General features: G+C 37.3%; 58 protein-coding genes, 1 tRNA gene, 1 other RNA gene and 1 pseudogene (2 of these 61 cut by a window edge). 12 read left to right on the top strand and 49 right to left on the bottom strand.

Annotation, left to right across the window (positions count from 1 at the left end):
- Positions 1-169 carry the 5' portion of a P8 family protein gene (locus A6B45_RS01800; protein ID WP_072613078.1) on the bottom strand. Its footprint begins 47 nt before the window's first position, so only the first 169 of its 216 coding nucleotides appear in the window; the start codon lies at positions 167-169; the stop codon falls past the left edge of the window.
- A gap of 145 nt (positions 170-314) precedes the next feature.
- Here A6B45_RS01800 and A6B45_RS01795 point away from each other — a divergent pair, with 145 nt between their 5' ends.
- The 5 genes from A6B45_RS01795 to A6B45_RS01775 all read left to right on the top strand — a co-directional run bounded on the left by A6B45_RS01795 (position 315) and on the right by A6B45_RS01775 (position 3,592).
- Positions 315-521: a helix-turn-helix transcriptional regulator gene (locus A6B45_RS01795; RefSeq protein WP_072613077.1), complete on the top strand. Its 207-nt coding sequence runs from the start codon at positions 315-317 to the stop codon at positions 519-521.
- Complete coding sequence (locus tag A6B45_RS10550; RefSeq protein ID WP_227005813.1) at positions 514-726, top strand: hypothetical protein; 213 nt, start codon at positions 514-516, stop codon at positions 724-726. The genes A6B45_RS01795 and A6B45_RS10550 overlap by 8 nt, the downstream gene beginning before the upstream one ends.
- A gap of 265 nt (positions 727-991) precedes the next feature.
- Positions 992-1,885 (top strand): ABC transporter ATP-binding protein, encoded by an 894-nt coding sequence (locus tag A6B45_RS01785; RefSeq protein WP_072613076.1) that lies wholly within the window; start codon positions 992-994, stop codon positions 1,883-1,885.
- Complete coding sequence (locus tag A6B45_RS01780) at positions 1,878-3,098, top strand: ABC transporter permease (protein ID WP_072613075.1); 1,221 nt, start codon at positions 1,878-1,880, stop codon at positions 3,096-3,098. Before A6B45_RS01785 ends, A6B45_RS01780 begins: the two co-directional genes overlap by 8 nt.
- Before the next feature lie 14 nt (positions 3,099-3,112).
- Positions 3,113-3,592, top strand: a complete 480-nt coding sequence (locus A6B45_RS01775; protein ID WP_072613074.1) for a substrate-binding protein — start codon at positions 3,113-3,115, stop codon at positions 3,590-3,592.
- Positions 3,593-3,629: 37 nt separating this feature from the next.
- Here A6B45_RS01775 and A6B45_RS01770 read toward each other — a convergent pair whose 3' ends face one another.
- Together A6B45_RS01770 and A6B45_RS01765 are read right to left on the bottom strand one after the other, a co-directional pair.
- Positions 3,630-5,345 carry an ABC transporter permease/substrate binding protein gene (locus tag A6B45_RS01770; protein ID WP_371923054.1) on the bottom strand — a complete coding sequence of 572 codons (1,716 nt, stop codon included), beginning with the start codon at positions 5,343-5,345 and terminating at the stop codon, positions 3,630-3,632.
- Positions 5,338-6,531, bottom strand: coding sequence for a quaternary amine ABC transporter ATP-binding protein (locus tag A6B45_RS01765; RefSeq protein ID WP_011679223.1), 1,194 nt, complete (start codon positions 6,529-6,531; stop codon positions 5,338-5,340). The genes A6B45_RS01770 and A6B45_RS01765 overlap by 8 nt, the downstream gene beginning before the upstream one ends.
- A gap of 215 nt (positions 6,532-6,746) precedes the next feature.
- On the opposite strand from A6B45_RS01765, the gene A6B45_RS01760 reads away from it, so the two are divergent.
- The gene (locus A6B45_RS01760) at positions 6,747-7,364 is read left to right on the top strand and encodes a TrkA C-terminal domain-containing protein (RefSeq protein ID WP_025267748.1); all 618 of its coding nucleotides are present in this window, start codon (positions 6,747-6,749) and stop codon (positions 7,362-7,364) included.
- A gap of 115 nt (positions 7,365-7,479) precedes the next feature.
- Here the strand turns inward: A6B45_RS01760 and A6B45_RS01755 are convergent, their stop codons facing one another.
- The 22 genes from A6B45_RS01755 to A6B45_RS01650 all read right to left on the bottom strand — a co-directional run bounded on the left by A6B45_RS01755 (position 7,480) and on the right by A6B45_RS01650 (position 28,081).
- On the bottom strand, positions 7,480-8,832 hold the full coding sequence (locus tag A6B45_RS01755) for a glucose-6-phosphate isomerase (protein WP_072613072.1): 1,353 nt from the start codon (positions 8,830-8,832) through the stop codon (positions 7,480-7,482).
- Between the two features lie 47 nt (positions 8,833-8,879).
- Entirely contained in the window at positions 8,880-9,581 is a 702-nt protein-coding gene (gene nagB / locus A6B45_RS01750) for a glucosamine-6-phosphate deaminase (protein ID WP_072613071.1), read from the bottom strand.
- 135 nt (positions 9,582-9,716) lie between these two features.
- Positions 9,717-11,051 carry a D-alanyl-D-alanine carboxypeptidase family protein gene (locus A6B45_RS01745; protein ID WP_072613070.1) on the bottom strand — a complete coding sequence of 445 codons (1,335 nt, stop codon included), beginning with the start codon at positions 11,049-11,051 and terminating at the stop codon, positions 9,717-9,719.
- 7 nt (positions 11,052-11,058) lie between these two features.
- A complete protein-coding gene (locus tag A6B45_RS01740; RefSeq protein WP_072613069.1) occupies positions 11,059-12,144 on the bottom strand; it encodes a sensor histidine kinase in 1,086 nt (361 codons plus the stop codon).
- On the bottom strand, positions 12,141-12,833 hold the full coding sequence (locus tag A6B45_RS01735) for a response regulator transcription factor (RefSeq protein ID WP_004164761.1): 693 nt from the start codon (positions 12,831-12,833) through the stop codon (positions 12,141-12,143). The genes A6B45_RS01740 and A6B45_RS01735 overlap by 4 nt, the downstream gene beginning before the upstream one ends.
- Before the next feature lie 36 nt (positions 12,834-12,869).
- On the bottom strand, positions 12,870-13,568 hold the full coding sequence (locus tag A6B45_RS01730) for a DUF1129 domain-containing protein (RefSeq protein ID WP_072613068.1): 699 nt from the start codon (positions 13,566-13,568) through the stop codon (positions 12,870-12,872).
- Positions 13,569-13,612: 44 nt separating this feature from the next.
- Positions 13,613-14,713, bottom strand: coding sequence for a redox-regulated ATPase YchF (ychF, locus tag A6B45_RS01725; protein ID WP_072613067.1), 1,101 nt, complete (start codon positions 14,711-14,713; stop codon positions 13,613-13,615).
- A gap of 1 nt (position 14,714) precedes the next feature.
- Positions 14,715-14,924 carry a DUF951 domain-containing protein gene (locus tag A6B45_RS01720; protein ID WP_072613066.1) on the bottom strand — a complete coding sequence of 70 codons (210 nt, stop codon included), beginning with the start codon at positions 14,922-14,924 and terminating at the stop codon, positions 14,715-14,717.
- Positions 14,924-15,823, bottom strand: coding sequence for a ParB/RepB/Spo0J family partition protein (locus tag A6B45_RS01715; RefSeq protein WP_072613065.1), 900 nt, complete (start codon positions 15,821-15,823; stop codon positions 14,924-14,926). Before A6B45_RS01715 ends, A6B45_RS01720 begins: the two co-directional genes overlap by 1 nt.
- On the bottom strand, positions 15,813-16,574 hold the full coding sequence (locus A6B45_RS01710; RefSeq protein WP_072613064.1) for a ParA family protein: 762 nt from the start codon (positions 16,572-16,574) through the stop codon (positions 15,813-15,815). The genes A6B45_RS01715 and A6B45_RS01710 overlap by 11 nt, the downstream gene beginning before the upstream one ends.
- A gap of 18 nt (positions 16,575-16,592) precedes the next feature.
- Positions 16,593-17,312 carry a 16S rRNA (guanine(527)-N(7))-methyltransferase RsmG gene (gene rsmG, locus A6B45_RS01705; protein ID WP_072613063.1) on the bottom strand — a complete coding sequence of 240 codons (720 nt, stop codon included), beginning with the start codon at positions 17,310-17,312 and terminating at the stop codon, positions 16,593-16,595.
- A 76-nt stretch (positions 17,313-17,388) separates the two neighbouring features.
- The gene (rihC, locus tag A6B45_RS01700) at positions 17,389-18,336 is read right to left on the bottom strand and encodes a ribonucleoside hydrolase RihC (RefSeq protein WP_072613062.1); all 948 of its coding nucleotides are present in this window, start codon (positions 18,334-18,336) and stop codon (positions 17,389-17,391) included.
- A gap of 292 nt (positions 18,337-18,628) precedes the next feature.
- Positions 18,629-20,263: a peptide ABC transporter substrate-binding protein gene (locus A6B45_RS01695; RefSeq protein WP_072613061.1), complete on the bottom strand. Its 1,635-nt coding sequence runs from the start codon at positions 20,261-20,263 to the stop codon at positions 18,629-18,631.
- Between the two features lie 175 nt (positions 20,264-20,438).
- Positions 20,439-20,522: transfer RNA gene (locus A6B45_RS01690), tRNA-Leu, on the bottom strand.
- A 48-nt stretch (positions 20,523-20,570) separates the two neighbouring features.
- Positions 20,571-20,915, bottom strand: coding sequence for an ArsR/SmtB family transcription factor (locus tag A6B45_RS01685; RefSeq protein ID WP_072613060.1), 345 nt, complete (start codon positions 20,913-20,915; stop codon positions 20,571-20,573).
- Between the two features lie 84 nt (positions 20,916-20,999).
- Positions 21,000-21,467 (bottom strand): universal stress protein, encoded by a 468-nt coding sequence (locus A6B45_RS01680; protein WP_072613059.1) that lies wholly within the window; start codon positions 21,465-21,467, stop codon positions 21,000-21,002.
- A 26-nt stretch (positions 21,468-21,493) separates the two neighbouring features.
- A complete protein-coding gene (locus A6B45_RS01675) occupies positions 21,494-22,885 on the bottom strand; it encodes an Nramp family divalent metal transporter (RefSeq protein ID WP_072613058.1) in 1,392 nt (463 codons plus the stop codon).
- A gap of 375 nt (positions 22,886-23,260) precedes the next feature.
- Positions 23,261-24,178: a cation diffusion facilitator family transporter gene (locus A6B45_RS01670; protein ID WP_072613057.1), complete on the bottom strand. Its 918-nt coding sequence runs from the start codon at positions 24,176-24,178 to the stop codon at positions 23,261-23,263.
- A 101-nt stretch (positions 24,179-24,279) separates the two neighbouring features.
- The gene (locus A6B45_RS01665) at positions 24,280-24,984 is read right to left on the bottom strand and encodes an NAD-dependent protein deacylase (protein WP_072613056.1); all 705 of its coding nucleotides are present in this window, start codon (positions 24,982-24,984) and stop codon (positions 24,280-24,282) included.
- A 41-nt stretch (positions 24,985-25,025) separates the two neighbouring features.
- Positions 25,026-25,976: a nitrate ABC transporter ATPase gene (locus A6B45_RS01660; protein ID WP_072613055.1), complete on the bottom strand. Its 951-nt coding sequence runs from the start codon at positions 25,974-25,976 to the stop codon at positions 25,026-25,028.
- Positions 25,960-27,165 carry a hydroxymethylglutaryl-CoA reductase, degradative gene (locus tag A6B45_RS01655; protein WP_072613054.1) on the bottom strand — a complete coding sequence of 402 codons (1,206 nt, stop codon included), beginning with the start codon at positions 27,163-27,165 and terminating at the stop codon, positions 25,960-25,962. The genes A6B45_RS01660 and A6B45_RS01655 overlap by 17 nt, the downstream gene beginning before the upstream one ends.
- Positions 27,158-28,081 carry a Ppx/GppA phosphatase family protein gene (locus A6B45_RS01650; protein ID WP_072613053.1) on the bottom strand — a complete coding sequence of 308 codons (924 nt, stop codon included), beginning with the start codon at positions 28,079-28,081 and terminating at the stop codon, positions 27,158-27,160. The genes A6B45_RS01655 and A6B45_RS01650 overlap by 8 nt, the downstream gene beginning before the upstream one ends.
- A 59-nt stretch (positions 28,082-28,140) precedes the next feature.
- Between A6B45_RS01650 and A6B45_RS01645 the strand changes: the two genes are divergently transcribed.
- Positions 28,141-28,551: a YbaN family protein gene (locus tag A6B45_RS01645; RefSeq protein WP_072613052.1), complete on the top strand. Its 411-nt coding sequence runs from the start codon at positions 28,141-28,143 to the stop codon at positions 28,549-28,551.
- 38 nt (positions 28,552-28,589) lie between these two features.
- Here A6B45_RS01645 and A6B45_RS01640 read toward each other — a convergent pair whose 3' ends face one another.
- The 11 genes from A6B45_RS01640 to A6B45_RS01590 form a co-directional block, all read right to left on the bottom strand.
- Complete coding sequence (locus A6B45_RS01640; protein WP_072613051.1) at positions 28,590-29,750, bottom strand: LCP family glycopolymer transferase; 1,161 nt, start codon at positions 29,748-29,750, stop codon at positions 28,590-28,592.
- Positions 29,751-29,890: 140 nt separating this feature from the next.
- The gene (locus A6B45_RS01635) at positions 29,891-31,879 is read right to left on the bottom strand and encodes an ABC transporter ATP-binding protein/permease (RefSeq protein WP_072613050.1); all 1,989 of its coding nucleotides are present in this window, start codon (positions 31,877-31,879) and stop codon (positions 29,891-29,893) included.
- A 205-nt stretch (positions 31,880-32,084) separates the two neighbouring features.
- On the bottom strand, positions 32,085-32,720 hold the full coding sequence (locus A6B45_RS01630; protein WP_072613049.1) for a DUF1648 domain-containing protein: 636 nt from the start codon (positions 32,718-32,720) through the stop codon (positions 32,085-32,087).
- Positions 32,710-32,976 carry an autorepressor SdpR family transcription factor gene (locus A6B45_RS01625; RefSeq protein ID WP_072613048.1) on the bottom strand — a complete coding sequence of 89 codons (267 nt, stop codon included), beginning with the start codon at positions 32,974-32,976 and terminating at the stop codon, positions 32,710-32,712. The genes A6B45_RS01630 and A6B45_RS01625 overlap by 11 nt, the downstream gene beginning before the upstream one ends.
- A gap of 122 nt (positions 32,977-33,098) precedes the next feature.
- Positions 33,099-35,141 carry a peptidoglycan D,D-transpeptidase FtsI family protein gene (locus A6B45_RS01620; RefSeq protein WP_072613047.1) on the bottom strand — a complete coding sequence of 681 codons (2,043 nt, stop codon included), beginning with the start codon at positions 35,139-35,141 and terminating at the stop codon, positions 33,099-33,101.
- An 80-nt stretch (positions 35,142-35,221) separates the two neighbouring features.
- The gene (locus A6B45_RS01615; protein ID WP_072613046.1) at positions 35,222-36,475 is read right to left on the bottom strand and encodes an aminoacyltransferase; all 1,254 of its coding nucleotides are present in this window, start codon (positions 36,473-36,475) and stop codon (positions 35,222-35,224) included.
- Positions 36,476-36,551: 76 nt separating this feature from the next.
- Positions 36,552-37,685 (bottom strand): LysM peptidoglycan-binding domain-containing protein, encoded by a 1,134-nt coding sequence (locus tag A6B45_RS01610; RefSeq protein ID WP_072613045.1) that lies wholly within the window; start codon positions 37,683-37,685, stop codon positions 36,552-36,554.
- Positions 37,686-37,877: 192 nt separating this feature from the next.
- On the bottom strand, positions 37,878-38,231 hold the full coding sequence (locus A6B45_RS01605; RefSeq protein WP_072613044.1) for an NlpC/P60 family protein: 354 nt from the start codon (positions 38,229-38,231) through the stop codon (positions 37,878-37,880).
- A gap of 1 nt (position 38,232) precedes the next feature.
- Complete coding sequence (locus A6B45_RS01600; protein ID WP_072613043.1) at positions 38,233-39,543, bottom strand: LysM peptidoglycan-binding domain-containing protein; 1,311 nt, start codon at positions 39,541-39,543, stop codon at positions 38,233-38,235.
- A gap of 317 nt (positions 39,544-39,860) precedes the next feature.
- A complete protein-coding gene (locus tag A6B45_RS01595) occupies positions 39,861-40,829 on the bottom strand; it encodes a beta-ketoacyl-ACP synthase III (protein ID WP_072613042.1) in 969 nt (322 codons plus the stop codon).
- A gap of 180 nt (positions 40,830-41,009) precedes the next feature.
- On the bottom strand, positions 41,010-43,694 hold the full coding sequence (locus tag A6B45_RS01590) for a valine--tRNA ligase (protein WP_072613041.1): 2,685 nt from the start codon (positions 43,692-43,694) through the stop codon (positions 41,010-41,012).
- Positions 43,695-44,453: 759 nt separating this feature from the next.
- Here A6B45_RS01590 and A6B45_RS10440 point away from each other — a divergent pair.
- The 5 genes from A6B45_RS10440 to A6B45_RS01565 all read left to right on the top strand — a co-directional run bounded on the left by A6B45_RS10440 (position 44,454) and on the right by A6B45_RS01565 (position 47,852).
- Complete coding sequence (locus tag A6B45_RS10440; RefSeq protein WP_167361461.1) at positions 44,454-44,606, top strand: hypothetical protein; 153 nt, start codon at positions 44,454-44,456, stop codon at positions 44,604-44,606.
- A 299-nt stretch (positions 44,607-44,905) separates the two neighbouring features.
- A complete protein-coding gene (locus A6B45_RS10545) occupies positions 44,906-45,064 on the top strand; it encodes a hypothetical protein (protein ID WP_227005812.1) in 159 nt (52 codons plus the stop codon).
- Between the two features lie 456 nt (positions 45,065-45,520).
- Complete coding sequence (locus A6B45_RS01575) at positions 45,521-45,760, top strand: hypothetical protein (protein WP_072613039.1); 240 nt, start codon at positions 45,521-45,523, stop codon at positions 45,758-45,760.
- 520 nt (positions 45,761-46,280) lie between these two features.
- On the top strand, positions 46,281-47,204 hold the full coding sequence (locus tag A6B45_RS01570) for an alpha/beta hydrolase fold domain-containing protein (protein WP_072613038.1): 924 nt from the start codon (positions 46,281-46,283) through the stop codon (positions 47,202-47,204).
- 180 nt (positions 47,205-47,384) lie between these two features.
- Positions 47,385-47,852: a TspO/MBR family protein gene (locus tag A6B45_RS01565; protein ID WP_072613037.1), complete on the top strand. Its 468-nt coding sequence runs from the start codon at positions 47,385-47,387 to the stop codon at positions 47,850-47,852.
- 279 nt (positions 47,853-48,131) lie between these two features.
- Here A6B45_RS01565 and A6B45_RS01560 read toward each other — a convergent pair whose 3' ends face one another.
- The 13 genes and pseudogenes from A6B45_RS01560 to fabF all read right to left on the bottom strand — a co-directional run.
- Positions 48,132-48,614, bottom strand: a complete 483-nt coding sequence (locus A6B45_RS01560; RefSeq protein ID WP_072613036.1) for an HXXEE domain-containing protein — start codon at positions 48,612-48,614, stop codon at positions 48,132-48,134.
- A 627-nt stretch (positions 48,615-49,241) separates the two neighbouring features.
- Positions 49,242-49,442 (bottom strand): MepB family protein, encoded by a 201-nt coding sequence (locus A6B45_RS01555; protein WP_072613035.1) that lies wholly within the window; start codon positions 49,440-49,442, stop codon positions 49,242-49,244.
- Positions 49,443-49,484: 42 nt separating this feature from the next.
- Positions 49,485-50,312 (bottom strand): annotated as a pseudogene (locus tag A6B45_RS01550) (IS3 family transposase); the annotation flags it as partial.
- Positions 50,312-50,587, bottom strand: coding sequence for a transposase (locus tag A6B45_RS01545; protein ID WP_004906421.1), 276 nt, complete (start codon positions 50,585-50,587; stop codon positions 50,312-50,314). The gene A6B45_RS01545 and the pseudogene A6B45_RS01550, both read right to left, overlap by 1 nt.
- A 66-nt stretch (positions 50,588-50,653) precedes the next feature.
- Positions 50,654-50,965, bottom strand: coding sequence for a MepB family protein (locus A6B45_RS01540; RefSeq protein ID WP_072613034.1), 312 nt, complete (start codon positions 50,963-50,965; stop codon positions 50,654-50,656).
- 598 nt (positions 50,966-51,563) lie between these two features.
- Positions 51,564-51,908 carry a hypothetical protein gene (locus A6B45_RS01535; protein ID WP_072613033.1) on the bottom strand — a complete coding sequence of 115 codons (345 nt, stop codon included), beginning with the start codon at positions 51,906-51,908 and terminating at the stop codon, positions 51,564-51,566.
- A 402-nt stretch (positions 51,909-52,310) separates the two neighbouring features.
- Positions 52,311-52,668, bottom strand: a transfer-messenger RNA (tmRNA) gene (ssrA, locus tag A6B45_RS01530).
- A gap of 52 nt (positions 52,669-52,720) precedes the next feature.
- Positions 52,721-53,524, bottom strand: coding sequence for a carboxyltransferase subunit alpha (gene accA, locus A6B45_RS01525; protein WP_072613032.1), 804 nt, complete (start codon positions 53,522-53,524; stop codon positions 52,721-52,723).
- Positions 53,525-54,367: an acetyl-CoA carboxylase carboxyltransferase subunit beta gene (locus A6B45_RS01520; RefSeq protein WP_072613031.1), complete on the bottom strand. Its 843-nt coding sequence runs from the start codon at positions 54,365-54,367 to the stop codon at positions 53,525-53,527.
- A gap of 56 nt (positions 54,368-54,423) precedes the next feature.
- A complete protein-coding gene (accC, locus tag A6B45_RS01515; protein ID WP_072613030.1) occupies positions 54,424-55,800 on the bottom strand; it encodes an acetyl-CoA carboxylase biotin carboxylase subunit in 1,377 nt (458 codons plus the stop codon).
- 1 nt (position 55,801) lies between these two features.
- Complete coding sequence (gene fabZ / locus A6B45_RS01510) at positions 55,802-56,233, bottom strand: 3-hydroxyacyl-ACP dehydratase FabZ (protein WP_072613029.1); 432 nt, start codon at positions 56,231-56,233, stop codon at positions 55,802-55,804.
- A 79-nt stretch (positions 56,234-56,312) separates the two neighbouring features.
- Positions 56,313-56,771 carry an acetyl-CoA carboxylase biotin carboxyl carrier protein gene (accB, locus tag A6B45_RS01505; protein ID WP_072613028.1) on the bottom strand — a complete coding sequence of 153 codons (459 nt, stop codon included), beginning with the start codon at positions 56,769-56,771 and terminating at the stop codon, positions 56,313-56,315.
- A 3-nt stretch (positions 56,772-56,774) separates the two neighbouring features.
- A protein-coding gene (gene fabF, locus A6B45_RS01500; RefSeq protein ID WP_072613027.1) for a beta-ketoacyl-ACP synthase II crosses the window boundary here: on the bottom strand, positions 56,775-57,671 show its 3' portion. Its footprint extends 366 nt past the window's final position; the window shows 897 of its 1,263 coding nt (coding positions 367-1,263); its start codon lies beyond the right edge, outside the window; it ends in the stop codon at positions 56,775-56,777.

The raw sequence follows: 57,671 nt of genomic DNA, 5'->3' as shown, positions 1-57,671 counted from the left end.
AACTCATTTTTTCATAAGCCTTCAAGTGCTTCAAAGTTTCCAACGTGTTTTTGTTGCTTGTGTCCATATAATGGTTCCACAATGCATCGCGTAGTGGGGTTTTGTCCTCGCTCCAACTAAAGACTTCGCTCATTGGAAGATCCAATGTTTCAAATTTTTCATCAGCCATGTTTCGGCCCCCTTTTCTATACTTTAGTTATAGTTCTTATTTTCTATAATTGCAACCTTTTCAAAAATGTAAGCAAAACTTTACATTTAATGTAAAGTACGCTATACTATTTTTTGTTGAATAGCCAAACTATAGGAGGCATACTTTGATAAATCGTATTCAAGAACTAAGAAAATCACGTAAATTGACACAAGCAGAGCTTGCTTCTGAACTTGAAGTAACACGTCAAACTGTGATATCACTCGAAAAAGGTAAATATAATGCCTCTTTGTTTTTGGCACATCGAATTGCCGAGTTCTTTGACTTACCGATTGAAGATGTCTTTATTTTTGAGGGGGAGAAAAATGATTAATAAACTATTCGCATCACCAAAATCGGGAATAACTGACGACGAATATCGTGCAAAAATCAAATATCAAGTTAATTTTTTGACAATTGTTATTATATTGACTGTAGTTATTACAATGCTTTTAGCAAGCTTGCAAAAATCACCAGCTTCGCGAAGTTTTCTACGTGGATTTTCATCAGGTATACTTGACGGGGTATCGGTACCATAATTACATCTAGAATACTATTTCATAATCGTAAGTATCTACACAAAAGCAAAATAAAAGCAACAGACGAACGACTACAAGAAATTGCTCACCGCGCAAATACAGTAACTTTTATTATGTTACTAATTGTAAGTTATATTGCTATTTGCTGGGCAACTTTTTATTGGGACCGAAAAGCTGCATATCTATATCTCTTAATTGTCTTAATTTATTTGTTCAATAGTGGTGTGCGATATCTACTAAATAAAATATTATAAGGAATAAAAATATGATTCAACTGACTAATCTGAACAAGACGTTCGGACAAAACATTGCTGTCTCTAATATGAATATGACGCTTACCGAAGGAAAAGTAATGGGGCTCATTGGGCAAAACGGTGCTGGCAAAACGACCACTTTCCGTATGCTTTTAAACTTTATTAAACCAACATCAGGAACAATCACTTGGAATGGCCAACCTATTACCCAAAACGATAAACAACATATTGGTTTTTTGCCCGAAGAACGCGGTCTATACCAAAAGCGGACCGTTGAAGAGCAAATATTGTACTTTGCAGAACTACACGGTATGAAACGATCAGATGCCCGAATTGCGTTAAAAGATTGGATGAAACGCCTTGATGTCGTTGGTAAAGTGAGTGATAAAGTGCAGTCACTTTCCAAAGGAAACGCACAAAAAGTTCAAATGATTGCTTCATTAATCTTTGAACCCAGTCTACTCATACTCGACGAACCTTTTTCTGGTTTAGATCCTGTCAATACAAACTTAATGATGGATGAAATCATACGCTTACGTGATAATGGTGCAATGATTATTTTTTCAAGTCACGACATGAACAACGTGACAAAGATTTCTGACGATCTAACTATGTTAAAACGTGGAAAAATCGTTCTCCAAGGTCCTGTTCAAAATATCCGTGAACAATTTGGTCGCACACGTGTCTATGTGGAATCCTCCACTTCAAGTGCAGCATTAAAAGCTATTGATGGTGTCACCTCAGTTACGCCACATGGTGTTGGCTATGACTTAATTTTGTCAGAAGAGGAAGCTGGGCACCGTGTATTTGACCTCGTTACAAAGAATGGTTACATCCCCGCCTTCAGCCAACAACCACCAACACTCGATGACATATTCCGCCAGGAGGTCGCTATCCATGACTAATCAACTTTTTATTGTTATTAAAGACACTTTTCTCAGCCAATTTAAATCACGTGGTTATTGGATGCTTGTGCTTTCTCCCTTGATTTTCGCTACTTTAGCTGGTGCAGTTATATTTGGCATTACCAAAATGCAAGGCAATACAACACCTAATATTGCTGTTGTTAGCAACCAAGAAGTCCGCAGTGTTTTAGTTCAATCGGAAAAAGAATTAGACATCCATGTTTCCAACATAACTAATGAGAAAAAAGCCAATTCAGCGCTGCAAAATGAAAAGTTAGATGGTGTGTTAACCGTCAACAAAAATGAAGCCACAATTACTACACAGCCTAAAAGTGAACAGATTCCAAAAGAAAAGATTACTGCTATATTAGGTAACTTATCACGTTCCCAAAAAGCTACTCAATATGGTCTAACTGCTCAACAAACTGCTGATCTAGTGCAACCTTATAACTTGAAAAGCGTTGTCAAACAAGCAGAGCAATCAACTAATAGTGGCAATACTGAAAGTGCTAACCAATTGATAGCCAGTGCAATTGGTATCATCACTGTGATTATTGTCATGTGGTATACGTCAATGATTGCAAATGCAATTGCTAATGAAAAATCATCCCGCATTATGGAAATTCTATTGGCAGCGACGTCTGCACGCGTACAATATTTTGGAAAGATTATCGGTATTTTTGCTCTGGTAACCACACATCTGCTACTCTACGTCATCGCCGGATTCACAGCTTTCAATTTCTTTAAAGAAAACAGTTTTGTAAAAGGATTAGCATCTAACTTAAATGGCGTGACATTATCATTTATAATTTATGCAGTAGTTTTCATTCTTGTTTCTGTTGCACTTTATTTAGTATTAACATCAATGATTGCCTCCCTAATTAATGATAATGCACAAGTTCAGCAGGCTATTCAACCTATTTCAATGATTGCTATGGTCGGCTATGTATTTAGCTTTATCATGACTCAAATGCCGAATAACCTCTTGATCCGCATTCTTAGTTATATACCATTTGCCTCTCAAAGTATGATGCCAATACGTCTTGTTACGCATACTGAGGGATGGCCTGCAGCCATAAGTGCATTACTCATTGCTATTATCACATTATTCTTACTACTGTGGTTTGGTCAAGGTATTTACGCCAGAAACGTTCTATCTTACTCTGATGAACCAATTATGAAACAACTAGCAGCAAGACTGCGCCACAAGTAAACGGAGGAGCACATTTGAACAATACACCATACTTTTTAACAAATCCCAAATGGTACAAATATGAAGAACATCAGACTAGCACTGGCATTCCCTTTCAACGTTTTGAATTAACGAAACACGCAACACCAGAAGCAATAGCTAGTTTTAAACAAACAATGATTGCCATTGGACCTGACTCTTCTATTGATCCTAACAATTTAAATCGTTTTCAACAAGCTTTGGGATATGCAGAACGTCAACATTTGTTTGTCGAAAAAAACGGACTAAGTGAAGAATCATGGCAACGAGAACTTGAACTTATGACGTATGCAATTCGCAGTTATCAGTTACTGAGTGATGATTTAGTAGCACCCAATACATTGATTTTTAAACCACGTATTGCTTTTCTATACAAACGATTTCTAAAAGAAAATCCTACACGTATTGATGACATAGACTTGTGCCATTTTATCATTGAACAGGATCAGAGGATAACAATCCAAAATAACAAATAAAATAACGCTAGGCTGATTTTCAGCTTAGCGTTATTTTTTATTTATACCAACTATCAACTAACTTTTGATGTGATTTAATCCATTTAGCAGCAGCTTGCTTTGGTGTTTGACCATTTTGAATATCGAGCATGACTGATTCCATGTCATCTTTCGTCCAATTAAATTTATCAGCAACCTTATAGGCCTTAGGGTTAGAAGTTTTAAACTTCTTATTCACAATTGTATTAATGGTTTCTCCAGATCCAAATACGTTTTTTGGATCAGACAAGAACTTCAAGTGGTACTTACTAAACATCCAGTGTGGTGACCAACCGGTCACCACAACATCTTGCTTATTTTTGTAAGCTTTATCCAATGCTGATACCATAGCACCAGAAGATGAGGATGATAAGTTCCAACCCGATAAGTTTGAATAAGACTTCAAAGCCTTAGCGGCTGTGGCCATTTCACCGGCCCCTGGCTCAATACCCGTGATTGTCTTATTTGCTTGCGTTGTTAAATCACTAATAGAATTAACATCCATATAATCAGGAACAACTAATCCCGTTTTAACACCTTTTAAGTTAGGCCCAAGTAATGTTACATCATTTTTGTACTTATCATACAAAGCTTTGTGTGTATCTGGCAACCATGCTGAAACTGAGATATCAATTTGATTATTAGATAGTGATTGCCACAAAACGGCATTATCTAATGGCGTTAAAGTAACATCATATCCATGTTGACGTAATGATTCAGCCAGCACATTCGAAGAGGCAACTTCTGAATCCCATTCAACATAGCCAATAGTAACTTTTTGACCTGTTGTTTTATCGGAAGTCAAAGTGTTGACAACTCCTCCGCCAATCATAACCAACAAAGCTGCAAGTACTGTCCAACGACGCCATGGCTTTGTCACCGCTTTTTGTCCCGGTTGAGTATTAAACTTTTGTGTAAAACGATCAATAACAATAGCTAAGATCACCAATCCAAGACCGTTAACAAATCCAGAGCCAACATCAGCGTGTTGAACCGCAGACAAGACACCACGTCCAAGACCTGGTGCACCAATCATAGAAGCTGTGACAACCATCGACAATGCCAACATGATTGTTTGGTTAGCGCCTGCTAAAATAGTATTTTTTGCACTAGGAAGTTCTAATTTAAACAACTTTTGCCAAGTAGTTGATCCAAATGAATCAGCTGCTTCAACCAAATCAACTGGTACTTGGCGAATACCAAGACTAGTCATACGCACCATTGGTGGTAAAGCAAATATGATTGATGCAAATACACCCGGCACTACACCAATTCCAAAGAATGCAACAGCAGGAATCAAATAAACAAATCCTGGCATAGTCTGCATAAAGTCTAAAATTGGTTGAACAACTACCGCAGTCTTTTGTGACTTTGCTGTTAAAATTCCAAGCGGTATACCAATAATCAACGAAACAATGGACGCCATGATTACCAATGTAACAGTATTCATTAAGTCAGACCAAAGTCCTTGATTGGCAATTAACAAAAGTCCCAAGAGTGTGAATAATGGAAAACCAATCTTTTTCGGTGTCGTAACAATAGCAATTACTGTGATACCAATAATCATTAGTGGCATGGGTACAGCAGTCAAACCATTTGTTAAAGCGTCCATTATGTATTGACCACCAGATTGAATGGCATCAAAAAATCCGGATAAATTAGTAGTTAACCATGAAACCGCTGAACTGACCCAATTTTCAAGTGGCATTTTTGGAATACTTACTAAATTATTCATTGTCATCTTCCCCTTCCGTATCAGCAAGTGCCTTCAGTACCGCGCCACGAATAACAACACCCTTCAAACGGTTATCGTCATCTACAACAGCCACAGGTGTCTGAGCATCATAAATAATAGGCATAATATCCATGATAAGCGTGTCAGGTTTAATTTTTGGCATTTCCGTGAGAACATCTGCAAGTGGCAACTTTTCACGACGTGCGCGAACTGCCTCTTCTGATGACAAATAGCCTTCAAGTTGACGATGACGATTGACTGCAACGAGCCCTGAAACTTCTTCTGCTGTCATTTTTCTCAAAGCAACAGTTGGCCCATCAACATAAATGTTTGATGTTAGAGCTGGAATCATAATACTATCAGCCGTCAATACCTTAGACCGATCAACATCACCCACGAATGTTTTCACATAATCATTGGCTGGGTTCGTAAGAATCTCTTCTCCAGTACCAATTTGTTGTAAACGACCATCTTTCATAATGGCAATATGGTCACCAATACGAAGCGCTTCGTTCAAATCATGAGTAATAAAGATTATTGTTTTTTCAACGTTAGCTTGTAAATCTAGTAACTCATCCTGCATCTCACCACGTACTAATGGATCTAATGCTGAAAAAGCTTCATCCATCAATAATATATCAGGATCATTGGTTAGTGCACGAGCCAGACCAACTCGTTGTTGCATACCACCAGATAATTGGTGTGGATATTGATCTTTAAATGATAGTAATTTGGCGTTTTCTAAGGCTTGTTCTGCTCGTTTACGGCGTTCTTCTTTGCCTACACCTTGAATTTCTAAACCATACTCTGTGTTTTCTAACAGAGTACGGTGTGGAAATAGAGCAAAGTTCTGGAAAACCATACTCATTTTTTTACGACGAATTTCTATCATCTGTTTTTTATTCAATTTAGTAATTTCTTGACCATCAATAAATAATTGACCCGCAGTTGGCTCAATCAGACGGTTTAGCAAGCGAATTAAAGTTGATTTCCCTGAACCAGAGAGACCCATAATAACGAAAATTTCGCCTTCTTCAATTGACATGTTGATATCATAGACACCAACCGTACTCCCTGTTTTCTCAACAATCTCATTCTTGCTCTTGTTTTGCTTCACCATTTTCATCGCAGCTTTTGGACGCTTACCGAATATTTTGGTGAGATGCTTAATTTCTACTTTTGGCATGTTCTAAAGTGGCGGTGTCGCGTAATATAAAAATACTACATCATGCACATCATTTCTAATGACACCACACACATTTCCTCCTTGCTTCTTTTCGAATTTCCGTATAAAATATAGTGACAACCTATACTTTATAACAAGTTGTCTCTTTAATTGACAACTTCAATTTTTACATAGATTGTCACTTGTGTCAAATTTTGAACTTGCAGGATATAAAAATGTCAAAAATCAGAGAACCGCGTTACCGAAAAATAGCCTTTCAAATAGCTGAAAAAATCGTTAATAATGAATACAAGGTTGGTTCCAAGCTTCATGCTAGGTCAACCTTGTCAGTAACATTTGGTGTTTCTGCCGAAACTGCCAGAAAGGCTATTAATATTTTATCAGACCTCGATATTGTTAAACCAATACACGGTAGTGGTATTGAGGTACTATCACGCGAAAGAGCAAAATATTTTTTAAATCAAGCCCAAGAAACTACTAATATTCAAACAATTCATGATCAGATCAACGATTTAATTGAGACCCAAAGAACGTCTTTAAATAGTCTTTCTGACTCCCTAACGACTTTATTTGACCAAACGCAACGTGTACAGCGTCATAACCCACTAACGCCTTATGAATTTAGCTTATCAGATTCTTCTAAGCAACTTGGCGAATCAATCGGCAATCTGAATATATGGCAAAATACTGGTGCGACAATAATCGCTATTTTACATAATGAAGAACTCATAGTATCGCCTGGTCCTTATGCTGTCATTGAGAGTGGTGATACGCTTTATTTTGTCGGCACCGAAATGGCTTTCCATGCTGTCCAAAATTTTTTCAATAATTAATTATTTTTTCATCATATTGTCGTGGCCTGCTAGGCCTTTTTTTATTTCTCATATAAAAAGCTCTTACCTTAAACTTAAGATAAGAGCATGCTTAAAATATGATTAATTAACTTAGTTATTTACCTAAACGAGCTCGGTAAACCTTCGTTTGTTCTTCATAACCAGGCTTACCCAATAAAGCAAACATCGCTGTTTTGTAAGCTTCAACACCTGGTTGATTGAACGGGTTAATACCGAATGTGTATCCTGAAGCACCAACTGCAATTTCAAAGAAATAAATCAAATATCCCAATGAATAGGCATCCTGTGCTGGCAAGTGGACGGCCAAGTTTGGTACGCCGCCATCAACGTGAGCCAATGTAACACCTTGCGAAGCTTTTGTGTTTACTTCGTCAATTGTAACGCCCTCAAGGTACTGCAACCCGTCATTATTGCCGTCTTCATGCGGAAGATCAATATTTGAAACTGGATTATCTAGTTTAACAACTGTTTCAAATAAATCACGACGTCCTTCTTGAATATATTGGCCCAAAGAATGCAAATCTGTTGAGAAGTTTGCAGATGACGGATAAATGCCTTTTTGATTCTTACCTTCTGACTCTCCCATCAACTGTTTCCACCACTCAGACAAGTATTGCATCGTTGGTTCCCAGTTGATCAATAGTTCAGTCGTATAACCCTTGTCGTACAATATACGACGAACAGCGGCATATTTGTAGGCTTCGTTATTTTTTATATCTGAATCAGAATACTCTTCTTGAGCATCTCTAGCACCTGTCATCAAAGCTTCAATGTCAGCACCAGAAGCAGCAATTGGTAAAAGACCGACCGCCGTTAAGACAGAAAAACGACCACCAACCCCATCAGGAATTGTAAATGTCTCGTATCCTGAAATTTTTGCTTCGTCGTGCAATGCACCACGGTTCGCGTCAGTTGTAGCATAAATACGTTGCTTAGCGGCCTCAGCACCATACTTTTTTTCCAATAATTGTTTGAACACGCGGAAAGCAATTGATGGTTCTGTAGTTGTTCCAGACTTTGAAATAACATTAACTGAAAAGTCCTGATCACCAATTACTCGTACCAAATCGTTGATATACGAAGCAGATGTTGAGTTACCAGCAAAATAAATTTTAACACCTTGACGTTGATTGTCAGCCAATTCATTATTAAACATTGGATTCAAGAAATCAACAGCCATTTTTGCGCCAAGATATGAGCCACCAATACCAATAACAACCAAAACTTTCGAATCAGATTGGATCTTCTGAGCAGCAGTTTGAATGCGGGCAAATTCGTCTTTATCATAGTCTGTTGGTAAGGTAATCCAATCAGAATATTCTGCGCCAGCACCGCTTCGATTACGAAGTTGCTCGTCCGCCATTGTGATTAGCGGTTGCATTTCATCAAGTTCATGCTCTGCAACAAAATTCTCAATGTTCTTTGTGTCAAATGTAATGTGTGCCATTTTTTACTCCTATTAAAAATTATGAAATCGGTTACAAGTTTATTCTATCACAACTTTGATGCTGCTGCCTCATCAATAATGATCGTAACGTCTGAATGTTTTTGAAGAATAGATGCAGGTACATCTTCGGTTATTGGACCATTGATAGTAGCTGCCACTGCTTCTGCTTTGCTTTCTCCAGTGGCTATCAGCAAAATTTTCTTGGCAGACATTACTGAAGCAATTCCCATAGAAATTGCTTGCGTGGGCACATCCGACTCTTTCTCAAAGAAACGAGCGTTGGCGGCAACTGTAGATTGTGTAAGATTCACAATATGAGTAGTTGAATCAAACGGCGTCCCTGGTTCATTAAAACCAATGTGTCCATTGCGTCCAATGCCCAATAATTGTAAATCAATTGGATGTTCAGCAATAATTCTGTCATAAGCTTTAATTGCTGCTTCATGATCCTCAGACTTACCGTCTGGAACATAGGAATGTTTAAATGGTTTATATTGAAATAAGTGTTTAGTCATAAAATAACGATAGCTCTGCTCATCTTCGCCATCCAAGCCAAGATATTCATCCAAGTTTATCGACACTAATTCAGAAAAATCGATTTGGCTAGTTGCCAATTTTTGATATAAGGGTATTGGTGTTGATCCAGTTGCCAAACCCAGTACCTTCGCACCATGTTGCACAGCATTTTGATAGATTTCGAGTGCCTTTTCTGCACTTTGTTCAACATCTTTTACTCTAATAATGTTCATAATCCAACCTCTTTCAAATTGGTCTATACCTTTTTGGTCTATACCAATATAATAACACCTTTCTAATCCTGTAGCAAGTTTTTCGAGAAGTATTTAATGATATAAAAAAAGACCAATTATGGTCAATTTAACAAATTATTTTGTTCTATCACGCCAAAACTTAACAAACCAATTAACTGGTTTTGATGAGGAAATTGATTTTAATGAAATCCTTTTTTCTGTTTTTTGAGAATAAGGCAGATACTGAGCATTCAACGCTACCGTTGTATAGCCTACGGTTTGGTTCTTTTTTATATTGGCTAACTTCGAATCAAAAGTAGGTTGTGTAAACGCCAATTTTACATCCTTATTTGTCCAATAATGTCTTGTTTGTGCAGCCTTAACAATTATATGTTCTTGCTTCGTATTTGGAAACGTCAACGATTTTACTTGACCAACTGTTTGATTTTCTTTAATATAGTTTGGCTGTTTTTGTGCTAGTACCTGATCAACAATACGCAGAGATTCTTGATAACGCTTTGTTTCATCCATGTAATTAGCAATACCATTGACTACAGTTATGAATTCGTGACCGTTTTTATCTTTAATTAAACCAGTGAATCCAGCGCCAGATTCAGGCGAAGATCCCGTCTTAAGCCCCTCTATGGTTAACTGGTTGGGGTTACTAAGGTTTGGCATTGTTTCAGTCATTAATTGCCAATAATCAGTTTTATCCGTCACAACAAAGTTAGGCGTCATATGATAAGAAATCGTTAATTTTTTTGATAACTGACGCAGGGAAGGATCCAATTCTAAGATTGCTCGTGCAATCATAGCTAATTGTTGATTACTGGCTTTATTAGAAGCTGTTTTAGGGGCCGAAGAAATTTCATTTTCAAAAGCATTCTCATTAACCTGTCCAGCAGAATTATACCATTGTGAACCGCTCAAATGCAGTTCTTTAGCCCATGATTCTAGTGCCTGCTGTGTTGTTTTCCCTTTAGGAGTCACAAACTCACCCAATGCAAAAGCCGCATCGTTAGCAGAATTAGCAAACATGACATCGTAAAGTTCACGGACTGATACTTTGTCTCCAGCTTTGATTGCGATATGAGAAAACAAATGGCTGTCTTCTTTCGATAAATCTGCCTTACTAGTAATTGGGACCATCGTAGACCATTTTATTTTTCCTGACTTAATACTTTTAAGCACGCCATACGCTGTCAACATTTTACTTTGCGAAGCAATAGCTACCTGTTTTGAAGAGTTTTTTTGGCCCAAAATTTGCCCCGTAGTCAAATCAACCACTAAAGCAGAGGTTGCACTGGTGTTTAATTGAACCGGTTGATCATCGACCGTTGCCACTTTAGTTGTTGATTGTGTTGATTGCTCATGACGAGGAACCATAAAAAATATAGCCAGTAGTACAACCACTAATGCAATGATAATAAACCATATTCTTTTCACTTGATGCTTTTTATTTTGTAACATATTCCCCTCATGTCTGCTTCAATGGTAACGTAATAATAAATGCAGTCATATCGTCATCAGACTCAACAGCTACATTACCATGATGCTGTACAACAATCCCCTTCACGATGGCAAGTCCCAATCCCGTGCCACCTGTTTTACTATTTCTCGAACTTTCAACACGATAAAATCGATCAAAAATATCCCCGATTGCCTCGTCTGGTATCTTGACACCATCATTCATCACACGAATAACAACATTTTTGTCATCAGCTTGTGCCGTGAGTTTTATGAAAGTGGCTCCATCACCGTATTTAAACGCATTAGAAACCAAATTCATTAAGACACGTGCCAATTTATCAGAGTCAGCCTCAATAACAATCATCTCAGGATTTGTTAATTGATTTAATGCAATATTTTTCTCTTGAGCTTCTAATTCATAACCAGCAAGTAATTGGCCAAACAAATCATTTAGACTGAGAGACGTAATATTTAAGGCAGCATCTTGTGCCTGTGTCTGTGAGTACTCAAACAAATCCTCAACTAAAACCTTCATCTGATTAGACTTACTATACGCTGTGTGAATATATTTTTTTCGATCCTTTTCGCTCAATGCTTGTCCCATTTCAACCAGGCCAAGATATCCGATAATAGCGGTTAGTGGTGTTCGTAAGTCATGAGATATATTGGTGATCATCTCATCCTTCGAACGTTCACTCTGACGTTCTTCTTCTCTAATCCGACGAGTATTTTCAGCAATTGTGTTAGATACATCAATCAGCGCTTGAGTTGTTGGCGCATAAGGAGCACGCCACGAAATTGTCATGTCGGAATTTTCACGTGCGACCTGACGCATCTCTCTAATCAAACGATACAAACTTTCATCACGGCGCCACTTCAAGTACTGCCAAAACACAATACCAATATTTCCTGAAACAAAAATCACAAACTCCAAAACATTCCAGATATTTAATGATATAAAGGAAAATCGGTGTCTTAGTGCATCAAAACCAGTCATGATTGTCCAACTAAAAAGAAGTAGTAACAATATCGTCACTACCAAATAATATATTTTAGTGCGATTGTGCTTTAATATCAATGCTACTTTTTTCATTGATTCACTTCAATTTTGTAGCCAACACCCCACACTGTTTGAATAACTTGATCGCCATTTGTAGCTTCTTCAATTTTATCTCGCAAATGTGAAACGTGCACCATAACCGTTTTTGCAGAAACAACGGATTCTTGTTGCCAAACACGCTCGAAAATATCGTCTGCCGAGAAAACACGATTGGGATGTGATGCTAATAAATACAAAATACCAAACTCTAAAGCCGTTAAGTTGACCAAATCACCTGTAGAAGTCTTGACTTCGTGACTGTCTTTATTAATTATTAGTGACCCAATATCCAAGACATCTGGGGTCTGATCCTGAACAGCATTCTCCGCACGTCGCAGTAATGAACGGACACGAGCCATAACCTCAAGTGGGTTAAATGGCTTGGTAACGTAATCGTCAGCGCCTGTAATCAGTCCCTGAATTTTGTCCATATCGCCAGATTTTGCTGACAACATTAAAATAGGAATGCGACTATCCTTACGAACAGTTTTTACAACATCTAAACCATTCATGTTTGGCATCATAACATCCAAAATCATTAAAGCAATATCTGGATTTGTATTCAACTTAGAAAGTGCTTCCTTACCATCGTCAGCCATAATTGGTTCATAGCCTTCATTTTTTAGGTAAATTTCAAGTAATTCTGCAATTTCGATGTCATCATCAACTACTAAAATTTTCATTTATATTATCCTCTTAAACGTCTGCAACAATAGTAACTATTTTTTAGATGCTTCTAAACGCGCTTGCTGTGATAATTGACTGATTGCGAAGAACCCACCTGTTAAACCGTATTTCTTACGGTTCCAACGGAAGGCAACAAATGCTGCGGCACCAAGAATAATATATACAACTGGTGGTAAGGTTGGATTAATTGCCTGTGGTAACATACCTAATAACAAAAATCCTCCAAGCCAAGCCACAACAGCCATTAACAGGTAAACCCATCGACGACTCGTTGGTTCTTGTTTGTCTTTTTCTTTAGGATTTGGTGTTAACTTTAAGACTACACCTGTATAGATTGAACCACCCAATGCTGCGATGAGAAGCAAGGAAACGATTCCCGCACCTTGGTTACTGGCATTTTTGGAAAAGAACAGTGTCAAGCCAAATACCACAGCAAATAACATAAAGATGGCTAAAGATGTATCAAGTGCCAAAGTACTAAATTTATAATCAAAAAGTTTCTTAGCTGTTCGCTTAGGATCAAGATACTGCTGAACAGCCATTGTTGGCGTACCATAAATTTGCGCAGCTGTTTGCCCTTTCCCTTGGGTCTCAAGAAGGTTATTTTCAACCTCAGTCACAATACCTTCAATTTGTTCACCATTCAATTTACTGTTTTGAGCTAACAGCTTTTTAAATTGAAAGATAAAATCCTGATTTCTTTTCGTTAATTCTCTTTTTTGTTCTGACATAAAATGTCTCCCTAAAATATTATGTACAGCGCGATCGGCGCCATCTACACGTTGAAACGGAATTCAATAATATCGCCGTCCTGTACAACGTATTCTTTACCTTCTGAACGTAATTTACCGGCTTCTTTAACAGCTTTAACAGATCCCAATTCATCAAGGTCCGAGAATGCAATTGTTTCTGCACGGATAAATCCTCTTTCAAAGTCAGAGTGTATCACGCCAGCAGCTTGGGGTGCCTTTGATCCCGCAGTGAATGTCCATGCCCGAGTTTCTTTACCACCTGCAGTGAAAAACGTTCGTAAATCTAATAAGTGATAGGCTGCTCGAATTAACTTATTTAAACCAGCTTCCTCTACTCCAGCCATTTCTAAGAATTCAGATTTTTCTTCTTCTGGCAGTTGAGCAATTTCTTCTTCTGCGCTAGCAGACAAGCCAATTACGTCAGCTCCTTCAGTGGCAGCAAACTCTTTAATCTGATTGAAATACTTTGATCCCATTGGATCTGCCATATCATCTTCAGCCAAATTGGCAACGTATAAAATGGGCTTGGTTGTCAGTAAAAACAAGCCTTTAACGATTTTTTGCTCTTCTTCAGTAAATGTAATGGTACGAGCAGACTTACCCGCTTCAAGAACTGGTTTGATTTTTTCTAGTACAGCAAACTCAGCTTTGGCATTTTTATCATTTCCTTTAGCCGCACGTGCAACTTTAGAATAACGCTTGTCAACAGCTTCTAAGTCAGCCAAAATTAATTCAGTATTGATTGTTTCAATGTCATCTAACGGGTCAACTACACCATTCACGTGAATAATTTCATCCCCATCAAAAGCTCGTACAACATGCACAATAGCATTTACCTGACGAATGTTTTCTAAAAATTTATTCCCTAAACCTTCTCCCTGAGAAGCTCCTTTGACAATACCAGCGATATCGGTAAATTCAAACGTGGTTGGAATAATTTTATCAGCAGGTACAACTTCTTGGATACGCGCCAAGCGATTATCCGGGACTTCTACCATACCAACATTTGGTTCAATCGTGGCAAACGGATAGTTTGCCATTTCAGCACCAGCTTTAGTAATTGCATTAAATAGTGTTGATTTGCCGACGTTTGGTAAGCCGACGATTCCAGCAGTTAGTGCCATTTTATTCTTCTTTCTGATTTGCTATTTGTAAAATCTTTTTTATTCGTTTGTTAAAATCAAAGCGCGACATCATAATGCCTCTACCGCAATTCGTACATGACAACTTAATATCAGCACCAACACGTGTAATTTCCCAAGAATTAGCCCCACAAGCATGCGGCTTTTTCATCTCAACAATATCATGAAGTTTATAGTCCGGTGCTATTGCCATTAGTCCACCTCAATATCTAACAATGCCAAAATGCGACTTAAGTCCTCATTTGAAACATAATTAATTTCAATTTTACCATTTCCCTTACGGCCCGCGTTGACTTTGACCTTGGTCCCAAACTTTTCTTCTAATTGGTTAGACAGAGCAACAACAAAGGGTGAAATTTCTTTCGTATTGGATTCGGGTACACCCTCATTCATCTGCCTGACCAAGTTTTCCACTTGACGCACATTCAATCCACGGAAAACAACTGTTTCTGCTACTTTTTCAATTTGCGCCTTCTTTTTTAACCCTAGCAATGCTCGCGCCTGCCCCATTGATAACTCACCATTTTGAATCAGTACTTGCACTGATTCCGGTAATTTCAATAGACGCAGTAAGTTAGCGACAGTGGCGCGATCCTTACCAACTTTTTCAGCTACTTCTGCCTGTGTCATTTTCAAGCGTGTCATAAGTGCGTCAAAAGCTTGTGCTTCTTCGATAGCGTCCAAATCATCACGCTGTAAATTTTCGATCAACGCTAGTGCTGCCATCGTGTCATCATCGACTTGGCGTACAATAGCTGAAATTGATTTCAAACCAGATAATTTTGAAGCACGAACACGACGTTCGCCAGCAATAATTTCAAATTTTTGATCAATTTGACGCACAATAATTGGTGTCAAAACGCCGTTTTCTGTGATGGAAGCTGATAATTCCTTTAGCTTGCTTTCATCAAAATGATGCCGCGGTTGAAACGGATTAGGTTTGACATCTTTCAATGGTAACTTAACGACTTGTTCCGTTGCTTCTTGTTCTTTTGTAACTACTTTTGTATGTTCAACGGCTTCTTTTGACACATTATTTGCGCCAAAAAGTGAATTCATTCCTTTGCCAAGCCCACCTTTTTTACTTACCATATTGTTTCAAAACCTCCTGTGCGAGATTGTTGTACATTTGTGCACCCACGCTCCGTGGATCAAAATCAATAATCGCTTGCCCATAAGATGGCGCTTCACTCAGGCGTACTGAACGTGGGATGATTGTATCATAAACCTTATCATCAAAATAACTACGCACTTCTTGGGCTACTTGCTTGGCAAGGTTTGTTCGTCCATCATACATTGTTAATAAAATACCAGCAACATCAAGATCTGGATTAAACTGCTGCCGAACAAGTTCAATCGTGTTTAGTAGTTGTCCTAGACCTTCTAGAGCATAAAATTCGGTCTGTACCGGGATAAGGATGGCATCAGCAGCTGTAAATGCATTGACAGTCATTAATCCTAAAGCTGGTGGATTATCAATTAAAATGAAGTCATAATCATCACGCACTGTTTCAAGTGCAGCTTTCAGACGGTACTCACGTTGCGGTTGCTTAGCGAGTTCAATCTCAGCACCCGACAACTGAATGGTAGCTGGGACTAGGTCATAATTATCAGTTGCTACGATTACTTCATGAAGCGGTGTTTGTTCAACAATTACATCATAACTATCATGTTCTAATATTGACTTATCGACGCCAGAGCCACTTGTTGCATTTCCTTGCGCGTCGATATCAACCAATAACACACGTTGTCCAGCTTGTGCTAATGCTGCGCCCAAGTTGATACTGGTCGTTGTCTTACCCACACCACCTTTTTGATTAGCTAATACAATTATTTGCGCCATTTTAGGTGCCTCCTTTATTTATGAGATTGGCTTTTTGCTTGGTGTTCCAGCTTGCCTAGGGTATTTTTTAGGTGTTTTTGTTTTTTTATCTACTATTTGTATATAGCGCTGATCACCATTTGGTAGTGTAAATACAAACTCTTCGTTAACCTGACCGCCCAGCATAGCTAATGCTTTTTGACCATCGAGGAGCTCTTGATGAGCAGCTGATCCCTTCATGACTAAGAATCTGCCACCAATCTTAACAAAAGGTAATGTATACTCAGCCAAAACACTAGTACGGGCAACTGCTCGAGCCGTTGCATAATCAAAATTTTCTCGGTACTTTGGATTTTGTCCTATATCTTCTGCGCGCCCATGAACAATTTCTACGCCGGTTAAGTCAAGCATATCAACCACTTCTTGCAAAAAATTAACTCTTTTTTTTAGCGCATCAACCATTGTAATTTTTAAGTTTGGAAAGGCTATTTTCAAGGGTAATGACGGAAAACCTGCGCCTGTGCCAATATCAATTAAAGTGCTTTCAGAACTTTTTAACTTTTGTTCATACATTGCTACAGTTAAAGAATCATAAAAATGTTTTAAGTACACATCTTTTTTTTCGGTAATAGCCGTTAAGTTAACGTGTTCATTAGTTGCGACCAGCAATTCGTAATAACGTTCAAATTGCCGAAGCTGCTGCGTTGTTAAAGTTATACCAGCACTACTTAATGCTTCGATGAAGTCTTCGTTTGTCAATATTCTGCTCCGATTTCAGTTAATTCAGCACGAAAAAGCGCCAGTTTCAGCTAATACCAGAATACCTAAAAAACGCTTAATTTTCAAGCCTTCCAGCATTAATATTTCCATCAGAAATACCAGAAATTTGTAGCAAATACCATGCATTGAATGCAGGTACATCAATATCCTTAGCAACATGAACATTCGTTTGGCTATGCGTACTATGAAGAATGTCAGCTACCGTGGCACCAATCGCTGGTCCATCTGTCACGACATCAACCCATAAATCTTCTAATTGATATTTTTCAGGGTGCAGTAAATAATAAAGTGTATTGACATCGTGCATTGGTTTACCGCCAGCATCAGAACCGTCTTGATAGTGTCCAAACAGTCCCATCAGCATTTTCCCGGTCTCATTCATCTGGAGTAATTCAGACATAGATTGTTTAGTTAACAACGCTTTTTCAGTAACATCAAGTCCAATCATTGTGATATCCAAATCACTTTCAAAAACAATTTTCGCTGCGTCCGGATCTGTAAATACGTTAAACTCTGCCACCGATGTTAAATTCCCACCGGTCAGCGAACCACCCATTACGATTAACCGCTCTATTTTTTTTAAATCTTGTGGATACTTTTGAATTAAGTTTGCGATATTAGTGAATGCACCAACGGCTACTAATGTCGTTTTATCATCATAGCTATTCAGCGTTTCATGAATAGCATCTACAGCTTTTTTACTTATAGTTTTGGTGGAAAGCTCGCCAAATTCATAACCTGGCATTCCACTCTTCCCGTGAATATTTGATGCATCCTTAAATGGTTTGACTAGTGGTTTCTCAGCACCACGGGCCACCTTAACTTCTGGTCGATTAAAATAGTGTGTTAATTTCAAAACATTGTTTGTTGTCTTATCAACCGATACATTACCGGCAACAGACGTAATCAGGCGCACTTCAAATTCATCATTAGTTAACAAAATCGCGATGGCTGCTGCATCATCAATGCCGGGGTCAGTATCAAAAATAAGTGGAATCGTCATTATTTTACCTCTATATATTATTCAATTAATTATACCAGAACAAAAGGTTTGACTTTTCTGCTTAGTAGATTTATTATATAAGCAATCTAGGAAAGGGGGTCATAACTTTTGAGTAATTCTAATGGAAAACGCTCAATCGTTTTGGCCGCTTAATAGGAAAAGCGGTCAATTTGATTGCAGCAACCACGAAGCAAGTTTGATTTAGATTCTGTTTCGTGGTTTTTTATTTTCTTTTTCACCGTATTATCTAATAAAAAAAAACGCTTTCTAGCGTGCTTTTTTTATTTAATCATTATTTACGTGCAGCCAACTTAAAGTCTAGTGGCACACCGACTGCATGGTGATAGAAACCAGTGATGTTGGGGTTAACCAATTCTGGCTGTGCCTGGTAATATAGTGGGTTCAAAATTGCTTCTTGATGAATAATCTTCTCAAGCCCCTTTTCATCGGCAGCTCGCTTTGTATCATTCGTCGCATCAGCTCCCTTAGCCTTATTCCATAAAGCATCGTAATCGGCATTAGAATTATGATTATAATTGTTTGCATTGCCAGTTGAAGCCAGATCCAGGAATGTTGTCGGTTCAGCATAATCAGCCCCCCATTGTGTCAGCATAACTTGGAAATTAGCATCAGTTCCATCTTGCAAACGTTGCTTAAATGGTACAAATTTTTCGGTCACCTTTAAACCAGGCAAGTTCTTACTCCATTGTCCTTGGAGATAGTTGACTACATCTTTGGCATTTGCTACTCGATCTGTATCAGCTTCAATTTCAAGCGTAATCGACTTTTCACCTAGTTCACTTAGTCCTTCTTTGAACAGTTTCTGTGCCTCTGATTTATTATACGTATAATCTTGTTTAGCATATGTTGCAAAATCCGTACCATTCACAGTACTTAAACCTTTAGGTGTAAATGATGTTGCTGGGGTTGACGTGCCTGATAGAACTTGAGAATTTAACTCGGAACGATTCGTAACCATATTCAGCGCTTGTCTAATTTTTTTGTTGTTTAGAGCTTTAACATTTCCTGATTGATTGTATGCTAAGAATACCGTTGTTGCTTGTGGTGTTATTTGGTAGCCCTTATTTGTTTTATTGGCCTGTGACAATTGTGGCGTATTGACCAGTGCTGAATCTAGCTTACCAGTCTTATACATTTGTACAGCCACTTCTGGCTTTTGAACAACTTGTAAATCAATTTCGGGTGTTTTAACATTTTTTGCATCCCAGTAATACTTGTTTTTCACAAGTTTAAACTTGTTGTTGGTTCCATTCCATCCTTTAAAAGTATACGGTCCATTATATAATGTCTTACTTGCTGTTGTGCCATACTTTTTGCCATATTTCTCAACAAAACTTTGCTTTTGTGGGAAAAATGTTGGGAATGTTAGCAGGCTCTTAAATTGTGGCATTGGCTTTTCGAGCGAAACGGTTAATGTATTCCCACTCGCTTTAATTCCGAGGTCCTTTTTATCAACTTTACCTGCCTGAATAGCATCAGCATTTTTAATACCACTATACAAATAGGCATACTCAGAAGCCGTTTTTTGATCATTGGCACGTTGCCAAGCATATACAACATCTTTAGCAGTTAACTTACTGCCATCGGACCACTTAAGTCCATTACGCAACTTGATTGTCCAGGTCTTACCGTCACTAGATGACTTAACTGACTTAGCTAATGCTGGTTGTGGCTTGCCATTTTTATCGGCTCGCATTAAGCCTTCACCAACGTTACCAACAACTGTTATCGAATATTCATCAGTAATTGTCGCTGAATCTAACCCATTTAATGGTGTTGGTAATGAAAAACGAAGTGTCTTATCATTACTGTTTCCACTATTTCCCCACAAGCCAGCAGCACGAGTGCCACCAACCACTGCTATAAGGGCTAATCCCACAAGTGTGAGTTTTTGCCAATTTTTCATTATATTTTCCTCGTTTCGCTCTCATCATAAACTTAATATATTTTTCATTCTAGCACAATGAAAAACATTTGCACACAAAATGTATTACATTTACGATACAAAATATTATTTTTAAAAATAAAAAAAAGCACTACACAATAATTGTGTAGTGCTTTTTGTTTACTGCTTTTGTTGATGCCGCCGGTGGGAGTCGAACCCACACGGTGTTGCCACCACTGGATTTTGAGTCCAGCGCGTCTGCCAATTCCGCCACAGCGGCATTAAATATTAAACAACTATATTAGAATACCAGTAAAATATTTGTTCGTCAACCTTTTTTTGGCTTTTCTTTTTTTACTTGACATGCTGTATCATTAACATTTCCTGTAATGGTGTGGCTCACGTGTTTAAGCGCATTATCTAACAAAATTAAGATATGTGAATCACTTAAACCATACAATACTTCGCGGCCACGTTTTTCCGTTTCAACAAGTTGCGCCTCACGCAACAATTTCAATTGGTGTGATACAGCAGATTGCTCCATACCTAAAGAATTGATAATCTCTGAAACACTGTAGGAGCGCTCTCTGAGCAATTCTAAAATAATCAGACGTTGTTTATTGCCTAATAGTTTAAATATTTTTTCAAGTTCTATGATGGCTTCTTTTTTCATATTTTAATTATAACAGCCTGTATATTGTAATGTATTAAATGCAACAAAAAAAACCACTATCCAGCGGCTTTTTGTTATTAATTTTTAACTCTCTTTACGTGCAACCATTGAAGATACTTTTGCATGCCGTGCAATATAAGCAGCTTGAGATCCCAATGAACCCCAGAATCCCTCACGAGAATGTGCACCAACAATAATTAAGTCAGCTCCCACACGTGGTGCAATTTCTTGAACCAATACTTCACCAGCTTTGGATCCATCTTCAAAAACAGCTTCAACATTTGTTGCACCTTTTAACAAAGCATATTCTTTATAGCGAGCTAAATTAGCTTCAAATTCAGCTCTCTTTTCCTTAATGAAATCAAGATGTAGTGCTTCTATTGTCGATAAGTCGCCCATGTCTAAAATGGTTGCTATTGTCAGTTTAGCTCCATCTTCACTAGCTTGGTGAATCGCGTTCGCCAAAGCAAAATAGCCCTGTTCTGATTCATCAACACCAACCAAGATGTTTTTAAATTGTGTTGGTTCGATGTTTAAGTTTAACTCACTCATTTTATCTCTCCTCTAAATTTACAAAATTATGCTCCACCAGTAAAAATATCAATTACTAACTTAATATTTAATCCAGTCAAGACAACAAATACGATCCATCCAAGAATAGTCATCCATTTGGGATTGGCAAACTCTCCCATGATTTTTTTAGATGATGTAAACATTATTAACGGTGCCATTGCAAATGGCAAAGCAATCGACAAGAAAACTTGAGATTGAATCAACAACTTGTCCAGTTGCCCTTCTTCGCCACCATAAATTAATGTCACAATAATAACTGGTATTAACGCCAAACCACGTGTCACAACACGGCGTATCCACATAGGAATACGCATATGAAGGAAACCTTCCATAATTATTTCCCCAGTTAGTGTTCCGGTAATTGTTGAATTTTGACCAGAAGCTAACAATGCAACCGCGAACAATGTTGATAATATTGGTGAAGCAACAGCTCCAGCAATAGCATTATCTCCTAAAGCATTATACATGGCACCAAAGGTACCCACTGAATCTGCATGCCCAAAGAACAATGAAGCACCCAAAATTAATAACAATGAATTAATAACAAAAGCTAATGATAATTGTATATTTGAATCCCACGTCATGAAACGGATGGCTTCGTGCACAGCGCTTTTGCTTTCGCGATCAATTTTTCTTGTTTTTGATATTGATGAATGTAGATAAAGGTTGTGAGGCATAACTGTCGCCCCAACAATTCCTAATGTCATTAACAAAGGTGAATCAACGCCTTTAGGTCCATGCGTAGAAACTGCTTGAAGTTGTGGTAAATAGCCACCAAACATAGCTGAAAGTTCTGGCTTAGATAAAATAACAAGATAAGCAAAAATAACTAAAATAGTTATAATTAATGTCATGACAATTGCTTCAATTTTTCTGAAACCAAACCTCATCAAAAGCAAAAGTAAAATAACATCAAACGCTGTTGTCAAAACAGACGCAATCATCGACCAACCAAACAACAAATGTAAGGCAATGGCCCCACCAATAACTTCAGCCATATCTGTGGCCATTAAGGCGAGCTCAGTCATCAGCCACAAGGCAATTCCGCCCGGCTTATTTGTTCGATCACGGGTAGCTTGAGCCAAATCTTCTTGTTTAACAATACCCAATTTTCCTGCCATATATTGTAGCATCATAGCAATCAATGATGATATCAATACAACTGACAATAGCACATAACGATACTGTGCTCCACCACCAACTGATGTTACCCAATTTCCTGGATCCATATAACCAACAGCCACTAAGGCTCCCGGACCTGAAAATGCTAATAACTTACGCCAGAATGAGCCGTCTTTTGGCGCTTCTATCGAGCTATTAACGTCACCCAAGCTCAAGGTATCATCTGCTTTTTCAACTAGATGGTGCTTGGGATCAATGCTTGTAGAATTTTTCATTCTATCTCTCCTTTAGATTTCTCCTCAGAACTAAATAAACGAATTTCGACTTGACTGAAATATCGTGAAATATTCACTTTTTGACAATTGATAAACACCAAAATAAAACATCAAGTGCTAAATAAATTTCATAAAGAATTTCATTCAACTTGGCTGTTGAAAGCTTATGAAAATTACCTAACTCGGCTATAATCGCTCTAATACATACTTTATAATAACACCCAATTCTAAATTCGTCAACAAAAATTTTTTACTTACAAAAAATAAAGTTATGTATTATCGACATTATGATAGAAAAACATTGTATTAAAGGGGAAGAATGATATTTTATTAAAATATTACAAATTAGTTACGTGACACAATTTTATCTTTACATCAAATGACATTACAAGATTGATCAAATTCGTTTGTTTCAATTTGAATTGTGACATGGCTAATATCATATTTTTCTCGTAGGTCACTAGAGATATCCGCTAATAATCCTTGTTCATCTACATTCTTTTTAACAGACAGATGAACAGTCATTGCAGCTTCAGTCGTAGAAAGGGGCCAAATGTGTAAGTCGTGAAGTTTTTCCACACCCTCATGTGTTGATAAGTATCGCAAAAAGTCAGACTCATTCACATTATCAGGTACCCCATTTAATGCTAGGTTAAATGTTGATTTCATAACTGGCCATGAAGTCACAGCAATAATAACACCGATAATCATTGATACGATAGGATCAATGACGTGCCAACCAGTAACTTGGATTAAAAGTCCAGCAATAATCACGCCAACCGACACACCAGCATCAGCTAAAAGATGAATGTAAGCTGTTTTAGCATTCAAATCTTGTTCATGGTGATGACCATGTTCATCAGGAACACCTGATGCTTTAAAAAGCATAGCAGTGGTAAAGTTAATCACGATACCAACCGCTGCAACAACCATCACTAACCAGCCTGTAGTAACTGTGTTTTCTGGCAAAATCAAATTACGAACACTCTCGTAGAAAATCGTTATCACCGCAAATATTAACAAAATTGTATTAAATACACTAGCTAAAATGGACATATTATGCCAACCATAAGTGTGCCTTTTAGTAGCCTGCAGACCAAATACAACAACTGCAAGCCAAGCAATCATTAATGCTAGTACATCACTTAAGTTATGGAAAGCATCAGCAAATAGTGAAGTCGAATGTGCTAATTTAGCAAATACTAACTCAGATAAAACAAAAATCATATTTAAAGAAATACCTATTAAATAGGGCCTTTGTTTCATTTTCAACTGCTCAATTGGTTTCCTCATATCTTCACCTCGATTCTATTTTAACACTTTATCTGAAAAATAATTCATATATTTAAAAAAGTAGCAGGTTAATCTGCTACTTTTTAGGTATTCATTTTTATTTAAACTTTTAACTCTGAAAAGAATTCGCCTGCATCCCCAACAATCTGATCCACATCAAATGGCGTAGCAATATGCTCAAAGTTAATTGACATCACCGGAACTGCCGGACTAGCATACTGCAATAACCCAGCAAAAGGATAAACTTTAAAGCTAGTGCCCACAATAACAATTAAATCAGCATTTCGTACCCATAAGGCTGATTTTTCAACATCAAAAGGCATTTCTTCGTAAAATGTAATTCGCGGACGCAATAAGGCATTGTCTGCACGCCTCATTGCATGCAAGTAATCCTGATAGGGAGATTTCTTGCCATCAACAGGCGCATACACATCATACAATGAGCCATGAAAACGGATCAATTTTTCTGGATCAGATGCCGCTTTGACATGCAAATCATCAACATTTTGCGTGATAATTTTGGCCTTACCTTGTCGTGTTAAAGCTGCCATTTTTTTGTGAATAACATTTGGAACGGCCTCGGGAAAATACATATTATCAATCATGAATTGATACTGTTTTTCGGGCTCATTATGAAAAGCTGTTGCACTCAATAGGTATTCAGGTTGCAAATTGATGCCATTATAAATACCACCTTTGGAACGATAATCTGGTATTCCTGATAAAGTTGAAACACCCGCTCCGGTCATGAATACAATATTTTTGGCGTCGTCAAAGCGCTTTTGAATTTCTGCTGTGACTAACATGAATATCCTTTCTTTATGAATGTTAACTAATAGTAATTAATTTAGTCTCTTTCGATGTAAGGTAACGCTAACTTTTGAAATAGTTCCGACACTTTCAGCGCATACAGTTCTTTGAAAAATGTTGGTTTGTCAGCTTCATTATCCGGCGGTGATACTACAAAACTATTTTGGTTATCATTTTTACTTAGACCAACGTAAGCTGTCTTCTGCGTCTGAAAATCGGTCATTTCCGAATGATAAATTGTAAACACTTGATTAACTGGTAAATCCAATTGGCGTTTTGACAAAACACTTGTTAATGTGACATATTCTTTAGCGTTGACAGTAGGTTTACCCCATTTTGTCAATACTTCGTCAATGCCTTCAAACAAAGAAACCATTTGATGGCGAATATTGCGTGCTTGCTTTAGATCAGCTGCCATTACAGGTTTAATAAGCGAACTCGCAGCCGTGTATGCTAGCGGATATTTTTGTTGCAACTCGTCAACAAAACTGCTGTCAGAAATCGTATCAGCAAATACTAATGCATCCAAGATCATGAGTAAGCGCCATAAACTTTCATCATCCACTTCACCATTTTCAGGCGTTAACTCAGCGTGAAGCCCAGAAAAATAAGCCTTTGCCGTCGCTGAAGTTGTAATGCCTTGTTTAGCTAGTTCACGATAGGTGATTGCATGAACAACTGTACGATGCATGCGCGTTGCAATTTGTATCAGCTGATCGTCTAATTTTTCATCATTGAATGTTAGCGCAAAAAACACTTGTGGGGCAATACCATTTAATGTTAATAGCATTTTTAATAACTCATTACCAAGCAAGAAATCGCTCTCAGTTTTATTAGCAATTTCTATTAGCAAACGTTGTCCTAAAATTTCTTGTGAAACTTGGTCGATATGTAATTCCCCAGTCTCTTCTCCATTAACACGTGTCATCACAGTTCCTGGATAGACACCATTAACGTTATCCAATAAATCTTTAATTTTTGGGTTCATTTCTTATCTCCATTAATATTTTTTTGGCAACACTTGCATCCACATAACTGAGGGATATTAACCGTGATACTATTGCGGTAATTTCATCAGTTTTTGCGCCTACTTGCATCGCTAACGCGCGATACTGCATTCGCATGTGTCCCCGTTGAATGCCACCTGAAGCAATTGATTTTAAGGCTGCTAAATTTTGCGCCAGCCCAACAGATAAAATTACACCACGAAGTGTGTCTGCATTCACATCACCTATGATTGACAAGGCCTGCTTAGCATCTGGCATAGCCGAAATCGCACCACCAACCGTGCCAACAGATATAGGCAACGTCAGTTCACCATGAAGTTTACCGTTTAAAATTGTCCAAGTTACTAAACCACGGTATTGACCATCACGACTTGCATAGGCATGACCACTAGCTTCTACAGCTCGCCAATCATTACCCGTCGCCAAAACCACAGCACTTATACCATTAAAAAGACCTTTATTCTCCGTAGTTGCACGGTAAGGATCGTTTTTGGAAAAATGGTTTAATGCGACTATTTTCTGAGCTACTTCACGCCCACCTATGCGCTCAAAATCGACATCACCAGTCACTGTGACCAATTGATTAGTCGCATAGTTAGATAAAATCACACCTAAAGGTACGAACTTTTCAAACAATGGTAATTCTGCTTCTAAAATTGTATTAACAATATTAGCACCCATTGCGTCTTTTGTGTCGATAATAAAGTCAACACTCGTTTCCGTTTTCGAGATATTTCTTACTCGAACATCACGCAAACCACCACCTCGTTTATAAATCGATGGTTTGGCTTGCTTTGCCTTAGCAAAAATCTCATCGCGATGTAAGTCAATGAATTCATCCACACCAGCAGCACCAATCAGCAGCATTTGGCCGATCATAGCAGTATCCGCCATGATGACATGAACTCCATTAGATAACATTTTTGCACCATTATTAGCTGCTGCAACCACACTTGGTTCTTCAATAGCCATCGGCACACTAAAATGTTGTTCATCAATCAAAATGTCATGAACAACGCCCATTGGCATACGAAAATCACTAATGTAATTCTCAACCATCTGAGCGTTGACTGGGCTTTGACGACTTGACAATGATAATCGGATATCTTCTTTTAAATTTAATGCGAGTAAACGCTCATCGGGTGTTAGTTCATAAAATTTTTTACTCATCCTGCTGTGCTAAAGTCTCAGCAATTAGACCTTCGCGAACCCCGCTTTCTGAAAATATAACTTTAGGTGAATTAATTTTTCTCATAAGATTCAATAATGGTAGTAAGCCGCTGACGATAATGTCAGCTCGAGATGTTTCTAATCCGGCAATTTTCTCACGTTCTTTTCGTGTCATCTGGCGGATTTCTTCAAAAATCTGCTCAACTAGGTCGACTGGCATCTCAAATCCATGAATCATACTTACTTCGGCTTCACCCAGTCGTGTACGTGCCATACGTGCCAGCGAACGATTTGCCCCACCTAATAAAATAACTGGTTTTTGGTATTGCATTTCCAACCACTGTAGCGTGTTATACTGACTTAATATATAATCATTTGCGGAAGCCAGATTTTCCGGCATGATATTATTAGCTAGGTGATATTGTTCTGATAAAGTAACTGCGCCAAAAGATAAGCTTACAGCCTCCTTACTACGTCGATTATCCACAGCGATTAATTCAACGGAAGCACCACCAGTATCTAGAATCACACCCTCGGTAACATTTAACGTTGAGACCACACCCAAATAATCATAATATGCTTCTTGGTCACCCGTCAAAACTTGAAACTGAATCCCCGTTTCTCGTGCAACACGATTTAAAAATTCAGTTTGATTTTTAGCCATGCGAACTGCTGCCGTTGTAATCGCACGGACTTTCGGATGGAAATTGATATATTTAGATTGAAAATATTTTAGCGCCTCAATAGTACGCAAAATTGGTGTTTCTCTTAGTAGTAGTTCTTCTCCCATATTTTGAGCAATACGCGTGTCTCTTTTTTCGCGGATTAACTCGGTATGAGTACCATCATCATGCAGCTCTTCGACTACCATTCTGGCAGAATTACTACCAAGATCAACGATTGCTAAATAGCTCATATAGACATCCTAATCAATTTTATTAGTTTAATTGTACCATGTGATGGTACACTATATATATGAAAATACTATTAATTGCCCTTGGGGCGCTCAGTTTTGCTATTGGTACCATTGCAATATGGATTCCCGGCTTGCCAACAACAGGATTTTATGTCCTAACCGCAATTTTGTGGTCTAAATCATCTAAAAAACTAGATAGTTGGCTACACAACAATAAATATTACCAAAAGTACGTTGACGAAGCTGTTTTTAATCGGCAACTATCACTAAAGGGACGTTGTTTAATTTATTTAGTGACTGCTGCCATGATGTCTATCCCTTTTTTCAAGACAGATATGGTTTGGCTAAAATGGGTACTACCACTCACCTCGTTAACACAAATTATATCAATGGAAAGCTATTATCGTGGCTTTCTTTGGCGCAAAGGAATCCCCTTTACAAAAGCAAAAACACGTGAATCATTCAAATAAAAAATACTTCCCTCAAACAAGTATGAGGGAAGTATTTTTTATTGCGCGTCTAATGTCTCACCAATAACATTTAAGTTATATTCAGCAACGCCATAAGATAGTGCGGGTACCGAACTACCAAACTGTGTGCCTGTTGTTTTACTACCCAAGTTTAGTGATTTACGTAATAGATTTGTGACACGTTGCTTTTCTGATGCTTTCACCATTTGGTAACTCACACCATTATACATGTCACCAACGCCTTGTAAATGATCTGACTTTTGGTTTTTAGTAGCTGCCATATATGACAAAGCAATTTTTGTCATATTATTATAAGTTAAATCTGTTTCAGCATTTTTTGAAATTGACTTCATAAACTTAGCATTCAATAATGTCTTAGCGCTCGCTGACTTTTTCAATAAGGCTTTTAATACTAACCGTTGGCGCTTTTGGCGTCCATAATCGCCTTCCGGATCATCATAACGCATCCGTGAAAAGGACAAAGCAGCATAGCCATCCATAGTGGTGTAAGTCTTAAAGTTCTTACCATCAGCGGCATATTCATATTTTTCTTGATTTTTATAGAATTTGTAAACCGCTTTTTTATCATTTTCAGGTTGATAAGTAAAAGTTAATGGTGAAGTAACTTTCACACCGCCCACTTGATCAATAACTTTTTCAAGTCCGCCCATATTGACCAAGGCATAGAAATCAATTGGCACATTCAAATAATTTTGTAGGGTAGACATGGTAGCGCCAACGCCTGCAATTGGAAATGCTGCATTTAACTTTTGTGGGAAAGTATCTTCTCTACCAATAATTGAAACCATAATATCACGAGGAATTGAAACCATAGTGGTCGTTTTGGCTTGTGGATTAACAGTAATTAACATCATTGAATCCGTAAGTCCTGTACGATCACGTGCCAGCGCACCAGTGTCCGTTCCTAATATTAAGATTGAAAAGGGTTTTCCATCTTTTAAGACTTGATTGACATCGCGAGCTTTTGTTATATTTGCACTACGATGCATCGTGTCAACTGATTTTTTGATATTGCTCAATACCATTGATGCCACAATACCACCAACTATCATTAAAAGAACGATTATTGAGACAATCCAACGCCACTTCTTGTGGCGCTTTTTTGGCTTTCGTGGTTGCTTATGATTTGGCATCGGTGCTTGATTTTGACGAGTCATTCGGCTCATGTTATTATCCATTGTTTTGTACCCCAAGAAATATCCTGATTTTACATTATACCATTAAAACCTATGAGGGTGCGAATTCAAATGTTTAAGATAAATTTTATCTGTTGGATTCATAAAAAAATCCACGGTGAACCTGTGGATTTTTTCAGTAACTAGTCGGCCGCTAAAGCATCAATCGTATTCAAATTAGCTGCACGACGTGAAGGAACAAATGATGCTACCAAAGCAATGATGAGTGAAATAATTACCGCAAAAATAACATTGCCTAGTGAAACCTGTACAATATTAAATTTAATCAATCCATATAAGGCCGAATTCATTACAAACTGTGCAATATAAGCTGTTGCAATACCAAACACTGCAGATATGATTCCCATCAATAATGCCTCGTTTGTAAACAATCCACGGATATCTTTAGCACGAGCACCTAATGCACGTAAGACACCAATCTCCTTAGTACGTTCTGAAACAGACATATAAGTTGTCACAATGATCATAATTGCTGACACTACTAGCGAAATTCCAGCAATGGCTGCCAAAACATAAGAAGCCAGACTAGTAATTGTATTTATTGTGTCCAATACACTACCCACTGAGACCGCTACAGCCGCTTGTTGACCATTATCTTTAATTTTATTTACCGCACTAACTGCTGACTTTACATTATTTGTTTCATTAATTTTCAAAGTCAAATAATTAGCCTCTGTTACGGCACTAACATTAGCTAAGTCTTTTTTCATACCCGAGAATGTTGTCGCATAAACAGTACCAGCTTGACCGCCATCTGTTATTCCAACAATTTTCATCGTTGACGTTACAGGCACCGCTTGGTTATTTTTGTTATAGGCAACATAAGTGTATGAAATATTCTTACCAATCAAAGATTTCCAATTTTTATTCGCTTTTTGTGCAAATGTTTTATCAATGACAATTTCATTGTCTCCAGATGGCTTATGTCCTGCTTTAATTATCTTATTAGCGTATACAGGGGACCACGTTTGAACTTGAGTTCCCGATTGAGACTGTGTATTGCCATATTTAAAGACAGCACCGCCAAATTGATATCCTTGATAAGTTTTAGAAACGTTTTTAACATTACCAATTTTTTTAATTACACTGTCAGAAAAAACAGTAGATGAATAGTCCGTAGCGGCAGCCTGTGCTGTGGCCTGTACGCGTTCCGTGCTCGTTGCATCTTTATCGCTTAAAGTATTTCTAACCACTGTTGGATAGTTTGGATTAGCTAATGAGCTAACTTGATCATTAATATATCCTTTAATCCCATTGCCTAAACCAAGAAATAGAATTACCGAGAAAACGCCAATTGCAGAGCCAAGTATGATCAAAAAATTCTGTAGTTTTTTATACTTCAAATGATCAAATGCCATATCCCAGACAGACGAGGCTGATAAAGGCTTTGAAGTTAAGCGGTCAGTCGTTGCTGGCGCCTCAAATTTATCTTTTAAATTCTTCTCTTCATCAATTTTGCCGTCTGCCATGTGTAAAATACGTGTGCCATACTCAGCCACGGCTTGTGAATGTGTCACGACAATAACTAACTTACCTTCTTGGGCAATTTGTTCAAGTAATTCAAGTACTTCAGCAGTGTTAACAGAATCTAAGGCACCTGTTGGTTCGTCGGCAATCATAACATCTGGATCAGCTGCCAACGCTCGAGCAATGGCCACACGTTGCTTTTGACCACCTGAAAGTTGTGAAGGATATTTATGAATATGCTCACTTAGGCCAACTTTATCCAATAATTCAGTTGCACGTTGCTTCCGCTGTGCCGCTGACAAAGTAGTCATATTTAAACTAGTCTCAACGTTTTCCAAGTTTGTTTGATAATTAATCAAATTGAAGCTTTGGAAGATATAGCCAATTGTTTCACGACGATATACATCTAACTTCTTTTCTTGCTTATGGTCCAAACGATTTCCATTAACAAGCACATCACCTGAAAAATTCCTGTCAAGACCGCCAATGATATTCATTAGAGTGGATTTTCCACCACCTGATTCACCTAAAATGGAAACAAATTCACCTTTATCAAATGATAAGTTGATCCCCTTCAAAACTGGAAATTCATCTTTTCCTAAAAAATAGGATTTATGAATATCTTTTAATTCTAAAAATGACATACTTTTTCTCCCTCTTTTGAATTTACTATGTCGTTTAATATGCAACCCTTTTAAAAATAGTTAAATTAGTACACTACTTTTGACTAGTTGTAATCTAGTATACAATAGTCATGTTCTTTTTCAATCTTTTCCGTTAAATATTTTAGTTTCTTATTTACTTCTTCTGTTTAAACAAGTGTGAAAAACACTATTATGCCGACTCAAGTTAAGCTTTATGGCTTGATCTAATCAAATAAATAATCGGTATGACAGTAATTAATACTAAGGCCACAATCATTGATGCTATAGTCCAAAATTCAGAAATCATTCCCAAAAAACCACCACCAATCATCATAAACCCGCCAACAACAAACATCAGACCACCAATACGTTGCGTCTTAAACCAATTTACATCATTATTCAGAGCGGTTGGTATTCGTATCCCGACAAACCGATTTCGCTGTGTTTTGGGCATGTAGTTGCCTAATGCTATAAATAAAATACCAATAGTCGGCAACAATATACTAGTTATATTGATGTGACTACCTAATCCATAAGCAAATATATAAGATAATAAGATGTTGGTGCCTAATGGAATAGACCAACTAATAATTGTATGCATTTTATTATTTTGACTACGAGCAACTATTTTCGTACGATAAATAATTAGAAACAGGTGCAAGAGCGTTGCTATTATTGGCCAAATAATGATAATCCATACTTTATTAGCATATCTATCCACTTCTCCGTTAATATTAAAATGGATTGGAAGCTCAACTGGCAACTTCGTCCACAATATTAGCCCGTAAAAAATGGGTAACAAGGTAATAATTAGTGGTAAAAAGCTTTTTTTATTTTTCATTAGTAAATCCTTTCAACCATAATGTAGCTTCTTCAAACACAGATAAATTTAATTCATAATAAATAAAATTTTTATATTTATCTTCTCTTATCAAATCAGCTTGTTTTAATTGGGCTAAATGTGATGATATTGTTGCTTTACTCAATTCAAAATGATCCGCAATGTTTCCCGCTGACTGAGGCCCTTCTTTCAGTAGTGTAAGAATATCGCGCCTGACAGGATTCGAAATCGCTTTCAGTGTATTTTGTAAACTCATTCTTTCTTTCCTTTACCTATTTCGCTATATTTCTAAATAGATTATAACATCTATTTAGAAATATAGCAAAATAGGTAAGAATAAAAAAGACAGTAATCATGATTACTGTCTTTTTTATAAAGTTATGGTTTACTTTGAACATACTTCCAATAAGCATTAATTATTTTTGCCGCAATTTTACCATTGGTACCATCTAAATAATTATTCATACCTGGGATAGCCATAGCCATGACCATCGGTTGTCCCGGTACGTAAGCAACAATGGACTCGGTATAAGTAGTGTGCCCATTAGTCGTTGTTTCAGCAGTTCCTGTCTTAGCATATACATGTGGTTCAAGATTATGAATATCTGTACCACCAGTGTTATATGTATCAGATCCGTTTGCAACACGCTTCATTCCCTCATGAATGACTTTCCATTCATCAGAATCTAACTGTACTTGCCCTTGTATATTTGGTGTTGCTGTCCATACAGTTCGTTTCTTACTACTATTCGAAGAACTTTGTAATATCGAACTTACTAGATGAGGCTGAATCAAATATCCCCCGTTAGCGATAGTAGAAACATATCGTGCAAGTTGCAGTGTAGTATAAGTATCATACTGACCAAATGATTCATATAAATATTTACCTATATTCGAACCTGTCGTTTCACCACGGTAACCAGCAGTTTCACCACTGATATCAATACCTGTTTTGGTACCTAACCCAAATTGTCCCAATCCATTACGCAATGTCTGGAAAGCATCTGAGTTCAATGCTAATGCTGAACCGGAGCTATAAGTTTGTCCACCGATTTTCATACCTAACTGAACAAAATATGTGTTTGAAGAACGTTCCAAAGCTGTTTCTGCGTCAACTGCAACTGGATTTCCTGACTTGTTCCAGTAAGAAGTAATTGTTGGTGTACCAGCAATTTTAATAGCCTGATCTAATAATGTAGAACTTGTAGGTGTAATAACACCTTTTTGGAATGCTGTAGCGAGAACTGCCGGCTTAACAACAGATCCCATAACAATCGCATGATTAATATTTCCAAGTGGATCAGCTGTTTTAGTACCAGTTGAATAATCTCTATCGACACCAGCCATAGCATAAATACCACCAGTATAAGGATTCATGACTGTGGCATAAGCCCCTTGAACGTCGCCCGTGGGCAAATTATCTTCTAATATTTTTTGAACTTCTTTTTGATAATCAGCATTAATGGTTAATTTAAGACTATCTCCAGACTGACCTTTATATTTTACAGAAGATGATTTTACCGTACCATCAGAAGCAGTTGTAACTACAGTCTGTGATGCTGATCCCTTCAATAAGGATTCATAGCTAGATTCCAAATTAGAACTACCAACTGATTCGTTTTGTGAATATCCCTGTGCTAAAAGCGTGTGTAACCTATCATCAGGTAAGCCGTTGTCTTCACTAGTTACTGTACCAATCAAAGCCTTAAAATCGTTTCCTTCAGGATATTGTCTTGCCCAGCTTGTACCTATCTTAATACCAGGGAATTGGCTTAAACGCTCACCAATCTCCGCTAATTCTGTTTCTGTCACATCGTCTTCTTTAATGAAAGTCGTTGACAATGAATAAGCACCACTCATCCGCTGAAATATCATTGCATCATTATCACTAACTTTTGAAAGTAAATTATGCTTTTCTACATAACTCACCGACAAGCTATTAATTTCTGATGTCGTCAGGCTACTGCCACTTTTGTGTTCTTTAACAACACGCTTTTGCACCTTAGCCGCATTAGTTGCATTAGCCAAATAAAAGTCGGCTTTAGAGCGATCACTTAGGCGGGTTGTATCAACTGTCAAATATTTTCCAAGTTTAATGGCAGTACTCCGCATTGTGCTAGAAGTAATATTGGTACCGCGCGTAAATGTAATCGCGGTTTGCGCCTTGTTTCCAGCCAGAACACGTCCGGTCGAGTCGTAAACCAAACCTCGTGGTGTATTTCCTTTTTCAACGGTCTCTTCACTTCGGTTGACCTCAGCCAAATAATTGGCTCCTTGTTTAATCGTTAAAAACCCTAATTGTACAACTAGGGCAACCATGAGTATAAACGAAATAAACAACAAAATTCGCAGACGTGTTGGTAAGTTAGCACGTGCGTCATTTTTATTATCTCGCTCTTCTAGATATGGATTATGTTTCATAAGTATTGTGTACCGCCAATTTAATAATTACCTTATATACCATACCACAAAAAGGGTTTTACTCGCTAAAAAAGCTCATTTTAAGCACGGCCCATCATTTTCTTGAGTAACCGATATACTCGGTATTTAAACGGATTAACAGGCATCATGAAGTTTCCTACTAATTGACGTGCTTGTCCCTCAAAAGTCGTTTTGAATCCTAAGACACCATCACTACCATCAAACTTTCCAGCAATGCCGTAGAAATTATAACGCTTGAGCCCTGCCTGAACTGCCTTGTTAATCATAACGTCTTGTATTTGATAAGGGCCATAATAGTCCATATACTCTTCATAAGTGCCTGAATACAGATAATTCATTTCTTGAGGTTGCTGTATAAATAACGCTCCGGCGACGACGACTGTTGATTTACCAGCTGCTTCCTTCTGTTGTTTCGCTTTTAGTATGCGCTTGCTATGTTGATTTTTTTGATCATCAAATTCAGCATACTGACGCTTAAATTTATCATTCGCCGGATATTTTTCGATTTTCTGGTTAATCTTGGCAAGTTTGGCATCTAATTCAGAGATTTTTTCATTCTCTTCCTTAATATAATTGTCAAAATTTAGTTCAGCAAAGACAAATGTTGCGTCATCGCCATACACATCGTACACTGTTTGATAAAAATTCAAGTTTTTATCTTTATAATGTAACCTATCGGCAGTTTTTTGTGTTAATTCCTTAAAGTCTGGCAAGTCATCTCGTGTTAATTGACGTAAACGAATACCGAACTGAGCATTCTTTTTCAAATAATACTGAGCCTTTTTATTATACGAGGCACGAACAGATTTCTCATCGGTTAATTCTGATAAGTCTTTGATGTACTCCCATTCTGGAGAACCAGCTGTAGTGAAACCATCTACAAATGGCAAATGGGTAAACCCAAGCTTTTTCATCTCTTCGATAAATACCGTATTCTCTTCACCTAAAAGCTCGCCATGGTTATTCGTCATTTTCAAAGTCACATTCGGTCTTACTTCAATGTAAAGCCCTTTGTTCTCGCGTGAAAACTTTACGAAGTTGGACATGAAAAAAGCCAATAATTCATGATTTTCAAAATCCAATAATGGTCCACGATCAATTGAAAAGATATATCCCATATGTACTTTTTCACGCATGACCAATGCTGCAGCCACTACCTTGTCGTCAGCTTTGACCCCTAACAACCATATTTTATAGCCTCGTTTTTGTAATAATTCAGCTTGTTCACCTGATTGTAAAAAGGTACCCACAGAACTCTGCTTTTCAAATTCTGTATATTCTTCTTTTGTTAATTCAGTAAATTTGTACAACATTTTTTTATACCTCTGCACTCTACTATACATGAGAACACAAAAAAAGTGGATAGCAACTATCCACTTTTTGGTGTTATTAATGTGCGTCAATGACGATCCATCCGTCATAATAACCTACACCAGCTTCGGTGAAGCTAGAGTTAACAATAAATTCAGTGTGACCACCGTTAACCATACCTGTTTCATAGTACCAAGCATTAATAACAGTTGCACCTGCAGCAAAACCATTCGCAACAACTTCAGGAGTTGATGATGATTCATGCAAACCAAACCAGTTAGATGATGTTGCAAGAGCTTGTGCACGGCTTTGAGCTTGTGCTGTCAATGAAGCTGAAATTTTAATTGGTGACAAACCAAGAGTAGCACGCTTTGCATTCCAAGCATTAATAGTAGCATCAGCTGTTGTTGCAGTTGAAGAACTGTTGTTTGTATTACTTGTAGTTGCTGTTGAAGCAGTATTATCAGACGTTGATGATGATTGTGTAGAACTTGATGATTGTGTTGTTGAAGACTGTGATGTTGTTGCAGTTGATGAACTTGAAGTTGAAGCAGATGATGCTGACAACTTTAAAGTTTGACCAACAGTAATCACATTGGCATTTGAAATGTTATTCGCGGCTACTAAGTTAGCTACCGTTGTACCATTCGCTGCCGCAATCTTGTTTAATGTATCACCTGACTTAACAGTGTATGAACCATTTGAGTCAGTTGCTGTGTCATTTGATGTTGTTTGAGTTGTCGTAGTTGATGATTGTGTTGTTGTTGAGCTTGAAGTTGATGAAGCTGATAACTTCAATGTTTGACCAACAGTAATCAAGTTAGCATTTGAAATGTTATTAGCAGCTACTAAGTTAGCTACCGTTGTACCATTCGCTGCTGCGATCTTGTTTAATGTATCACCTGACTTAACAGTGTATGAACCAGTAGATGATGACGTTGTTGTTGTAGTTGAGCTCTCTGATGTTGAACTTTGTGTAGTTGATGATGAAGATGTTGTTTGTAGCTGTTGTCCAACAAAAATCAAATTAGCATTTGAAATGTTATTAGCTTTAACCAAAGCGTCAACAGTTGTACCGTTTGCTGCTGCAATCTTGTAAAGTGTGTCACCAGATTTAACTGATACAGTGTTAGCAGAAACTTGAGCAGCACCAGCAACGGCAAAAGCACCGGCAGCTGTAACGACAGATTTAGCAATAGTAGATTTTTTCATAATAGTCAAACTCCTATATAGGGACTCATATTCAGTAATATATTTTAATTTAAATTCTTTTCCGTCTTCTCGACAATTCCTAGTATAGCAATCCGCTATGTCATGGATATTTTCTATACTTTGCACTTTGTTGTCAATATATCAAAGAGGTTTCTTTTGTAACAAAATAAACATCTAAATGACAATTGTGTGTCAAAGTACAGAACCAGCAATACATGGATACCAGTTTCTTGATAACGTTTGAATTTTTGCCACATGATCCCCGTTATTTACAGCAATAAAGTGGTTCCCACCGACATAAATACCCACTTCATATGGTGCATTCTGTGTGCCCCAAAATAGCAAATCTCCTGGTGTCGCTTGTAAAACACCCAATAAATGATGCATTTGTTTAATGAGGTGCGCTGGTGAAGAATCCCAATGTGATCCTTCGGGTAATGGTACTTGCGCTCTCATAAGCTGTTGAGCAACAAAACGACCACTATTGTAGTCGTTGAATGTTTTTCCTAAGTTATCTAATGCTAATTTTAAATAATCATTTTGCATATTATTGTGCGTTAATAACAATCCAACCGTTGTAATAGCCGACACCTGCTTGTGTGAAGTTAGGGTTAACAATAAATGCTGTGTGCCCACCGTTCACCATGCCTGTTTCATAGTACCAAGCATTAATAACAGATGATCCAGCACCAAATCCATTTGCAACAACTTCAGCAGTACCGGAAGACATGTGTGTACTAAACCAGTTTGATGATGTTCCAATTGCTTGTGCGCGACTTTGAGCTTGTGCAGTCAATGATGCAGAAATTGTAACAGGTGATAATCCTAATTCTGCACGCTTTGCATTCCATGCGTTAATTGTTGCATCTGCCGTTGTGCTACCAGTTGAAACGTTAGTTGTTGTGGCAGTGGCAGTAGTATTAGTAGTTGTCGTTTGTGTTGACGAAGAAGCTGACGATGCGCTAGTCGTTGAACCACCATTAGCTTTGTACGCATTGTACTCAGCCATTGTCATGTAGCCATCGTTATTAGTGTCAGCCGCAGCAACATAAGTGATGTTGTCACTAGTTGATGATGAAGCACTTGATGTGCTTGCTGAAGACGAAGCCGTTGACGTAGTGGTTTGCGCTGCTGATGATGTTGAACCACCATTAGCTTTGTATGCATTATACTCAGCCATTGTCATGTAGCCATCGTTATTAGTGTCAGCCGCAGCAACATATGTAATATTTTCTGTAGCTGATGATGCGCTTGCTGATGAAGCTGATGATTCTGACGCCGCTGATGATGTTGAGCCACCATTTGCAACATATGTATTATATTCATCAACCGTCATAAAGTTATTGTTGTCTGTATCAGCTGCTGCAATGTATTTCAAATTACTTGTGTCAACAGATGAAGATTGCGCAGAAGCTGCTGTCACAGTTGTAGCAGCTGAACTGGTTGCTTGAGTAGTTGAAGCCTTCAATGACAATTCTTGTCCAGTCAAAACAAGGTCAGTATTTGACAAACTATTTAATGAAGACAATACTGAAACATCCACACCAGTTTTTTCAGCAATCTTTGACAAAGTGTCGCCTGATTGCACTGTATATGATGTACCGTCTTCTGATAAACCAGAAACTTCTTGTGTTGCATTAATTTCTAGTGATGAACCTGCTAAAATCAAGTCTTTGTTGCTAATTCCATTAGCCTTAGCTAATGCATCAACAGTAGTATTATTTGCTGCTGCAATTTTTGACAAAGTGTCGCCTGATTGCACTTCTACTGTATCAGCAGAAGCTGCTGCATGTCCACCAACAAAGGCCGCAGCACCAGCTGCAGTAGTCAATAAAGTCTTCTTAAAAAATTTACCCATATTCTTATGTAACTCCTGAATGAATTGTATTAACCTGTAATAATTAAATTTTAGATTTACTGTTAAGCAAATCTTAATAACATTAATTAGTATATCCGTTTGTTGTAACGTGTGTATTGTGCGACTATATCAATATTGTGACAATATTACTGTAATATGTCATACCTAAATAAACGTTGATATATAGGTACTTTAAGGCCTTTTAATTATTTAAAAATGAACTCATTCCACATAAAAATGGTGAAAAAGTACGCTTTATTTTGCATTTTTCACCATTTCAATATTATTAAATTCAATTAAACCCCTTAAGGTTTTCTTTAAAATTGCAAAAGCATGCTGCCATAGGTAAAGCCAGCACCGAATCCAGTTAGCAACACACGTTTTCCTTTTAAACTAACAGACTTATTTAATTCATCTAGTCCAATAGCGATCCCAGCAGATGATGTGTTACCATTCGTAACAACGTTTGTTGAAAACTTTGTCATTGATTCGCCGAGATCATTTGCAATATGCTCGATCAAACGTAAATTTGCTTGATGGGGTATAAAGTAATCAATATCACTAGTCGATAAATTATGTTCGCTCAAAAAATTGCGGATATGATTTGGAACAATAGTTGTTACTTCATCAAATACATTACGTCCTTGTTGTGAAAAAGCATCTATTTTGGGATAGTTATCCACAGATAGACTTGTCAATGGTGCTATTCGTCCTGAATGTACCACATCAGCATTCCCAATTGTATGCATCTTTTCAGCTTTCACAATACCTGCATCATCAGCTGTCATCAAAACTGCTCCTGCACCGTCTCCAAAAAAGACAGTACTGGTGCGATCCTTGAAGTCCATCATTTTGGAGTTGACTTCCGCAGAAATGACTAATGCATTTTTATATTGACCAGATTTAATAAACTTATCAGCTGTGCTTAACCCAAAAACAAACCCTGAGCAAGCTGTTACAATATCATAGGCCCAAGCATTTTCAGCATGTAAATTACGCTGTACTAATGCTGCCGTTGACGGTGCCAATCCATCTGGGGTAAATGTTGTCACAATAATTAAATCAATATCTTCTGGTTTAATATCAGTTTGGCTCAATACTGACTCCGCGGCACGTGTCGCCAAATCACTCGTATTTTCACCTTGCAATGATATATGTCGCGTTTTGATACCAGTATGAGCCTGAATCCACTCGTCACTGGTATCTATGATTTTTGCTAAATCATTATTAGTCACGATGTCTCTAGGTACATAATGTGCACTTGCGAGTATTTTACTTCCGGACATTGTAACTCTCCTTAAAAAAATTGCATACTGTCATATATTACACGCTATTTTATACTCTAACTATTGTATCGAATTTAAGAAAAAAGTCCACTACTTGACTTTTTTACCATACAAAACTATGGCTCATTACCTTGTCAAATGATAAATAAAATCACCCTGTTAAGAGTGATTTTATAATCTCTATTGATTTGCTTTTAATGTCTGTAATCTTTCTTCTGTTGCGTTAAGTTTGGCTTGCCAATCAGCCAATTTTTCTTTTTCCGCAGCAACAACCGCCTCAGGGGCCCCAGAAACGAACTTTTCATTTCCTAGTTTCCCTTCAGCTCGTTTTACTTCCCCAGCAAATTTTTTCACTTCAGTTTGTAAGCGTGTTATTTCTTCATCAATGTCAATTAGTTCAGCCAGTGGAACATAAATTTCAGCACCTGAAATTACTTGTGACATCGCCAAATCAGGAGCTTGCACATCATCACTGATTGTTAACGTTTTAGGATGAGCAAAACGATTAATATAGTCAGCATTCGCCTCAAAAATATGCTTCAAACTATCATCCGTGGTTTGAATCATTAAGTCAATCGGTGTAGACATTGGTGCATTTGCTTCTGCTCGGATATTACGAACAGCTACAATCAAATCCTGCAACGATTTGAATGCTTGTTCTGCGTCAGGATTGTTTAACTCTTCATGCACGACCGGATATTTTACAATAGCAAAATCGGCTTCATTGCCATTTTGAGCTGGCATCTCTTGCCAAATGGCTTCAGTAACAAATGGCATGATTGGTTGTAATAGACGTAATGTCTGATCCAACACGTAGGCCAATGTCTGCTGAACTGGTGCCTTATCTTGATCCCCATTCAAAGTTTCTTTGGTCATTTCGATATACCAATCGGCAAAGTCAGACCAAATGAAGTTGTACAACTCACGTCCTGCTTCACCAAACTCAAATTTGTCAAAATTACGTGTTACATTCGTAACCACTGTATTCAAGCGTGACAAAATCCATTGATCAGCCAATGTTAATTGACTCATATCTGGTAACGTAGATGGTGTATCTTCATCCAGATTCATAATAACATAACGTGACGCATTCCAAATTTTGTTAATGAAGTTCCAAGCCGAATCCATCTTTTCGTAAGTAAATCGTAAATCTTGTCCTGGAGTTGATCCTGTTACCAAGAACCAGCGTAATGCATCAGCACCATATTTTTCAATAACATCCATCGGGTCAACACCATTACCCAATGATTTCGACATTTTACGCCCTTCACCATCACGAATTAATCCATGAATCAAGACATTTTTAAAAGGTCGCTGTCCAGTAAATTCTTTCCCCTGGAACATCATCCGTGCAACCCAGAAGAAAATGATATCATAGCCAGTTACTAATGTATTTGTTGGATAATAACGGGCGAAGTCACCGTCTAGATTTTCTGGCCAGCCCATTGTTGAAAATGGCCATAAGGCAGATGAGAACCATGTATCCAAAACGTCCGGATCACGTTCCCAACCATCCCCTGCTGGTGCTTCAGTGCCAACATATAATTCTTCTTGATCTGTTCCTTTGTTTTTGTACCAAGCAGGAATTTGATGGCCCCACCATAATTGCCGTGAAATAACCCAGTCGCGAATGTTTTCCATCCAGCGTGAAAATGTATCTTCAAAACGTGCTGGTACGAATTCAACCTTTTCGTCGTCATTTTTTTGCATGGCTAAAATTTGTTCAGCCAATGGCTCCATTTTAACAAACCATTGGGTTGATAGACGTGATTCAACTTGTACACCCGTACGTTCGGAATGACCAACAGAATGAACAAGTGGGTCCACTTTTAGCATGTAATCGTCAGCCTCAAGGTCAGCGGCAATTGCTTTACGAGCCTCGAAACGATCCATACCATTGTATTTACCAGCAAACTCATTCAAGTGCCCATCTTCAGTCATCGTGTTGATGCGCTCCAAATCGTGGCGATTACCTACTTGGAAGTCATTTGGATCATGGGCTGGTGTGATTTTCACCATACCAGTACCAAAATCTTTCTCTACATATTCGTCCGCTATAATTGGAATTTCACGACCAACTAATGGCACCAAAACCTTTTTACCAATTAAGTCTTTGTAACGTTCATCGCTAGGATGAACCGCCACAGCAACATCCCCAAACATTGTCTCTGGACGAGTTGTTGCAATTTCAATGTAGTCTTTTCCATCGAATGTTGTTCCATCTGTAAATGGATACTTAACATGATAGAATGCGCCCTCATCATCTTGGTAAATAACTTCAATGTCAGATAAAGCAGTTCTTGCCTGTGGGTCCCAGTTAATGATATACTCCCCACGGTAAATTAATCCTTTATTGTATAGATCAATAAATACCTTGTTAACAGCCTTATTCAGACCTTCATCAAGCGTAAAGCGTTCGCGGTCAAAGTCAAGTGACAACCCCATCTTACCCCATTGTTGCTTGATAGTAGTAGCATACTCGTTTTTCCAGTCCCATACTTGTTCAACAAATTTTTCACGACCCAAATCGTAACGTGAAACACCTTCACCACGTAATCTTTGTTCAACTTTTGCCTGCGTTGCAATACCAGCGTGATCCATTCCAGGTAACCATAGGGTATCAAATCCTTGCATTCTCTTTTGGCGAATGATCATGTCTTGTAATGTCGTATCCCATGCATGCCCTAAATGAAGTTTTCCTGTAACGTTAGGAGGTGGGATGACAATAGAATAAGGTTCTGGTTCATTACCTTGAATTTCTTTGTTTGATTCTGGTGCAAATAACTTTTTGCTTTGCCAGTTGTCATAACGACCAGCTTCAACAGAAGTTGGATCATACTTTGTTGACATATCAATATCACGCATATTTATTCCTTTCTTTTAGGTCATAGCACGAAAAAATCGTTCTAATCTCAAATTACAGAGATTAGGACGATTTTTTACCGTGGTACCACCTAATTTGTCGTCTAAGACGACCGCTTATTTTATTTAATATAATTATAGTTCTCAGCAACCTTGGGCATTAACACGATTGATTTCCACTAAACATCAACTCTCTGAACGTGCGCTTGCTTAATCCTCTAAGATTGTTTTAATGTTACCGTAAAATAAGTTGTTAGTCAAGAAAATGTTAATCATCTGTACAGTCACATTTCATTTTTTCATGAGAGACTATATTCAGCATATATTTGCTTTAAACGGTCTTCTTTGTCTGGTATGATGGTTTATATCAATAAATTATTTCAAAATATGAAGTCTTTTTTAAATATTTTGATAAACGTTTAATACAAAACATTACGGAACCAGAAGAATAAAAATTAAAAAAACAACACGAAATGAACAAAATAGATATGCCAAAGTAGATTATTTCAATTTCAATTCATATTGTATGAAAACAAAAATTATCGAGAGCAACTGATTAAGTAAAAGACTTACGAAAAAATAAATACTGTTTTAGCTGGTTTAGAGGCAGATGGGCATGAAATTATCGAAGTACAGTATAAAACATCTGTATTCTCTTATTCCGTTATGATAGTTCACAATAAAATGTTGATGCCATATTTTAGACATTCCCATGTGTCTTAAAATTATCATTTTGAAGAATATATGACTTGGGGGAACTTCATGGATTTATTAACGGCTTTTACTTTAGCTAGTAGTGGGTTATGCTTTTTCGGCATTGCTAAAGATAAGAACAATAAAAAATATAAAATAGCAGGAATAGTGATGTTAGTGACCAGTTTCATTAGCATTTTGACATATTTTTTCTATGAATAAAAAACGCGACACGTCACTGCTTACTCAAAAATAAGCCAACATGACGGCCCTTATATTGATGCGTGAGTTGTTTATTCCTTAGAAGAGGGAATATGAAAATAACTAAGAAAACAGTACTTATATCTTTAGACCTAGTAGCCATACTATAACTTAACATTTGCATTAGTATGACCACTATTAATATAGTAGTCCCCTAATTGCACTGGCAACCATCTATCTAGCTATTTCATAGAAATAAAAACGCACTCAAAAGGTGCGCACATATTACGTGCAGAACCACGTTAAAAGCATTATTGGGGATGAAATATGACAAAAATACACAAAAATTAAAAGCGCAAATAGTTGCCTATGGTTGGCAACTAATCACACCTGAAAACACAATCATTATGGATAATGACCAAGGCAATATAGCCATTGAAGATAGTTCTGATAATTTCATTTATAGTGTTAAAAGTTAGCGAAAATGAAGTTACAGTAGAATCTAGCGGTATCTTTGACCAAGGTGTATCCATTACTTTGGACAAAAAAATCGTCATTAAACGTCGCCCAGACATTGAAATTAACGATTAAGTACCTCTAAATAAAAAGTATTCACAGACTGCTTATATACTGCAGAATAAATTGGGAGCATTATCATAATGAAACGAACTACACTCTGGTTAAGCATTACATTGCTACTTGCTTTACTAACAATGTATACAGTCTGCCAAAACGGGCTTGACTTTAGTTTTTCTCTAACCATATCCAAAAATGAAACTTCAGCAAATGGGTCAATGGCATTTTTATTTACTTTGCTAACTATTTTTAGTGGCACAAAATATCTAACGTGTAAATTTGCTAAATAAGTACCCAAAAAGTGCGTACCTACTACATGCAGACCCACGTTAAAAGCATAGTTGAATTAGGGACAAAACATGAAACAAAAAACATGGATGATTTTAAGTACATTAGTCAGCTTATCTATACTAATTGCATTAATAACAGCAACTATAATAACAGGTAAGCGACTTTATACTAAAATTGGATCATTATTTATTGGTATTCTAACAATTATTTCTGCTATTCCAGATATAAAGAAAGACGGCAAATTAACTTGGCAAAGTAGTCTATTTGTACTAACGGGCTTATATTTTATAGTACATCCATGGCTCTAGATTACATAAATGCACTCATTGAGTGCGTACATACTTTCCAAGCATTCACGTTTTTGATCAATGCATTACAACTAACTTTGAGAAATTATTATGACAGAAACAACATGCAAAACGAACTAAGATTTTTGAAGATATGCACTGGAGGGAGTACTTATAGCAACAAAATTGAGCATATTGATCAATTAATTAATAAGTCTCTTTTACTTAGTCACGTAATGAATATTGACAAACAAAAAATGCTGATATGACAAGTAAACAATACGACACTATCCTTAAGAATCAGGGAGATACAAAGTATATAATTTAAAAACCACGCTCTATATTTAACATAGGACGTGGTTTTATTGTGTGCTTCTTTTTATTGTCTAGTTATTAACATTTATTTAATATTACTCTAATAACTACTTTGACTTTTTAGTGTTTGCTAGCATTAAACTTGTCAGGAGAATTGCTATGCATGGTTTCATAAAAAATTTAATTGCAAATAGTAAAACACAATTTCAAGGAGAATTAAAAAATTATGATTTCTATAGTCTCACTTAATAACAAAAGAAGTTGGCAATCCGTATTGTTTGAAAAAATAATTCATTCCCTACCTTTGGTGAAGGATGAAAGAAAAAAGAACAATTTTGACAAAGCCATGATTGATAGTGAAACACCTTATCAACTTCCAAAAAATGTTAAAAAGCAGTTCAACATTCATAATATAAACGGTCTGGATGGGCCTACCTTCGAACTCTTACCACGAAATGAAAAGTTTTCTAAAACAATTTATTATCTTCATGGTGGTGCTTATTGGTGGCAACCTTTCTTTTTACATTTCAGAATGTTACAGAATATAGCTAATCAGAATCAAGCAAGGATTATCATACCTATTTATCCAAAATCTCCACGATATACCGCTGATGATGTCTTCCCATACATCTTAAATAATTACAAAACGGCCGTAAAAAAGTTTCATCTTATGTCTTCGGCATTAACTTTAATGGGTGATTCTGCCGGTGGCGGACTTTGTCTCTCTCTATTACAATTATTGGAGAATGAAAAAATAGACAAACCTAGTAAAGTGATTTTATTTTCACCTTGGTTAGATATCAGCAACTCAAACCCGGATATGAAATCTATTCAACCAAAAGACCCATTGTTAAATATTGAAGCTCTAGCTTATCAAGGGGATGTTTATAGTGGGACTTTCAACACAAACTCACCTTTAATCAGCCCGATAAACGCTGATTTTTCTAAATTCCCACCTGTTTATATTTTCTCCGGTAGCCATGATATTCTCTACGCTGATGTCAAAAGGTTATCACACAAATCAAACAAGAATGTCAATTATTATATTTTTCCAAAAATGGATCATGTATTTATTGCCTTTCCAATACCAGAATCAGAAAAAGCACTTGAAATAGTCACCCGGATAATTAGCGAGCAATCTGCTGTGTGATACCCTATATCCAAACTATGGTTGGAGATAAACTCTAGTCGATGCCCAAATATGCAAAAGGTATATATTGGGACAAACCGCACCATACTGAAGCAATAAACAAGCAACTTTGAGATTATTTTTAGTAATCTATAGTTTGTAATATATTGATGAACTCAAACAGAAAAAAGGAGTTTTAACGTGAAGAAAAATTCTGTCAAAACCATAGCTTTTATCGTAGTTATTTTAATTCTTGGCACATTATCATCATTTAGTGTGGAATGGATTCGTGGCGTATCAATTGGCGACATATATGGTACGTTTAATTTACCACCACTAGCACCTCCAAAATGGCTTTTTGGTCCTGCGTGGGTACTACTCTATATCTTGCTAGGCATTTATTGCGCTAACCTAAATCTTGTGAAAAATAATCGACATGCACTCTATACCTATATGTATGTTCAATTAGCATTAAATATATTTTGGACGGTTGTATTCTTTTCACTTTCAAATTTTCTGTTAGCTACAATAATGATTGTCATCATGGACCTTTTAGTTATTGCCATTATATTTGTGGATAAACGACGTATTAAATTACTATTGGTTCCTTACTTATTATGGCTATTGTTCGCCACATACTTATCAATCTCAGTACTTATTTTAAACTAATTTTGCTGAGTGAATTTTCAAAACAATAAAACCACGATCAATATTAAATACAGATCGTGGTTTTATTGTATCCATTGTAACGTCGTGATAACCATTCTAAACATTGTCAGTTATCTGGAGTAAAATGCACCTTACACACTAAAAACTATATCTTGCCTAGCATGAGTTAAATACAAGTAAACATAGTTAGAGGCAGGTACTCACACAATGGGGATGAAGTTATTTAAAGATACTTACGGCAACTTTCATTGGTAACTTGTATACCAAATGATCCGCTACTTATTTAACTCTGACTAATCTTTTATACTTACTATAGTTCCACAGTTCATAAAACGGGCCTATTATTATATATATAACCAGCATATTGTCGTTAATCAAATGGCTAGAAAATGCTACTACGTAGCAAATAATGCATATAGGGATGTACAGACATACACCTGTAAACATACCCGGTGAATATTTATGTGTCTTAATTGCACCAAAAACATGTGTAAATAAAGCATTAGAAGCTAAAAAACTACTAGAGATAATTAATCCTGAATTATTGTTATTTGTGAAATAGGCATAAAATCCTGTGACAGCAACAATGATAAATGCAATTATATTAACACACCAATAATACCCTGATGATTGTTTGTTCAACGCCGGTCTAAAATGATGATACCAAGTCACAAATCCGCCAGGTACTATAAATTCTTCTAAACAATGGAGTAAATAGGCCACAGGAGCTGCTATAGCCATTATTTTAATGGTTTCTACCATATTTTATTGTGTCCTCCTTAAATAAATTGTATGATGATAGAATAATCAAACCACCTTGCTAGTATATAATTAACAAATTATTTTAATGGCTTATTGGTATACGTGGTTAATATTTTCTAATAACCAGTCAAACCACTAAGATAAACAACATTTATTTTCATCGATAATCCCTGTAACGTTTTAAGTTGGTATTCACAAAAATCTTTAACACTGGTATCAACACTAAAGTAAACAAAAAACCACGATTTTTATTTACTTTAAATCATGGTTTTTTTAACGCTGTGAAAGCCAATTTAAGCATTATTAATTGCTTTAGTATAAAAATGTACTCAATTATACACTAAGCCCTATACTTAACCCAGCGTATGTTTCATATCAGCAAATATACTATGCAGACGTGTTCGGGGATAAAACTTGTTAAATGTATTACGATTCAATATGAACAACCATAGGTTTACCTACACTTGTGTTTTGTTAGCAAGATATACACTATCATATGAAACTCAATAACATATGTATTTAGTTTAAGCTGATGTCGCAATTTGCTACGTCAGGTATCTGTATTTCACCGACCCTTTTTATGCCTCGTCTAATTCTTGTTATCCGGACACGCTATTAATAATATGATTATTGAGGATTTAAAAATCTACTAATTTTGTCTAGATTTATTTCAGTAGATATATCTATAAAATAAGTTTGTTGCCATTGTTGCGTTTTGATTGCCGTATTATTCAAGCCGGTTTCCCATGTTGGATAGACTCTAAACGCCATTTTTCCGGTATTTGTACCACTATTCAATATCTTACGCGTTACCAACAGTTTGCTCATAAGTCAATAATTCGGAATATTTTTTATCTAGGGCTGAACTGATTAGGCAACTTTTATTTTTTGATTGGCAAGACTGATTCTTTCGTTGTTGAACCAATGAATATACTTGGACACATCTAAAATTAGATGTGCAATCGATGGAAACCGGAATTGATAAATCATTTCACGCTTTAATAGGGAGTGAAAACTTTCAATTTTGGCATTATCATATGGATGTCCTAGTTTTGAATACGAATGATCAATTTTATGTCGCTTTAACAAATTTTCAAAGCCAAAACTAGTGAACTGACTGCCCATATCAGTGTGTAAATAATTTGGTTTTTTATCAGTTGACAGCGATCTTTGTAGTGTTGTAACTACCAATTTGGTATCCATCGTGGCACTGATTTGATGGGCTAATATCTTACGCGTTTGTAAATCTAAAACTGACGCTAAATAGACCCACTGACCATTACTCAACTTTAAATAAGTGATGTCCATGCTCCAAGCGTTGGCTTCGGGTAAATGCCTGATTAAGTTGGGACGTTGACGATAATCAACAGTTGTCGTTGGTTTGTTAAATCGACGACTCATGACAGAGTATATGCCAGCTTCTCGCATTAAACGACGAACTCGGTTGGTTCCATGATGCAAATTCAGATCAGCTAATGCTAATCGCAGACGTGGCGCGCCATAAGCTTTATAGTTATTTTGCCAAATTTCACGCAACAAAGCTTTTAAGATCGTGTCTTCTCGTTGTCGTTGGCTCTCAGTATAGTGAACCCAATCAAAGTAGGTGCTTTTGGGTATTTTGAGTAGGCGAAGCACCATCATGAGTTTAAAATGCTGTTTTAGCAATGATTGAACAATAGGAAAATGGGTCTTACGTGTTACTTGCGATGTTCGCCCAGCAAAACGGCCGCAATTTTTAAAATTTCGTTTTCTTCTTTGAGTCTTGCGACTTCTTTCTGCATTGCATTAAATTGGGCGCGAGTCACTGGCTTACCGGTAACGTCCGTCCCAATGATTTGGGCTTTCTTCACCCAACCCGTGACGGTTTGTACAGCCAAATGGTATTCATTGGCTAGAGAATTAGCAGAACGTCCCTCATTATACAAGGTGACAATTGATGACTTAAATTCTGTTGAGTATCGCTTAGCTTTCATAATATAAAAAAACTCCTATACTTGATTATCTCGGATTATGCCCTAGAAATAAAGCGGTCCGGATTTTCAGTATACGAGCAGTTCCTTTGGAAAAATAAATAATCCTCTTTTGGGTTGATCAACAATGATAATGATTAATAATTCTGGACTATTCTCATAATCAAAAGGCTTATTTTTATTAAAATCATCTTTTTCCCATGCTACAACAAAGTAACCTTTTTTCGTGGGAGTCTTTTTTGCTAGACGACTACGCACACTGTTGTCATCTAGAAGAAATGTCATACCCTCGTATTCGCTATTTTGACGTTCTTCATCCATTTTACCTATTCTAAAGTTATTTAAAGTAGCAATACGTTCAATTATTTTTAAAGATTTCACTTGAAACTCCAGTATTTTTTATTTAACTATGCCATACAAATTCCCGTCCCACTTTCATATCTAGGAGCGCGCGCACATATCGTTATCTTGTAAAAATGTTCAATTTTAGGGTAAGGAGGTTATGCCACAAACATTGATATAAAAACATTTATAAAATCTACTCTGACATACAAGAATGCCGTTATATCAACATTTAAAGCGTATTGTTTCTAAAGTGGGGACAGACAGCCACAAGGGGTTAAGTCACTTTACACCAAAACCACCGTAAAAAGTACCCCTTATTCCTACACTACTTTTATAAAAATGTTATATTAGAACCAACAATTTAGTGCAATGTTTGTGCTATCCCTAAATGCCTTTATATCAGCATTAAGTACTACAAAATCACCCATATAAAAAGTTTTGATTTCTGCATTCCTATGCTTATAGGGCGCCACCTTGTGACACTTCTTCAAACAACATAAGGTCGAGGTGTTAACACCTCATCACGATGAAAAATTATAAGATACAAAAACCACGCTCAAAGCCTAAAGAACGTGGTTTTTGTATCTCTTTTTTCTTGATGTGAAAATATCCAGTGTATACGGATGAAGTTTTATTATATATTATTTTTCACGCTCATATTCAAATAATTAACAATTTCTTGCACATATTCCATATTAATTAAGCCAGCAAAAAACTCACCGTTCTCGCTCATTACAATATTGTCAGGAGATATATACTGTTTATATCGCTCATCTTTTGAAATATACTTTTTCATATCTTCGTTGGTTGATAACAAGGTTAACAATTCTTTTTTAGAAAGCAATGTGCGCTTTCCGTCATGTTCCTGAAAAAAATAATAGCGACGTGTAAAACCTGCTGCCCTGTTACCAATATTCCAAAGAATATCTTTCCAACTGTGCTTCTCAAAGATCCCATACTTAACATTACTTCCACTCATACTTTGATAAATCCCCCTTTAATTTATACCGATACATCATTAAAGTTAAACTTATCATATTCAATCAATAAACTATCATCTTAAGTGATCAATTTATGTTTTTCTTAAAAATTTACTTTCTGGCACATTTATTAAAAACGAGAACTGTACTACGTTTCCCTTTTGTTCATATACTTAATCTGTAAATCTATCATCTCTCTAAAATAACTTATCAATATTCCACGATTTGTCCATGTATCTGTCATAAATACTCCGCTCTATTCACTATGTATATATGCAAATAATAAGATAATATGGATTTATGTACTATTTTTGTATCTTTTCGGCAAATAAAAAACGGCTTGAATACCGTTACACTACCTACTCGCTCGATTTAGTTTTGTACCTTTTGTGTGAAATGCTAAATGGATCTGAGGGGAGTCGAACCCCTGTCCAAATCGCCCGATACATCAATATCTACGTTTATAGGGCTATTATTTCAATTTCATTATATTGTGCGCCACAGCTCAAGGCAATTCAATATAACTAATCTGATTCATTTAATGCTGCTTCTCCAGATGTAAGAAGCAGTACGATCTGGCCTTTTATGGCCTAACCTCAGACGCCAGCAACCAAGATTAAGCTACGCATCACTGGTTTTTAGGCAGCGATAGCGAAAGAGTTTTCGTTTTTTGCAGTTAAAATTTCTGCCCGTTTTACGCCCGGATGGCGAAACGCAATCAATGCTCTAAACGACCTGTCGAATTCCAAAAACAGACCCGTCTCAAACCTACCCATTATCTGAGAGACTTTATTATAACATATTTATCGGATTAAAATGCTCTAAAGCGATTACGTCGCTTCGTTAATAGTTCATCTGGTGTTAATTGATTCAATGTATGTATCTCGTCATTTAACCGCTTCCGAATTAAGTTGAAAACTCGAGGATGATTACGAGACTCTGGAATGATATACTCAATAATATTTTTCTCCAAGAGATCTTTAGCAGTTAGTCCCATAACAGCGGCCGCTTCTTCACTACGTTTGCTATCTTTCCAAAGAATTGATGCAAATCCTTCTGGTGATAGTATCGAATAGGTTGCATTTTGGAACATCCAAACTTGATCAGCCGTGGCCAAAGCAAGTGCACCACCAGAGCCTCCCTCACCATATATGATAGAAATCATTGGAACGGTTAACTTCATTGAGTCTAGGATTGATTTTGCAATTGCCTCACCCTGCCCTTGCGCCTCAGCCTCTTTACCTGGGAAAGCGCCTGGTGTATTGACAAACATGATAATTGGACGATTAAATCGATTAGCTTGTTGCATCAGACGTTGAGCTTTACGGTATCCCCATGGCTCCGGTGAACCATTACGTTTACTCAACTTATCATGAATATCTGTACCTTTGTCAACAACAATCACCGTAACAGGCTGGTCTGCTAAAAATGCAATGCCTCCAATGATAGACATATCATCACCACCGAGACGATCACCATGCAATTCGACAAAGTCTGTAAAAATGCCATCAATGATTTCCCGTGCCATAAAACGGTCTTCACGGGATTTTTTGACCACTTGCGCTGGCGTTAATTCACGTTTAAATAATTTCAATCCACTTAAAATATCAGGCATTTATTCGGCCTCCGCTGTGTGCAATCTAACAATTTTAGCAATAAGTTTAGCCAATTCTGGTCTTGGTACAATTTGATCTATGAACCCATTTTCTTGCAAAGTTTCTACTCGTTGAAAATCTTTAGGTAGCTTTTCATGGATTGTTGACTCGATCACACGTGCTCCAGCAAACCCGACAAGTGCGTGGGGTTCAGCTAAAGTAACATCCCCTTGCATAGCAAAACTTGCAGTCACTCCACCGGTTGTAGGATCAGTTAGCACAACTAGGTACAATAACTTAGCTTCCTGATGGGCTGCAACAGCTGCCGAAACTTTTGCCATTTGCATCAAAGAATCAATTCCTTCTTGCATGCGTGCACCACCAGAAGCGGTAAATAAGACAACCGGAAGTTTATGGGCGGTTGCATATTCAAACAAACGAGTGATCTTTTCACCTGTCATCGATCCCAATGATCCCATCATGAAATAGGAATCCATAATACCTAAGGCAACTTTCTCACCTTCAATATTTGCAGTTCCCGTCAAAACAGACTCTGCAAGTTCTGTTTGTGATTGAGCGCGCTTCAACTTTTCTGCATATCCTGGAAAATCGGGGTGATCCATTTGAATGTCCGCATCCATCTCTTCAAAGTTTTGAGTCAATAATTCAACACGTTCCCATGCTTGGAGACGAAAACCATAATTACACTTTGCACACACACGATATTTGCCAAGCTGTTTATTGTACATTTGTGTACCACAGTATGGGCACGCTAGAAAAAGCCCATCAGGAATGCGATCATTAACCGAAGCATCTCTTTTAATTTTTGATGTATCGCTATTTTTATTGTTGTATAAGTCCATATTAAATGTCTCCATTTACTAGAATACCGCACACGTCAAACGCATGCGGCATTGTATTATTCATCTTCTGATAAGCTCTCAGTCCACCGTGGTAAGAATTCAGTTTCTAAATAGCGTGTATCAAATTCGCCACGCTGCACGTGTGGATCTTCCAATAAAGCTTTTTGGAAATTCAAACTTGTAGAAATGCCATGCACAACAGTTTCATCAACAATGCGATGAATTTTTTGAACCGCTTGTTCACGAGTATCTGCCTTGGCTACTAATTTACCAATCATTGAATCGTAAAATGGTTGGACTTTATCGCCCACAAATATTGCGGAATCGATTCGAACACCAGGTCCTCCGGTAGGCAAAAATACAAGATCAACTGTGCCTGCACTTGGTGCAAAGTTACTTTCAGGTCTTTCCGCTGTTAAGCGTACTTCGATGGAATGACCATTAACTTGAATATCATCCTGCGTTATCGGTAAATCTTGTCCTGCAGCGACTTCTATTTGTAATCTAATTAAATCTAAATTAGTTACCATCTCAGTGACTGGGTGTTCAACCTGGATACGAGTATTCATTTCCATGAAGTAAAAATTGCCTTCATGGTCCTGCAAAAATTCAATTGTTCCAGTATTCTCATACCTAATCGCTTGCGCAGCTTTTGTTACAATATCACCTAAATAAGCACGCATCTCAGGTGTTACACCCACAGCAGGTGATTCTTCCAACACCTTTTGATTTTTACGCTGTAATGAGCAGTCACGTTCTGGTAGATAGACAACATGCCCATTTTTATCTCTCAAAAGCTGCATTTCAATGTGTCGGACATGTTCCATCACTTTTTCAATGTACATTTGATCATCACCGACAGACAGGCGTGCTTCATTTTGGGCATCATCAAATTTGTCGCTCAACTCATCTTCGCTATAAACAAAACGCATGCCTTTTCCACCACCACCAGCAGCAGCTTTTAGCAACAAAGGATATCCGATACGATCAGCAACAACCTTGGCTTCGGAAAAGTCACGGATGAAACCATCAGATCCAGGAATAACCGGAACACCTGCTTGACGCATTTCTTCACGAGCATTAGCTTTGTTACCCATTAATTCAATTGTGTCTGGACGTGGGCCAATCCATTTAATTCCCACTTCGCCAACCATTTCTGCAAATAGAGCATTTTCTGACAGAAAGCCGTATCCTGGATGAATAGCTTCAGAACCAGTTAATAGTGCCGCGCTCAGAATGTTTTTCATATTCAAATATGAATCTGTTGGCTTAACACCACCAACTGCGATTGCTTCATCAGCAATTTGAACGTGTAAGCTATCTTTGTCAGCTGTTGAATAAACTGCAACTGATGCAATACCCATTTCTCTCAATGTCCGAATAATACGCACCGCGATTTCACCACGATTTGCCACTAGAACCTTTTTGAACATTTTAGTCTCCAATAATAAACGTCAATTCTGCTGTTGTCGCTTTTTTGTCACCAACCCAAACAATACCCTTACCAGTACCAATTGGTCCGCGTAAACGATCCAAAGTAACTTCTAAACGTAGTTGATCTCCTGGGCGAACCATTCTACGATAACGAGCCTTTTTAATGCCCCCGAAGTAAGCCGTCTTACCCTTAAATTCAGGCATAGATAACAATGCAACCGCACCAGTTTGAGCTAATGCCTCGACAGTCAAAGCACCTGGGAAAGTTGGATTTCCAGGGAAATGTCCTTGGAAAATTTCTTCATTGATACTAATATTTTTAATTGCTACTGCTCTCTCACCCGGTACTAACTCTTCCACTGTATCTAACATAAGCATTGGATAACGGTGAGGTAATATTTCTTGAATTTGTTGTGTATTTAGAATCGACATTTTGGCTCCTTCGTAGTATGTATTATGTACGTTTGCATGATATTTATATTCCATACCAATACAAACCTTAAAATTACATTTAATCTGTTGTTATTCTATAGAGTGGCTTATTGTAGTCCACTACTTCTTCGTTAGCAACTAGTATTTCAGCTACCGTTCCACTGACTTCACTATGAATTTCTGTCATTAATTTCATCGCTTCAATAACAGCAACTGTTTCTCCCACTGAGACTTTATCACCAACTTGTTTGAACATTGGTGCATCAGGTTTTGGTTGCAAATATACTGTTCCAACCATAGGAGCAACAATTTCGGTTCCTGTTTTAGGTGTTTCAGGTTCTGCAGCTACTTGAGCTTGCTCTGATGTAGCAGCGGCAGGAGCAGCAACTGGAGTTTGAACTGGCGCGTTCACGACTGCTTCATTTTTGTTCTTTGATAAATGCAAACTGAATTCGCCATCAACAACTTTGAATTCGCGTAAAGAACTGTTCTCTAGATCAGCAATTAATCCACGAATTTCCTCAATATTTAAACTCATCAATTACACTCCTTCATGCCATTTCTTAAATACAATGACAGCGTTGTGACCACCAAAACCATAATTAGCACTCATTACATACTCAGGTGCTTGATGCTTGTTTTCTTGATCAACTAAATTAACTACCTTAGTGTCCTCGTCTTGTTCATCAAGACCGACGTTTACTGGCAATTCACCACGTGTCAAAGAACCCACAGAAATCAAAGCTTCAATAGCACCTGCAGCACCAAGCAAGTGACCCGTCATCCCTTTTGTTGAAGAAACAGGTACTGTATTTTCCCCAAACACAGTGGCAATAGCATGCGCTTCACCCGAATCATTGGCTCCTGTTGCTGTTCCGTGAGCATTAATGTATGAAATTTGGTTTGCTTCCAAATTAGCGTCATTTAATGCATCACGAATTGCGCGTGCAGCACCCTCACCATCTGGGGATGGTGACGTCATATGATATGCATCGGATGATGCACCATAACCAACTAATTCCGCAAGAATATGAGCACCACGTGCTTGGGCATGTTCTAGGCTTTCAATAACCAAAATTCCTGAACCTTCACCCAAAACAAATCCATGACGATTCTTATCAAAAGGCTTTGAAGCTTGTGTTGGATCTTCTTCCTTTGATAACGCAGTTAAGGCTGCGAAACCAGCAATACCAATTTCGTTAACTGTTGCTTCTGCACCACCAGTTAACATGACATCGGCTTTACCAGATTGAATGCGCCAGAACGCTTCACCAATCGCATTTGTTGCTGAAGCACAAGCTGTAACGATTGTTGAATTAATGCCCTTTGCACCAAAACGTAACGAAACATTTCCTGATACCATGTTGGGAATTGATTCAGGCACAAACAATGGACTAACACGTTGTGGCCCTTTATCATGCATCTTGATTACTTGATC

It is taken from the genome of Leuconostoc suionicum, from assembly GCF_001891125.1.
Lineage (GTDB): Bacteria > Bacillota > Bacilli > Lactobacillales > Lactobacillaceae > Leuconostoc > Leuconostoc suionicum.
This window is presented reverse-complemented; position numbering and strand designations above follow the sequence as displayed.

Bases quoted from the DNA above. Each gene is read 5' to 3' on its own strand.
- A6B45_RS01570 (WP_072613038.1), top strand. From the start codon at position 46,281: ATGATTTCTATAGTCTCACTTAATAACAAAAGAAGTTGGCAATCCGTA.
- A6B45_RS01670 (WP_072613057.1), bottom strand. From the start codon at position 24,178: ATGAGGAAACCAATTGAGCAGTTGAAAATGAAACAAAGGCCCTATTTA.
- A6B45_RS01645 (WP_072613052.1), top strand. From the start codon at position 28,141: ATGAAAATACTATTAATTGCCCTTGGGGCGCTCAGTTTTGCTATTGGT.
- A6B45_RS01630 (WP_072613049.1), bottom strand. From the start codon at position 32,720: ATGAAAAATAAAAAAAGCTTTTTACCACTAATTATTACCTTGTTACCC.
- fabZ (WP_072613029.1), bottom strand. From the start codon at position 56,233: ATGTCGATTCTAAATACACAACAAATTCAAGAAATATTACCTCACCGT.
- A6B45_RS01615 (WP_072613046.1), bottom strand. From the start codon at position 36,475: ATGTTGTACAAATTTACTGAATTAACAAAAGAAGAATATACAGAATTT.
- nagB (WP_072613071.1), bottom strand. From the start codon at position 9,581: ATGAACATTATTAGAGTAAAAGATGTTGAACAAAGTGCAGAAAAGGCA.
- A6B45_RS01715 (WP_072613065.1), bottom strand. From the start codon at position 15,823: ATGGTAAGTAAAAAAGGTGGGCTTGGCAAAGGAATGAATTCACTTTTT.
- A6B45_RS01680 (WP_072613059.1), bottom strand. From the start codon at position 21,467: ATGAGTGAGTTAAACTTAAACATCGAACCAACACAATTTAAAAACATC.
- A6B45_RS01535 (WP_072613033.1), bottom strand. From the start codon at position 51,908: ATGAGTGGAAGTAATGTTAAGTATGGGATCTTTGAGAAGCACAGTTGG.
- A6B45_RS01605 (WP_072613044.1), bottom strand. From the start codon at position 38,231: ATGCAAAATGATTATTTAAAATTAGCATTAGATAACTTAGGAAAAACA.
- A6B45_RS01650 (WP_072613053.1), bottom strand. From the start codon at position 28,081: ATGAGCTATTTAGCAATCGTTGATCTTGGTAGTAATTCTGCCAGAATG.
- A6B45_RS01730 (WP_072613068.1), bottom strand. From the start codon at position 13,568: ATGTCAGAACAAAAAAGAGAATTAACGAAAAGAAATCAGGATTTTATC.
- A6B45_RS01665 (WP_072613056.1), bottom strand. From the start codon at position 24,984: ATGTTAGTCACAGCAGAAATTCAAAAGCGCTTTGACGACGCCAAAAAT.
- A6B45_RS10545 (WP_227005812.1), top strand. From the start codon at position 44,906: ATGAAATATGACAAAAATACACAAAAATTAAAAGCGCAAATAGTTGCC.
- A6B45_RS01575 (WP_072613039.1), top strand. From the start codon at position 45,521: ATGAAACAAAAAACATGGATGATTTTAAGTACATTAGTCAGCTTATCT.
- A6B45_RS10440 (WP_167361461.1), top strand. From the start codon at position 44,454: ATGGATTTATTAACGGCTTTTACTTTAGCTAGTAGTGGGTTATGCTTT.
- A6B45_RS01720 (WP_072613066.1), bottom strand. From the start codon at position 14,924: ATGGCAATAGCACCGGACTATAAACTTCATGATATTGTTGAGATGAAA.
- A6B45_RS01600 (WP_072613043.1), bottom strand. From the start codon at position 39,543: ATGGGTAAATTTTTTAAGAAGACTTTATTGACTACTGCAGCTGGTGCT.
- A6B45_RS01555 (WP_072613035.1), bottom strand. From the start codon at position 49,442: ATGAGCAAACTGTTGGTAACGCGTAAGATATTGAATAGTGGTACAAAT.
- A6B45_RS01625 (WP_072613048.1), bottom strand. From the start codon at position 32,976: ATGAGTTTACAAAATACACTGAAAGCGATTTCGAATCCTGTCAGGCGC.
- A6B45_RS01710 (WP_072613064.1), bottom strand. From the start codon at position 16,574: ATGGCGCAAATAATTGTATTAGCTAATCAAAAAGGTGGTGTGGGTAAG.
- A6B45_RS01765 (WP_011679223.1), bottom strand. From the start codon at position 6,531: ATGCCAAAAGTAGAAATTAAGCATCTCACCAAAATATTCGGTAAGCGT.
- A6B45_RS10550 (WP_227005813.1), top strand. From the start codon at position 514: ATGATTAATAAACTATTCGCATCACCAAAATCGGGAATAACTGACGAC.
- accA (WP_072613032.1), bottom strand. From the start codon at position 53,524: ATGCCTGATATTTTAAGTGGATTGAAATTATTTAAACGTGAATTAACG.
- A6B45_RS01590 (WP_072613041.1), bottom strand. From the start codon at position 43,694: ATGCGTGATATTGATATGTCAACAAAGTATGATCCAACTTCTGTTGAA.
- A6B45_RS01740 (WP_072613069.1), bottom strand. From the start codon at position 12,144: ATGAAAAAAGTAGCATTGATATTAAAGCACAATCGCACTAAAATATAT.
- ychF (WP_072613067.1), bottom strand. From the start codon at position 14,713: ATGGCACTAACTGCTGGAATCGTCGGCTTACCAAACGTCGGCAAATCA.
- A6B45_RS01695 (WP_072613061.1), bottom strand. From the start codon at position 20,263: ATGAAAAATTGGCAAAAACTCACACTTGTGGGATTAGCCCTTATAGCA.
- A6B45_RS01770 (WP_371923054.1), bottom strand. From the start codon at position 5,345: ATGAATAATTTAGTAAGTATTCCAAAAATGCCACTTGAAAATTGGGTC.
- A6B45_RS01620 (WP_072613047.1), bottom strand. From the start codon at position 35,141: ATGAAACATAATCCATATCTAGAAGAGCGAGATAATAAAAATGACGCA.
- A6B45_RS01595 (WP_072613042.1), bottom strand. From the start codon at position 40,829: ATGTCCGGAAGTAAAATACTCGCAAGTGCACATTATGTACCTAGAGAC.
- A6B45_RS01745 (WP_072613070.1), bottom strand. From the start codon at position 11,051: ATGTTACAAAATAAAAAGCATCAAGTGAAAAGAATATGGTTTATTATC.
- A6B45_RS01635 (WP_072613050.1), bottom strand. From the start codon at position 31,879: ATGTCATTTTTAGAATTAAAAGATATTCATAAATCCTATTTTTTAGGA.
- A6B45_RS01655 (WP_072613054.1), bottom strand. From the start codon at position 27,165: ATGAGTAAAAAATTTTATGAACTAACACCCGATGAGCGTTTACTCGCA.
- A6B45_RS01660 (WP_072613055.1), bottom strand. From the start codon at position 25,976: ATGAACCCAAAAATTAAAGATTTATTGGATAACGTTAATGGTGTCTAT.
- A6B45_RS01545 (WP_004906421.1), bottom strand. From the start codon at position 50,587: ATGAAAGCTAAGCGATACTCAACAGAATTTAAGTCATCAATTGTCACC.
- A6B45_RS01520 (WP_072613031.1), bottom strand. From the start codon at position 54,367: ATGGACTTATACAACAATAAAAATAGCGATACATCAAAAATTAAAAGA.
- A6B45_RS01610 (WP_072613045.1), bottom strand. From the start codon at position 37,685: ATGAAAAAATCTACTATTGCTAAATCTGTCGTTACAGCTGCCGGTGCT.
- rihC (WP_072613062.1), bottom strand. From the start codon at position 18,336: ATGACGATTCCACTTATTTTTGATACTGACCCCGGCATTGATGATGCA.
- A6B45_RS01780 (WP_072613075.1), top strand. From the start codon at position 1,878: ATGACTAATCAACTTTTTATTGTTATTAAAGACACTTTTCTCAGCCAA.
- A6B45_RS01755 (WP_072613072.1), bottom strand. From the start codon at position 8,832: ATGGCACACATTACATTTGACACAAAGAACATTGAGAATTTTGTTGCA.
- A6B45_RS01685 (WP_072613060.1), bottom strand. From the start codon at position 20,915: ATGAAAAAAGAAGCCATCATAGAACTTGAAAAAATATTTAAACTATTA.
- A6B45_RS01760 (WP_025267748.1), top strand. From the start codon at position 6,747: ATGTCAAAAATCAGAGAACCGCGTTACCGAAAAATAGCCTTTCAAATA.
- A6B45_RS01675 (WP_072613058.1), bottom strand. From the start codon at position 22,885: ATGAAAAATTCTACAAGCATTGATCCCAAGCACCATCTAGTTGAAAAA.
- A6B45_RS01640 (WP_072613051.1), bottom strand. From the start codon at position 29,750: ATGGATAATAACATGAGCCGAATGACTCGTCAAAATCAAGCACCGATG.
- A6B45_RS01560 (WP_072613036.1), bottom strand. From the start codon at position 48,614: ATGGTAGAAACCATTAAAATAATGGCTATAGCAGCTCCTGTGGCCTAT.
- accB (WP_072613028.1), bottom strand. From the start codon at position 56,771: ATGAGTTTAAATATTGAGGAAATTCGTGGATTAATTGCTGATCTAGAG.
- A6B45_RS01785 (WP_072613076.1), top strand. From the start codon at position 992: ATGATTCAACTGACTAATCTGAACAAGACGTTCGGACAAAACATTGCT.
- A6B45_RS01735 (WP_004164761.1), bottom strand. From the start codon at position 12,833: ATGAAAATTTTAGTAGTTGATGATGACATCGAAATTGCAGAATTACTT.
- accC (WP_072613030.1), bottom strand. From the start codon at position 55,800: ATGTTCAAAAAGGTTCTAGTGGCAAATCGTGGTGAAATCGCGGTGCGT.